We start from the raw sequence: 57,671 nt of genomic DNA, 5'->3' as shown, positions 1-57,671 counted from the left end.
GCCGACATCCTTGAACGCCGCGCTCGGCCCATGGAACAACTCGAGCACGGAGGCGTCGTTGCGATACGCCAGTGGCCTTAGCGGCACATCGAAATGGAACGCTTCGCGACAAATCGCCGGAAGCTCGTGTGCCAATGACGAGCTGCGGAAGAACGGCGCCAGCAGGGTGGCTGCGGTATCGGCCAGCGTGCCTCCGCAGTCGAAATCGACGACGTCCAGCGGCGGCAGCGCCTCGGGCACGTAAAGTCCGCCGTCGGGCGCCAGGCCGGCTGCGATCACTTCCTCGATGCGCGCGGCATGTTGCGCGCCGCGTGTGCTCCGGTAATGCAACGGCTCGCTCATGCCGCGTCTTCCTCGTCGACCAGCGCCGCCGCCGGTCCATTGATGGGTGACACCAGCGCGTCGCTGGCCAGGCCTTCTTCGGCGAACGCTGCCGACATGGCCGCTGCCGCCCGTTCGGCATCCTCGCGCCGCTCGTACCAGCCGAATACGCTGGGACCGGCGCCGGAAATACTTGCGCCGAGCGCGTGATGATCCAGGGCAGCCTGTTTCACGCGCGCGAATCCTGGGACCAGCGGCGCGCGTCTTGGTTCCACCAGCACGTCCTTCAGACCTTCGCGCACCAGCTCCGCGTCGCTGCGATGAAGGCCGGTGAGCACCAGCGCGAGATTGGCGTGTTGCGCCACCACGTCATGCAACGAAAAACCACCGGCAAGCACCTCGCGCGCCTTGCGCGTTTCCAGCACGGTATGCGGATGCACCAGCGCGCAATGCCATTGCTCCGGCACCGGCAGGCGCAGCAGGCGATCGCGTGTAGCCAGCACCAGGCCGCCGAGCAGCATCGGTCCCAGATTGTCGCCGTGGCGACTGCCACTGGCCACGGCCTCGCCGTCGAGGGCGAAGCCGTAGAGCGCTTCGCGCGGCAGTGGACGTTCGAGCAACGCGTTGGCCGCCACCAGCGCCGCCACGCACGAGGCCGCCGAGCCGCCCATGCCCGAACCCAACGCGATGCCCTTGTGCAGCACCACTTCGAAGCCATGGCGCAAACCCAGCGCGCGGCGCAGCGACAACAGCGCCGCACCCGCGGTATTGCCGCTCGCTTCCAGCGGCAGATCGGTCACACGCCCATGGATGGCAGCGATGCGTACGGTGGGTTCGTCGATGCGGCGTACCACGGCACGATCGCCGGCACCGGCCACGCAGTGACCGAGGATGTCGAAGCCGACCGCGACGTTGCCGACGCTGGCGTAGGCCATGGCTTGGGCGCTCAACGCGCGCTGGGGAGTGGGCATGGAATCGATCAATTGCGCATTCATCACCGCACCTCCAGCGCTTCGGCAATGCGCAGGAGATCGGCGAAAACGCCCGCCGCCGTCACTTCCGGCCCGGCGCCGGGACCCTGCACCAGCATCGGGTTGTCGCGATAACGGTGCGTGGTGAACTGTACGACGTTGTCGGTGAGACGCGTATGGGCAAACGGATGCGATGCCGGTAGTTGCGCCAGCCGCACGCTGGCATGGCCCTTGGCATCGAGGCTGGCGACATGGCGCAGCACGCAGCCTTGCGCTTGTGCATCGGCGAGGTGGCGCGCCATCGGTGCGTCGAGCAGTTGAAGCTGCTTCATCGCCTGATCGGCAGGCAGCCTGGCCAGTTCGTCCGGCACCAGGCTTTGCACGTCCACGTCGTCGAGCGATAGCGACCAGCCTGCTTCACGGGCAAGGATCACCAGCTTGCGCGCCACGTCGAGGCCGGAAAGATCGTCGCGCGGATCGGGTTCGGTGTAGCCCAGGGCATGGGCTTCGTGCACCCACTCGGAGAACGGGCGACTGCCATCGTGGCGATTGCACAGCCAGGCCAGCGTGCCGGAGAACATCCCTTCCACCGCCAGCAAGGCATCGCCGGTATCGAGCAGGTCGCGCAGCGTCTGCACTACCGGCAGGCCGGCGCACACCGTGGCTTCATAGCGAAAGCGCGCGCCGCTGCCGCAGGCGGCGTGGATGGCCTGCAGGCGCGGCAGCGGGCCGCTGCTGGCGAGCTTGTTCGGCGTCACCACATGCATGCCGGCGGCGAGCCACTCGGGATAGCGCGAGGCCACGGCCTCGCTGGCGCTGCAGTCGATCACCAGCGCGTGACGACCGTCATCGCCACGCAGGTGCGCGGCGAACTCGTCCAGATTGCTCGGTCGCCAGGTCTGCGCGCTGTCGTGGCGGCCGTTGAGCTCGGGATCGTCGGCATCGAGCCACATGCGGCGGCTGGCGGCCACGGCGCACAGGCGCAGCTCCAGTCCTGACCGCGCAAGCCGCGGCTGGGCGGTTCGCAGCTGGTCCAGCAAGGCGCTACCGACGCGGCCGGGACCGACCAGGCCCACGGCGAGGACGCGCTGGCGCGCGGTGGTCGTCGGCAGCGCCATGGCATGTGGCGGTAACGACGGTTGTTCGAGCGAGGGTGATGCGACAGCGTTCACGATGGCCTCTCCATGTGGATGGCCCGTGCTCGCGGAGGAGAGTCGGAGTGTGCGCCGGCCCGCCTCATCGAGGGCGGGGCCGTTTGCGTCAGAAACTTATTCGCGCACGCAGCTCCACCCCGACCTGGTGGTAATAGTGGTCGTGGTGGTGGTCGTGGTGGCGAGGGTCATGGCGCCGGCGGACAGCGACGCGTACCCGCGGGGCGGGTGCTGGAACATGCGTGCTGGCGCAATAAGCGGCGACATGGCTTGAACATAGGCCCGATGCTGCAGTGCAGTCAACAGGTTCGTTTGAAACTTTCTACGGCTAGAAGTTGTAGGAGTCCACCCTGTGGGCGACCGGGTCGCCGCTTCGTCAGGCTGTCGCGCACAGGGTGCGCTCCCACAGGAAGGCTCAGTCTCTATGGCCCCAGCGCCAGCCCGGCGGCTCGCCCTTGAGCCAGCAGACCAGCACCAGGATGACGGTGAGCGCGCCTGCATAAAGAAGGAAGCCGCCCTGGTGATGCTGCGGCAACAGCCAGCGCACGCCCACGGCGAGCAGCGCGGCATAGGCGACGAGAACCAGCAGCCCCTGCCAGGTGCTGGGGAAACCCCAGCCCCAACCGTACCGTTTGGCGGGGAACCAGTAAGTCTTGTCGCCTTGCATGGCTTTGCCTCCGGGCAGGCCGTGGTGAACGCGCGGCGCAGTCTACGCCGCCGCGCGTTCGTCGCCAGTGCCTGATTCAGTGCGACAGATCGATGGCATAGACCGCCGTGCCGTCACCGTTGTCCTTCAGCTGGCGAATGTTCTTCAGGCCCGCCTCGCGCGCCACGTCCTGCTTGTTCGAGGCAGCCTTGAACACCACGTCGCCGCGCGTCTTCACCGGCACGAAATGCCAGGAGGCGGCGGGCAGGTCCCTGGCGGTCAGGGTCTTCTTCTGCTGCAGCCACTTGGCCAGGATTTCGCGGGCGCCGTCCGGAGCGGCCAGCACGATGTTGTTGCCGTCCAGGCCGGGGAAGTTGCCGCCGCCGCTGGCGCGGTAGTTGTTGGTGGCCACCACGAACGGCTGCTCCGGCGTCACCGGCTTGCCCTTGTAGCTGAGCTTGACGATGCGCTCGCCGGCCGGCTTGGTCACGTCGATCTGGTAGCTCAGGTCGCCCTGGATCTGGTCGAAGTTGTAGCCGGGCAGGCGGTCGCTGATCAGTTGCTGCTCGCCGTCCATGCCCGGGTCGATGCGGTTGAAGCGCTCGGCGGCCTTTTCCAGCCACGCCTTGAGGCCGGCGCCGTCCACTTTCACCGCCGAGAGCGTGTTGGGATAGAAGTACAAATCGGCCGCGCTGCGCAGCGTCAGCGGACCCACCGCGATATCGGTGTAGTCATCCGGACCGCCAAAGCCGGTGCGGAAGGCGGCAGCGGCCGAGAGCACCGGCAGCTTGGCCAGTTCCGGATGCGACTTGGGCAGCTCGCTTTGTACGTAGTCGCGCATCGCCGCATTGATCGGCGCCAGCGCGGTCATGTTGCCCTCGTCGGCGAAATAGCTGCTCAGATGCACACGCGTTTCGCCGATTGGCGTGTTGACGTACTGCACGGCCGCTTCGTGCGCCTGCTTGACCAGCGGCGCGATGGCCGGGTCGGCCGGCACGCAGTCGTTCTTCCTGGCGCAGATCGGGCGCACTTCGCTGTGCGTCTGGTTGTCGTCGATCACCCAGCGGCCGTCCTTGCGCTGCAGGGCCAGGTCGATCACGCCCAGGTCCTTGCCGAAGAAGCCGCCCATCACCGCCGGCTTGCCACGCACGAAGCCGCGCTCGGCGTCCACGTCCTTCATGCCCTTGTAGTGCGGGCCGGGGAACTCGGTGTGCGAATGACCGAGCAGCAGCACGTCGATGCCCGGGACGCCGGCCAGGTGCCAGCCGCCGTTCTCCATGTCGGGCGTATAGGGCGCGGTATTGAGGCCGCCGTGCAGCACGGCGACCACGATGTCCGGATGCTGCGCTTCCAGTTCCGGCAGATATTTCTGCGCCGCTTCGACCACGCCGGTGACGGTCACCTTGCCGGCCAGGTTCTGCTTGTCCCATTCCAGGATCGGCGGCGGCGTGAAGCCGATGATGCCGACTTTCAGCGGCACCTTGTGCGTGCTGCCGTCCGGGCCGGTGACGGTGATGTCCTTCTGCACCACCGTCCACGGCTTGAAGATCGGCGCGCCGTCGCGGGCGCTGTACACATTGGACAGCACCAGCGGGAAGTGCGGGCCGGCGCAGCGGTCGGCATGGCCGCCTTCCACGTTCATCGGGGTGCCGGTGACCTGGGAGAGGAAGCCCAGGCCGTAGTTGAATTCGTGGTTGCCGGCGGTGCCGCCGTCGTAGCCCATCGCGTCCATGGCGCGGTAGATGCTCAATTCCTCGCCGCAGCCCACCGGCTTCACCAGCGACTGGTAGTCGGCCAGCACGCTGCCCTGGATGGTGTCGCCGCTGTCGAACAGGAAGCTGTTCGGGTACTGGGCGCGGGCCCGGCGGATCAAGGTGGCTACCCGCTCGTAACCCACCGTGTCGTCTTCGCGCTGCTTGTAATAGTCGTAGCTGAGCACGTTGGAGTGGACGTCGGTGGTTTCCAGGATCGCCACCTGGGCGCGGCTGCCGTCGGGCAGGGCGGCGGCATGGCTGTTCGTCTGGCTGGCGGTCTGGCCGGCGCAGCCCGCCAAAACGGCAGCGGCGAGGGCGGCGAGGGGAAGAAGGCGGTGGGTCATCGGCCTGTCCATGGGGCGGCAAAAGGGGCAAGTCGGCAAACCTAGCAGATCGGCATGGCGGCTTGCCGGCGCAACGGCTGCTGAACCGCATAAGGGCGCCGTTTGGCCGTTGCCGGCCATTGTGCATGTGACAGTTGCAAGTCCGTAGAATTGCGCTCGAATGACACCGGGCCAAACAGGGGGCCTTTTCCACCATGCCGCAACCACTCACACGCTTTCTGCGAAGAACCGGACCTTGGCTGGTCGCGGCGGCCTTTTTCGTGTTTTGCATCAGCATGACCGCGCTGCGCGAGCCGGCGCTGCTGCAGCAGGCATTCGTGATCGCGCTGATGGTGTGCGCGTTCGGCGTGCTGCTGTCGGCCTTCGCGCGTCCGGCCACGGCGCTGGTGGTGAGCGGCGGCTTGTTCCTCGGGCTGAACTTCCTCTCGGTGATGAAGCTGCGCTATCTCGATTCGCCGCTGATGCCGGCGGACTTCGTCTACTACGCGCGCAGCAGCCTGCTCGAAACGCTGGGCCACTATCCGCACCTGTGGATGCTCTCGGTGGTGGTGGGTGTGGTGGCGCCGCTGGTGCTGTGGGCGGTGTGGCATTTCGACCGCCGCCTGCTGGCGCATCTCAGCCGCGGCCGTGCGTGGACCGTGCGCCTGAGCGGCATGGCGGTGTGGGCGTTCGCGTTCTGGGTGTGCCTGCTGCCGAACGGCCCGTTCGCCGAAGTGCATGCGAAGAACGTGTGGGAGAAACTCTCCGACGACGCGCAGATCACCAACTTCTTCGTCAACTTCAGCGATTCGGACGTCCGCATGCCGGACATGGGCGACGAAGCCCAGGCCGAGCAGGAGTGGGGTGCCACCGCATCCGGCGAGCCCGCGGCGATGCCGCGTTCGCCTGAGTCGTATCCGGACATCGTGCAGGTGCTGGAAGAAAGCACCTTCGATCCGTCCAACTTCACCAAGTGCAACATCCCCGAATGCCGCGTGTCGATGTTCAAGACGGATGTGCGCACGCGCTCGACCGGTCCCATGCGCGTGCACACCTTCGGCGGCGGCACCTGGGTGAGCGAGTTCGCCACGCTCACCGGCATGCCGCAGGACATCTTCGGCCCGGGCGGCATGTACGCACCCTACGTGCTGGCACCGCACGTGCAGGACAGCCTGCCGCGCCAGCTGCAGCGGCTGGGCTATCTCACCGTCGCGATCTACCCGACCAACGGCGCCTTCCTCAACGGCCGCAACGCGTACCGCGCCTACGGTTTCGACCAGTTCTACGACGCCACGCAGCTGGGCCTGGAAGAGTGGGAAGAGACCGACCAGCAGATGTTCGACGCCGCCAAGCGCGTCTACGACAAGGTGAAGAAGCCGGGCCAGCCGGTGTTCGTGATGATCCTGACGCTGGCGCAGCACGGCCCGCACGATACCGATCCGTTGTCGTCGCTGCCGGCGCCGTTCAACAAGGGTGTGCTCAAGGGCCTGCCGACGGCCGAATCGCTCAACTTCAACACGTACCTGTCGAACCTGCACAACTCCGATGTGGCGATGCGCAGCCTGGAACACGATTTCCTCGATCGCGCGCAACCCACGGTGCTGGTGCACTTCGGCGATCACCAGCCATCCTTCAGCGGATTGATCCGCTCGATGCCGCGCACCTGGCCGGATGAGCTGTCCTCGGTCAAGGACTATCTCACCTACTACATGATCAAGAGCAACTTCCAGGGCGCGCCGTTGCCGCGCTACCCGATGCTCGACATCGCGCTGCTGCCGAGCATGGTGTTGCAGGCGGCCGACCTGCCGACGGATCCGTATTTCTCGGCAGCCATTTCGCTGCGCACGCGTTGCAACGGTCTCTACACCGATTGCACGCAGCCGGGCCTGGTGAAGTCGTATCACGCGTGGATCTTCAACCGCCTGCACGTGTACGAGTAAGCGCCGGTATTCCAACTTTGGGAGCGCACCCTGTGCGCGACGCCTGACGGAGCGATAGCTCGATGCTGCGGCGGTCGCTCACAGGGTGGGTTCCTGCATGAGGGCTTTCGAACTTATGCGCGACAGCGGTGGTGGCAAATTACCGCTCCGTCAGGCGTCGCGCACAGGGTGTGCTCCCACAAAGGGAAGTGATGGGGGCGGTGTCAGACGGTGTAATGGATGCCTGAAATCCAGGTTTCCGTCACCGAGAGTTTGTCATCGAGCACCGCGAAGTCCGCATGCTGGCCCGCCACCAGGCGACCATGCGTGCGCTCGAGCCCCAGCCACGCGGCCGGATACGCACTCGCCATGCGTGAGGCCTCGGCCAGCGGCAGGCCGACCATGTTCACCAGGTTGCGCACGCCGGTCGCCATGTCCAGCGCGGAGCCGGCGAGCACGCCGTCGTCGCTCTGGCAGATGCCGTCGCGGGCAATGATGGTCTGGCCGTTGAGCACATATTCCGGACTGTCCGCGCCCACCGGCGGCATCGCGTCGGTGACCAGCACGCTCTTGCCCTTGGCTTTGGCGGCAATGGCCACGCGCAGCGCGACCGGATGCACGTGATGGCCATCCACGATCAAGCCGCACCAGCTGTGCGGATCGTCCAGCGCCGCGCCGACCACGCCGGGCTCGCGGCTGCCGAGCGGCGTCATCGCGTTGTAGAGATGGGTGAAGCCGGTGACGCCCGCGTCGAGCGCGGCACGCGTGGTGTCGTAGGTTGCCGCGGTATGGCCGGCGACCACGATCACGCCTGCTTCGCTGAGCTGGCGGATGGTATCGAGCGGCACTTCTTCCACGGCGAGCGTGAGCATCACCACGCCACGGCGATCGCGCGTGATCGCGGCGATGTCGTCGGCATCCGGCAGGCGGAACAGCTTGGCGTCGTGGATGCCCTTGCGCGCGGTGGCCAGGAACGGGCCTTCCAGGTGGATGCCGAGCACGCCCGGCACGCCTTGCTCGATGGCGGCATCGACCGCATCGAGCGCCTTGCGCATCACTTCGGCGGTATCCGTGATCAGCGTCGGCAGGAAGCCGGTGGTGCCGTACTTGCGATGCGCGGCGCCGATGGCGGCGAGTGCCTCCACCGTGGGCTCGGCATTGAACAGCACGCCGCCGCCGCCGTTGACCTGCACGTCGATGAAGCCAGGCAACAGCAGCTGACCCTTGAGATCGTGCTTGGTTGCGCCGCTGACGCGTGCATCGTCCGCGCGGGTGATCGCCTCGATGCGCTCGCCGCGCACCAGCACCGCCAAGCCTTCCTGCGGGCCGTGGTCGGCGAGTACGCGACCGTTGATGAGTGCGGTGAGTGGCGTGCCCATTACATCGTCTCCGTGACCTTGCGCAGATGCGGCGGTACGTCAGGATCGAAACCGCGTGCCAGCGACAGTGCGCTGGCGGCGCGATAGAAACTCTGCACGGCGAGCAGCGGCGTCACGATGGGCGCGATGTTGTCCGGCAGCGGCAGCTTGTCGGGATCGTGGTTGCCCGGCGCGGCGATGAAGACGCGGGCGCCGCGCGAGCGGAACTCGTTGGCTACCGCGATGGTGTTGTCCTGCGTGCCATCGCCCTGTGCGAAGAACAGCACCGGGAAGCCTTCGCCCACGATGGCCATCGGGCCGTGCTTCACTTCGGCGGCACTGAAAGCCTCGGCATGCAAGCCGCAGGTTTCCTTGAGCTTGAGCGCTGCTTCCAGCGCCGCGCCGAAACCGAAGCCACGACCGACCACGAACAGGCTGCTCGCGTTGGTGAGGCCCTTCACCATCGGACTCCAGTCGCAGTCCCAGCCACGACGCAGATCATCCGGCAGGCGATTGACCACTTCGTGCAGCGTCGCGTCGTTGCTCCAATGCGCGGTGAGCTGCAGCACGGCGGCCAGCGTGGCGAGGTAGCTCTTGGTGGCGGCCACGCTCAGCTCCGGGCCCGCACGCAGCGGCACGAAAGTGTCGGCCATCTGCGCCAGCGGGGAATCTTCCACGTTGACCAAGGCGACGACGTGGGCGCCGGCATCTTTCGCGGCCTGCGCGCTGCGCAGCAGGTCGGGGCTCTTGCCTGACTGCGAGATGGCGACGAACAAGGCGCCATCCATATGCAGGTCGGCATCGTAGATGGACGAGATGGACGGCGAGGCCGATGCGGTGATCAAACCCAGGCGGGTTTCGAACACATACTTGGCATAGGCGGCGGCGTGATCGGAGCTGCCGCGCGCGCAGGTGACGATGAAGCGGGGCGGCTTGGCCCGCAGCTGCTCGCCGAGCGTCTTCAGGATCGGCGCGTTCTCGCGCAGTTGACGCTCGACCACGGCGGCCGCCTCGTGGGCCTCGCGGTACATCAAAGTGGAGCTGGCTTCTTTCATCGTCCTATCTCGGTGACATGCACGAGGCGCATGCCGCGAGGCCAAGGTGCGCTAGCGCGACCTCAACCCTTGCGGGGCGCCGGGGTTTGCGGTGGCGCGGTGGAACCGCGCACGACCAGTTCGGGTACAAAACATTCGCTGTGCGGCAGCTCGACCGCCGCGCCAGCCTTGCGCTGCAATTCGGCCATCAGCTGCAGCGCCGCATGGCGGCCGATATCGCTGGTGGACTGCCGCGCGGTGGTGAGCGCAGGCCATGCCTGCTTGGAGAACGGGCTGTCCTCGAAGCCGGCGATGGACAGCCCCCACGGCACATCCACGTTGCTCGAACGTGCCGCCGCGAGCACGCCGGCCGCGATTTCGTCGTTGCTGCCGAAGATCGCGGTCGGTGGATCCTTCAGCGCCAGCAGCTTGCGGGCACCACGGAAACCGTCGTCGAACGCATAACGGCCGGGCAGCACCAGCTTCTTGTCGAGCGGCAGGCCGTAGTCGCGCAATGCGTCGGCATAGCCCTGGTAACGCTCCGGGCTGGACCGGTGATGCGGTTCGCCCCACAGGAAGCCGATGCGCTTGTGACCCATCTGGATCAGGTGTTCGGTGATCGCGTAAGCGGCGCTACGGTCGTCGATGTAGACGCACGGTGCGCCGTCATGAGGATCGTCGCGCGAGGAAATGATGCGCACGAAGCTGATGTCGTTGGCGATCAGCGTATTGACCAGCTCGGCCTGCTCGGACATCGGCGGCGCCAGCACCAGGCCGGCCAGGCGATTGCGTTCCACCAGCGCGCACAACTCCGCCGCCAGATCGGGCGAGGTCGAATCGCACGGATGGATCAGCAGGCCGAAGCCACGCTCGCGACAGGCCGACAACACGCCGTCCTGCATGCTGATCACGTAGTGCGCGTTCGGGTTGTCGTAGACCAGCCCGATCGCGTAGGCATGCGTGCTGCGCAGGCCGCGCGCGGAAGGATTGGGCTGATAGCCCAGGGCCTCGATTGCGCGCTCGACCTTTTCGCGCGTATCGGCGCGAACCGATGCCTCGTGATTGATCACGCGCGAGACGGTCTTGAGCGAAACGCCGGAACGCTTGGCGACGTCCTTGATGGTGGGGTTGCGCAACACAAGAAACTCCGGCTATCGGTAAGTAGCGGCATCGTAGCCCAGCGGGGCCTTGCCCGGCGGCGCGGAAGGCGCCGGCCGAGGCTTCAGCGCGCGTGCTGGCCGACGCGATGCCCCCTCACGCCGTAGTAGAGGATGTACAGGTAGCAGGGCACCATCAGGACCATGAATACCAGCTGGAAGTTGAAGTACTGCTTCAGGTGCACGAACAGCTGCGGCACCAGCGCGCCGCCGGCGATCGCCATGATCAGCAGCGCCGAGCCGCGTTCGGTAAGGCGGCCCAGGCCGTGGATGGCCAGCGGGAAGATCGCCGGCCACATCATGGCGTTGGCGAAACCCAGGGCGGCGACGAAACCCACCGAGGTATGGCCGGTGGTGATGTACGCGCCCAGCGTGAACAGCACGCCGAGCACCGCCGATACCGCCAGGTAGCTTTGCTGCGAGATGAAGCGGGGAATCAGCACCAGGCCCGCGAGGTAACCGCCGAGCATGGCGATCAGCGTGTACGAGGTGAAGTGCTTGGTCTCGTCCAGCGGCAGGCCGAAACCCTGGCCGTAGGTACCGATGGCGTCGCCCGCCATCACTTCCACGCCCACGTAGAGGAACAGGCACAGCACGCCCAGCCACAAGTGCGGGAAGCTGAAGATGCCGCCCTTGGCATGGCCGATATCCGCTTCGGCGTTTGCACCCGAGGGTTTGATCTCCGGCAGCGGCGAGCGCACCACCCAGATCGCCAGCACCACCAGCAGGCCGGCCATGATCATGTACGGCATGTGGATCTTGGCGGCGAATGCGTTGAGCAGCGCCTCCCTTGCCTCGGGCGAGGCGGCGTCCTTGACCTGCTGGTCGAAGGTGTCGATACCCGACAAGACCAGCGCGCCGAACACGAACGGCGCCAGCGCACCGGCCACCTTGTTGCAGATGCCCATGAAGGCGATGCGCTGCGCGGCGCTGTCGATCGGGCCGAGAATGCTGATGTACGGATTGGAAGCGGTCTGCAGCAGCGCGAGGCCCGCGCCGATCACGAACAGGCCGGCCAGCGCCGGATAGAAGATGCGCATGCTGACGAACTGGCCGAACAGCACCGCGCCAATCGCCATCACGAACAACCCCAGGCCCATGCCCTTCTTCATGCCGGTGCGGCGAAGCACGCTCGACGCAGGAATGGCCAGGAAGAAGTACGAAAAATAGAACACCAGCGGTACGAAGAAAGCGGACACGTCATCGACGTTGAAGGCGAGCTTCACGAAGGTGATCAGCGGACCGTTGAGCCAGGTCACGAAGCCGAAAATGAAGAACAACACGCCGATGATCAGCATCGGCACCACGCTGGATGAGCGTGGCTCGCCAGCGGCAAGCGTAGTGGCAGACATGGATGGACTTACTCCCCGCGGATGGCCGCTGAACGATGGACCAGCACAGGTCCGATTCCCCCTCAAAGCCCCTCCCTCGCTGTGAAACAGAGGGAGAGATGAGCGTTTATCGACGCTATGCGTAACGTTGTCAAATTCTGACACGAGTGAGCCATCCAAAGGTGCACAAGGCGAGGATCGCAAGGATCGCGTTCGGGCACCCTCGTGCTGCGTCGCAATAGGGGTGATATGGCCCCGAGGCAGCGCCTCACGTTAGTTAAAAAATGCTTTATTTACATGGTGTTGCACCGCATCATGATCTTGCGTTGAGGGCGTCATTTGCTGCGATTGCTGGCCTGCGCCAAACCCTTGTTTCGCATGAAAAAACGGTCTGTTGACAACGTTGTCATGCGAGTCAAGACTCGGGTCAAAATCGGGTCGCAGGCAGGGCAATGCGACACAGGAATGACGAGGGGATGACGGTGGCGCAAAGCAGTAACCACAGTCTGGAGGCGCGTCGGCTGCCGCTCCCGTCGGGGGCGTTTCTCGCCGCCGACGTCGGAGGAACGCACGCTCGCATCGGGCTGGTCAGCCGCGATCCGGACGGCACGCGTCCGGTGACGGTGCTGCAGTACCACCGCTATGCGTGTGCGGACTGGCCGAGCCTCACTGCCGTGCTGCAGGACTTCGTGGGCCAGCTCGATCACTCGGTGCATGTGAGCCGTTGCGCGGTCGCCAGTGCCGGCTATGTGCTGGGCGACGCCATCGTCAACGACAACTTGCCCTGGCCGGTCTCCATCCGCGATATCCGCGACAGCCTGGGCATCGAACAGCTCGCGGTCGTCAACGATTTCGAAGCGGTGGCCTATGCCACCCAGTTCCTCAGCCAGGCCGACACTACCGCGGTGATCGAAAGCGAGGCACCGCCCGCCGACGGTCCGGTGCTGGTGATGGGTCCGGGCACTGGCCTGGGTTCGGCGGTGCTGTTGCCGGGCAAGCCGCACGCCACCGTGCTGGCCACCGAAGCGGGCCAGATCGCGCTGGCGCCGGGCAACGAACGCGAGATCGAGATTCTTCGCACGCTGTCGCGCGATCGCGCCTATGTGTCGTTCGAACACGCGCTGTCGGGTCCCGGCTTGCTCAACCTCTATCGCGCGCTGTGCACGCTGCGCGGCCAGGCCCCGGTGCTCACGCTGCCGAGCCAGGTGACGCAGTCGGCGCTGGAGCGCAGCGACGAAGCGGCCGTGGAAGCCCTGGATGTGTTCTGCGGTTTGCTCGGCAGCTTCGTGGGCGACCTGTGTCTGCTGTACGGCGCGCGCGGCGGGGTGTTCCTGGCCGGCGGGATTCTTCCGCAGATCCGCGAAGCGTTGCTTGCCAGCAGTTTCCGCCAGCGCTTTTTCAACAAAGGCGTGATGCGCGCCTTCCTGCAACAGGTTCCCGTACGACTGATGGAGCACGGCCAGCACGGTGTGATCGGTGCCGCCGGGCTGTTTCTGGATTTGCAAGACGGCTCAAGCGCCTTCGCGGGCTCTCGCGCCGGGGAGAGCGCAGTAACCAGGTAGGACCCATCAACTAACCGGGCGCAAGCCCATCGCCACGCCGCAGCCGGACGTCCCACAGCGCCCGCTGCAGAAACGCCTTCGAGGGGAGGATCTCATGTCACACCGCAAGACTCTGCTAGCAGCCAGCATCATCGCCGGCCTGTGTTTGGTTGGCTCCATCCACGCGCAGGACGCGACCAAGACCAGCGGCCCGGCCGCCCAGTCGTCGTCGTCCGACCAGGCCACCGCTGACCAGGCCAAGGCCAAGCAGCTGGAAACCGTCACCGTTACAGGTATCCGCGCGAGCCTGCAGGCGTCGATGGACACCAAGCGCAATGCCGACGCCATCGTCGATGCGATCACCGCCGAAGACATCGGCAAGTTCCCCGCCAGCAACGTGGCCGAAGCCCTGGCCCAGGTTCCGGGCGTCACGCTCGATCGCCAGTTCGGCGCGACCCAGCGCGTCAGCATCAACGGCATGGATCCCAGCCTCAACCTCACGCTGCTCGATGGTCACCCGGTGGCGCAGGCGGTATGGCTGTACGATGACGCGCCGAACCGCGGCTTCAACTTCTCGCTGCTCGCGCCGGAAGTGATCGGCAACCTCGAGATCTACAAGAGCCCGGAAGCCCGCCTGGCGGAAGGCGCGCTTGGCGGCACCATCATCATGCACACGATCAAGCCGCTGGACGTGCCGTCCAATACGCTGACCGGTTCGTTCGGCGTGAACTACAACGACATGGTCGAGAGCAGCCGTCCGTCGGGCTCGGTGTTCTACAGCTGGCATAACGACGCCAAGACCTTCGGCGTCGACGTATCGGCCCAACACTACGAGCAGTTCCAGAACCGCGAAGGCATGGAAGTGTTCGGCTATTCCACGGTGTCCTCGTTGGCTACCGGCAACGCGGCGCTGCAGAACGAGATTGCCGCCGGCAAGATCAAGGGCTCGGACCTGGTGCCGCAGGAAGTCAACGCGGCCAACTTCGAGCAGACCGAGAAGCGCGACAGCGTCACCAGCAACATCCAGTGGAAGCCGACCGAAAACCTGGGCTTCAACCTGGGCCTGATGTACGCGCGCGACAACCTCAGCAACGTCAACCAGTCGATGTATCCGTGGGCGGCCAATTCGCCGGCCGGCATCACCTCGCTGACCGAAGGCCCCAACGGCATCATCACCGGCGGCACCCAGGCCGGTACGCCGTGTGTCAACGACCTCGCCTGCGCCAGCACCGCGCACACCTATACCGACAACAACGCACGCAAGTCGGTCATCACCACCAAGGGTGTGGACCTGTCGGGCGAGTACAAGGGTGACGGCTGGCGCCTGAGCGGCCAGGCCGGCGTGAGCGTCTCGCGCAACCCGATGGAACAGGCGGTGAAGGAAATCTTCTACGGCGGCGGCTACAGCTGGTCGCTGAACAAGGGCGCGCAGTTCGACGATCCCTCCACCGCCAACGATCCCAACTACTGGGCCGACAACGGCTGGGCAGGCAACCTGGGCAAGGAGCTCTACAAGGCTAAGGACACTTACGGTCAGCTCGATTTCACCAAGGACTTCGACGGTTTCCTCAACTCCATCAGTGTCGGCGCGCGTTACGCCTCGCACTGGGAAAGCCAGACCCTCAACGTGTTCACCGGCGCGCAGACGCTCACGCTCAGCCAGATCGGCTTCGGCGGCCTGACCGACCTGTCCGGTTCCAAGGATCTTGGCCTGAGCCAGAGCATGGTCCAGCACGTGCAGACCGCTGGCGCGCAGGCCATCTTCGATGCCATCCAGAACAGCCCGGGCTTCGGCACGGTGCAGGATCCCAACTCGTACTGGGACAACACCTTCGCCATCCAGCAGCAGAACACGGCGGGTTACCTGCAGGCCAACTTCGGCAACGACAACCTGCATGGCAACATCGGCGCGCGCTTCGTGCACACCCAGAACACCAGCAGCGGTTGGGTGATCCCTGCACCGTGCGCCACGGCGGACGTCTGGGGCTGCGACTTCCCGAGCGGCTTCGGTTACATCACGCAGAAGAGCACGCATAACGACTGGCTGCCGTCGTTCAACATCGCCTACAACGTCACGCCGGACATCATCCTGCGCGGCGCGGGCTCGGAGACCATCGCGTACGCGCCGTACAACCAGATGGCGCCGTATTTCGCCGCCAACGACACGGTGCTGACGGCCTCGGCCGGCAACCCGAACGTCAACCCGTACCGCGCCGTCAACTGGGACGGTTCGGCCGAGTGGTACTTCAACCCGCAGTCGATGGTGGCTGTGTCGTTCTTCTACAAGAACGTGCTCAACTACATCGTCAACAAGGCCACCTTCCAGGAACGCGTCAATGGTTCGTGGACGCTGCCGGGCTTCGCCGATGGCCTGACCGGCCAGTCGCTGGTCGCTTCGGGCCAGTGCACCACGGCAGGCATCTGCAACTACAGCGTCTCCGCGCCGGAAGATGGCGGCCGCGCCACCGTCAAGGGCGGCACCATCAGCTACCAGCAGGCGTATGGCTACGGCTTCGGTCTGCGTGCCAACTACACGTACTCGGACGCCAACACCAAGAGCGGCGGTGCCCTCCCGTACAACTCCAAGAACTCGTACACGGTGGCCCCGTACTACGAAGAAGGCCCGTACAGCGCCAGCCTGGCCTACAGCTACCGTTCCAGCTACCTCGCCGGTGGTTACGTGGCCGGTGCCGCGCCGACCTATATCGACGGCTTCAAGGAACTGGACGCGACGCTGGGTTACCAGATCAACCAGAACTTCTCGGTCACCCTCAACATGCTCAATCTGCTGAACTCCAAGTACTACGCGTACCTGGGCAGCAAGACGCAGCTGGCGAACGAGTACGTGACCGGTCGCCAGTACATGCTCAAGGCCAACTTCAAGTTCTGATCCTGATTAAAAGCAACTCCCCGCTAAGGGCCTGGCGTCTTGCCAGGCCCTCTTTTTATGCGCGGATTCGTCATTCCGGCGCAGGCCGGAATCCAGTAGCGGTCCGTTCCGGTTATCGCGCTGGCAGTGAGGTCTTCGTCTTTTGTGTCGCGAAAATCGCGATGCACCGCTACTGGATTCCGGCCTGCGCCGGAATGACGGGCGGGCGGCGTTGCCCTGGTGCGTTGTGCTTAGTCGAGCGTACCGGCGCCGAAGCGCTCGTCGGTGTGCTGCGTGGCAGCCACGCGCAGTGCGATGGACAGCGCGCGAACCACATCGTGTTGGCTCATGCTCGGCGCATTCGGAAAACGAGCGGCCTGCGAAGGCAGGTAAGGGATATGGATGAAGCCCGCCCGCAGGTGATGGTGTTGCGCGGCCAGATGCAGCATCAGGTAGGCCACGTGGTTGCATACGAACGTGCCCGCGGTGTTCGACACTTCGGCCGGCAGGCCTTCGGCGAGCAAGGCCTTCAGCATCGACTTGATCGGCAGCGTGCTGAAGTAAGCGGCAGGGCCGTCGGCGACGATGGCTGCGTCGATGGGCTGTGCGCCCGCGTTGTCCGCAATGCGCGCGTCCTGCACATTGATCGCCACGCGTTCCAGCGAGACGCGACTGCGTCCACCGGCCTGGCCCACGCCAAGCAGGATGGCTGGCTCGACCTCATCCACGGCCAGCGCCAGCTCGCGTTGCGAGTCGGCGAAGATGGTCGGCAGCAGGCGTGTTACCACGCGATGACCGCCGATGTGCTTGCCGTCGAGTTCGCGCACCGCCTCCCACGAGGGGTTGATGTCCTCGTTGCCGAAGGGAGTGAAGCCGGTCAGGAGGATGCGCGGTTGGGAAGTCATGGTTGCAATGCTCGGGTCGTGCGGCGCGGTCAGCGGAACACCAGCGCCCACATGATCAGGAAGGTGGCGACGAAGATGCCGGCGGCGCTCCATGCCTGCGCGCGGATCACGCCGTAAGGGTTGCGCAGTTCCAGCAAGGCGGCCGGCACCAGGTTGTAGTCGGCGGCCATCGGCGTGAGCAGCGTGCCGCAATAGCCACACAGCATGCCCATGGAACCCAGGATGGCCGGGCTCGCACCGTAGCGATGCACCAGCAGCGGCAGGCCGATGCCGGCCATCATCACCGGGAACGCGGCAAACGCATTGCCCATGATCACGGTGAACAACACCATGCCCAGCGCGAACACCAGCAGGCAGAGGAAGGCATTGCCTTCCGGCAGGATCATCTGTGCCAATGCCGAAATGGCGGCGCCGACGCCGCTCTGCGTGAACACTTCGCCCAGCGCGGCCAGCAGCAGCGGCAACAGCGCCGCCCAGCCGATGGCATCGAGCAGGCGGCGACCTTCCGACAGGCCTTGATGAAGCGGCGCCTGCGCCACGCGCGCAGCGGCAAATACTGCAATGACGCAGGCGAGTGCGAGTCCGGTCAAGGTCATCTGCGGCTTGGCGAACAGCGCGTGGCCGCCGATCGAGAGATGTTCTCCCACCAAGGCGACCAGCAAGGTCACCAGCGGAATCAGCAAGGCCGGCACGAACAGCTTGTGGCCAAGGCGGATAGCCGAGGCAAGCCGCGCGGAAGCGCTCGCGGTTTCCGGATGCGCCTGGCGTCGCAGGCGGGGCGCAAGCAGTGCCAGTGCAATGACCATGCAGCCGGCGATCTGCGACGGCAGCGCGTTGCCGGCCTTCTGCTGCGCCAACACGGCGTCGCCGCCGACGAAGAGCAGGCCGAGCAGGGCCCAGAATGTCGCGCGCGCCAGCTGGCGGTCGCGCGCATTGCGCCATGCGGTGTAGAACAGGAAGGCGGCAATCAGCCAGTACGCATATTCGATACGCAGCATGCTCAGGCTTCCTGCTCGCGACGGCTGGCTTGCGCGCGTCGTTGCAGGCGGCGCTGGAACAGCCACACGCGCACCGACTGGATCACAAAGGCGACGATGGCGGTGGGCAGTGCCCACAGGGCAATCGACAACGGCGAGAGGTCGATGCCGTGCTGCGCATAGAAGCCCTGGATCAACAGCACCGCTCCCAGCGCGATGAACACGTCCTCGCCGAAGAAGCGGCCGATGTTGTCGGTGGCGGCAGCGACGGCGCGCACTTCGTCGCGCTCGGCGTCGTTCAAACCCGGATGGATCTTCTCGGCAGCCGCTTCGCTCATCGGCGCGAGCAAGGGACGCACGGTCTGCGCGGCGCCGGCCACGCCGGTGAGACCGAACATGGCGAGCACTTCGCGCACCAGCAGATAACCGATCAGCAGCCGCGCCAGCGTCATGCCGCGCAATCGCGCCATCCATTGCTGCGCATGCTCGCGCAAGCCGGCGTGTTCGAGCAGCCCGATGGCGGGCAGGGTGAGCACGAACAGCATCAGCATGCGCGAGGACACGAAGCTCTTGCCCAGCAGCGCGAGCAGCTCGGGTGGATGCAGGCCGGCCAGCAAGCCGCTGACCAGCGCCGCACAAACCACCACGGGAACCGCATTGAAGCGCAGTGCAAAGCCGATGACGATGACCGCGACGCCGAGCAGCGGCCAGTAATTCATGCGCGCGCCTCCGTGGCGTGCGGGGCGGCGATGGCGATGCCGGCGGCCTCCAGCGCTGCGCGCAGCTGGCGGGCGAAGGCGACGGCGTGCTCGCCGTCGCCGTGCACGCACAAGGTGTCGGCCTGCAGCACGACGATACTGCCGTCGACCGCGCGAACCTGGCCTTCGCGGGCCATCGCCATGGCCTGCGCGATCGCCTCGTCGCTTTCCTGGATCACCGCATCGGGCTCGCGTCGGGGCTGCAGCGAGCCGTCGGATCGGTAGCGGCGATCCGCAAAGGCTTCGGCAGCGACCGGAATGCCGGCGGCGATGCCGGCATCGATCAGCGCTGAGTTGGCCAATCCGAACAAGCGCAACGACGGATCGAAATCGCGCACGGCACGGGCAATCGCCGCGGCCAGTTTCGCGTCGCGTGCCGCCATGTTGTACAGCGCGCCGTGCGGCTTCACGTGGCACAGGCGCGTGCCCGCCGCCTGCGCGAAGGCCTGCAGCGCGCCGATCTGATAAAGCGTCATGGCGTAGGCTTCGTTCGGCGTCACCACCATCTCGCGTCGACCGAAGCCTTGCAGGTCGGGCAGCGAGACATGCGCACCGATCGCCACGTCATGCTGCACGGCCAGCGCCACGGTGCCGCGCATGATGTCCGGATCGCCGCCGTGGAAACCGCAGGCGATATTGGCGGAGCTGACGATGGCCAGCAGCGCGGCGTCGTCGCCCATGCGCCACGCGCCATAGGATTCGCCCAGGTCGCTGTTGATGTCGATGGTCTTGGCGGTGGCACTCTTCATGCGGATTCCAGACGTTGTTCGATGCGTTGTAGCAGGCGTCGCAGCGCGGCCTCCCGTTCGCCGAGGCGTTGCAAGGCCTCGTCCAGGGTGGTCTCGCGGAAGGATACGGTATCGCCCGGCCGCCGCTGCGCGAGACGCGGCAGATCCACCGCGGCGAGTTGGCCGATGCGCGGATAGCCGCCGGTCACCGGCGCTTCGGCCAGCAACAGGATGGGCTGGCCGGAGGGTGGCAGTTGCAGGGTGCCGGGCAAGGTCGCTTCGGAGATCAATTCCAGCGACTGGCGCAGCTGCAGCGGGGCGCCATCCAGACGGCAGCCGGTGCGGTTGCTGTCCTTGCTGAGCATGAAGCGCTGTGAGAACAGCGCGCGTTGCGAGGCCTCGTCCAGCGCATCCGCATGATGGCCGCGCAGCAGCGCGAGCGGTGCGCGCTCATAGTCGAGCCACGGTTGCGGATCGAGTCCCCAGCGCAGCGCTTGCATGCCCTGCGTGGACTGGAACCAGGGGGCGGCAGCGTGTTCGCCGATGGCGAGCATGTCGCCGGCCTGCACGGCCTTGCCTTGCAGCGGGCCCACGCCCGCATGCAGGTCGGTGCTGCGGCTACCCAGCACCGGCGTGCAGTCGAAACCGCCGCGCACGGCCAGATAGCTGCGGCAACCATGACGCATGCCGCCCAGGCGAAGCACGCTGCCGGCAGGAAGGAAACAGGAGGTCCACGCGGGCAGCGCCTGGCCCTCCACGCGACCTTCGATAAGCCCGCCGGTCAACGCCACCACGGCGTCCTGCTGAAAGCGCAGGGTGGGTCCGGCCAGCGTGATCTCCAGCACCGCTTCGTCGCCCGCGTTGCCGACCAGGGCATTGGCCAGCTGCATGGAGGGTTCGTCCACCGCGCCGGCGCGGCCCAACCCGAGTTGGGCATAACCGCGACGCCCCGCATCCTGCAGGCTGGTGAGCAATCCGGGCTTGATGACCTCGATGCTCACAGTCCTGCACTCGCGGCAAGCCGTTCGTACTCGCGTTCGTCGATGGCGCGGAAGCGCACGTGGTCGCCCGGCTGGAGCAGGGAAGGCGAGGCGGCGGCGAGATCGAACAGGCACACCGGCGTGCGGCCAATCAGATGCCAGCCGCCGGGCAGCGCCTGCGGGTAGATGCCCGTCTGCTGCCCGCCGATGGCAACGCTGCCGGCGGGCACGCGGATGCGCGGATGGCTTCGGCGCGGCACGGCGAGCGCGTGGTCTAGGCCCAGCAGATAGGGGAATCCCGGCGCAAAACCCAGCATGGCGACGCGATAGAGCGCCGCTACATGGCGCCTGACCACCTCGTCTGCCGACATGCCCGCATGCGCCGCGACTTCGTGCAGATCCGCGCCCGCATCGCCGCCATAGCAGACGGGGATGCTCACTTCGCGCGGCGTCTTCCCGGTCAATGAGCCCGCATCCCACGCCGCAGCGATCGCTGCGCGCAGGCGCTCGGCGCTGAAGCGGCCATCGTCGCCCAGCCATTGCGCCACATCGAAACGCAGCAACAGGCTGGCATAGGCCGGCACGCATTCCACGCCGCCAAGATTCGCCTGCAATCGCGCGGCGGCGGCGTGCACGCGGTCGTTCACGGCGGCGTCGATCCTGTCGCCAAAGCGCAACAGCCACGCGTCCTCGGCCAGTGCTTCGATCGGTAGGTCGGCCAGTGCAAAGGTCACGCGCACGGCTTCCCGAACTCGCTGGAGGGCATCGACAGACGTGCGTTTCGTGGGCGGGGATGAGTCACCCGCGAAGTGTTGCAGAACAGACCGGGTTTGCCGACTTGCACCGCGACAGTTTCGGAGCGGCGTTGAATCGGCGGCGACGATCGCAAGGCCGCACTGAAAATCACCGTGCTATCGCACGCCTTTGCGATGCGCGTGGCGCAGCTTCATGTGCCGGACGAGTGCCGGTTCCGGGAACTTGCGTCGTGCGCTCCTGCGATCCGCCTGCTTCGCAACGTTGTCAAATGGATGCGGTTTCAACTGCCGCGACAACCAAAACGAGGCCGGGAATCCCCCCATTTTGAGTCGGAAATGGCCCGTCTGAGTCAGGCTTCACGGGGGCCGTCATGGCGCAATGCGAGAAACCTTTCCAATCGCTAAAAAATACCGATAAACCATTGATCAATATGTACTTGTACGGGTGTATTGGAGGGGTCTGGCGGGACCGGTTCAGGGTGGATGTTGCCCTGCCGCATAGGTCTCTCCGCGAACTTCGCGGCGGATTGTTGACAACGTTGTCAACCATTACCCAGACTCCGGTCAAAGAGGGTCGGTTCACAAGAACGTGACATCAGGATGACGAGGGAATCGCAAGTGATCGAAGGGATCACCCACAGCGCACGTGAGTTCTTGGCGCAAGAAGCCATGTTTCTCGCTGCCGATGTCGGAGGAACGCACGCTCGCATCGGGCTGGTCAGCCGCGATCCGGACGGCACGCGTCCGGTGACGGTGCTGCAGTACCACCGCTATGCGTGTGCGGACTGGCCGAGCCTCACTGCCGTGCTGCAGGACTTCGTGGGCCAACTCGATCACAGCGTGCACGTCAATCGCTGCGCGGTCGCCAGTGCCGGCTATGTGCTGGGCGACGCCATCGTCAACGACAACCTGCCCTGGCCGGTCTCCATCCGCGATATCCGCGACAGCCTGGGCATCGAGCAACTCGCGGTCGTCAACGATTTCGAAGCGGTGGCCTATGCCACCCAGTTCCTCAGCCAGGCCGACACCACCGCGGTGATCGAAAGCGAGGCACCGCCCGCCGACGGTCCGGTGCTGGTGATGGGTCCGGGCACCGGCCTGGGTTCGGCGGTGCTGTTGCCGGGCAAGCCGCACGCCACCGTGCTGGCCACCGAAGCGGGCCAGATCGCGCTGGCGCCGGGCAACGAACGCGAGATCGAGATTCTTCGCACGCTGTCGCGCGATCGCGCCTATGTGTCGTTCGAACACGCGCTGTCGGGTCCCGGCTTGCTCAACCTCTATCGCGCGCTGTGCACGCTGCGCGGCCAGGCACCGGTGCTCACGTTGCCGAGTCAGGTGACGCAGTCGGCGCTGGAGCGCAGCGACGAGGCGGCCGTGGAAGCCCTGGATGTGTTCTGCGGTTTGCTCGGCAGCTTCGTGGGCGACCTGTGCCTGCTGTACGGCGCGCGCGGCGGGGTGTTCCTGGCCGGGGGGATTCTTCCGCAGATCCGCGAAGTGTTGCTTGCCAGCAGTTTCCGCCAGCGCTTTTTCAACAAGGGCGTGATGCGCGCCTTCCTGCAACAGGTTCCCGTACGACTGATGGAGCACGGCCAGCACGGTGTGATCGGTGCGGCCGGCTTGTACCTGGACGGACGCACGTAAAGACCGCGGGAAAACCGAAACACCGACTTAGCACCACACCGTTGCACTGAACCGGGCACACGCCCAGACAGCCACGCCGCAGCCGGACGACCCACAACATCCGCTGCAGAAAACGCCTTCGAGGGGAGGACACCATGTCACACCGCAAGACTCTGCTATCCGCCAGCATCATCGCCGGACTCTGTCTGTCCGGTTCGCTCTATGCCGCCGACAACACGCCTGCGCCGCAGTCCGGCCCGGCCGCGTCGGGCCAGGACACTGCAGCCCAGACCGCCGCCGACAGGGCCAAGGCCAAAGAGCTTGGCACGGTCACCGTGGTCGGTATCCGCGATTCGGAAGCCGAATCGCTGAACCTGAAGAAGGCTGCCGACTCGCATATCGAAGTGATCACCGCCGAAGACATCGGCAAGCTGCCGGCCAAGAACGTGGCCGACACGCTGCAGCGCCTGCCCGGCATCAACATCAGCTCGTCCAGCGCCAGCGAAGGCGGCTTCGACGAAAACGATCGCGTGAGCCTGCGTGGCACCAACCCGAGCATGACGCAGACGCTCGTCAACGGTCACACCGTGGGCACCGGCGACTGGTTCGTGCTGAGCCAGGTGCAGACCGTCGGCCGTAGCGTGAGCTACAGCCTGCTGCCATCGGAAATCGTCAGCGAAGTGGTCGTGCACAAGACCTCCGAAGCCAAGCTGCAGGAAGGCGGCAGCGCCGGCACCGTCGACATCACCACGCGCAAGCCGCTGGAGTTCGCCAAGCCGTTCACCGCGCAGGCCTCGGTCGGTGGCGTGTACTCCGATCTGCCGAGCAACACGAAGCCGCAGTTCAACGGCTTGGTGAACTGGAAGAACAACGACAATAGCTTCGGTGTGATGGTGCAGGGCTTCTATGAAAAGCGCAGCCTGCAGCGCGACGGCCAGGAAATCGTGGGTGGCTACAACCAGCTCACCAATCAGGGCCCCACGCCGAATCAGATCGCCATCGACCATCCCGATCTGAACGGCGTGTACTACCCGAACCTGATCGGCCAAACGCTGTTCACGCAGACGCGCACCCGCAAGGGCGGCACCGTCGACATCGAGTGGAAGCCGCTCGACAACCTGACGTTGAACCTCAACAGCTTCTACTCGAAGCTGGAAGCGGACAACTTCAACCGCAACTACATGCTGTGGACCAGTCAGTTCGTCGGGCGCGGCTTGGGTTTGCAGCCGGGCTATCAGGTCAAGGGCAACGTGCTGACTAATGCGACGTTTGCGCCGCCGCCCGCAGGCACCACAGATACGCCTTATGGTGTGTATGACCAGATCTCACGTCCGGGCGCTTCTTCGTCTTCCGCGTTCACCACGCTCGATGCCGAATGGCGCGCCACCGACCACCTGACCTTCACCGGTCAGGTCGGCACCACTGAAGGCAAGGGCAACAGCGACGAGCAGAACGTCAGCGAACTGGGCTTTGCCAACAATGCCGGTGCCAGCTGGAACATGCGCGGCACCGGCAAGCCAACCAACTGGTCGGTGGGCGGCGACAACACCACGCCGTCGGGCATCATGCCGTCCTTTGGCTGGATCTTCGGCGACCAGGACATCCACGTTAAGGACAAGGAAAACTTCTTCCAGGCCGACGGCGAATATGCGTTCGACAGCTCGCCGATCTCGCTGAGCACGCTCGACTTCGGTATTCGCTATTCCGACCACACGCGTGAGAACAAGACCGACATCGGTCAGGGCCCCACCGGCGACTGGCAGAATCCGGCCAACTATCCGACCAGTTGGAAGAACTATCCGGGCAGCTTCAACAGCGATCTAGGCGTGAACGGCCCTGGTCCGGCCTGGTACTACAGCCCGGGTGATCTTGCCGCGTTCAATGCGCAGTATACCAACCGCGATCCGGTGACCCGTTTCAACTGGCAGAACATCTACAAGGTCAACGAGAAGGACACGGCGGCCTACCTGCAGGCGAACTTCTCCGGCGAACGCTGGAGTGCGAATGCCGGCTTCCGTTACGTCTATACCAAGGAAGACATCAACTACAACTCGAGCGCGGTGTCCAACTACACCGTGGCCGGTCCGATCACCGGTTCCGCGTTCGGCGACTACTACGCCAACACCTACAAGCACAGCTACGACAAGCTGCTGCCGAGCTTCAACTTCAAGTTCAACCTGACCGACGACCTGCTGGCACGCTTCGCCGCCTCGCAGACCATGACCCGTCCGGACTACTCGGCGCTGGCCGGTTCGTACTCGCTGGATGACCTCACGCACACCGGCACCGGTGGCAATCCGCAGCTGAAGCCGCTCATCTCGACCAACTTCGACGCAGCGCTGGAGTGGTATTTCGCCCCGCGCGGCCTGGTCTCGGCCGGCGTGTACGACATGCAGCTGAGCGATTACATCAACTTCGGTAACCAGAACATCCAGTTCAAGGACCAGCAGGCCAGCACGAACCAAGGCCGTGATGTGTTCGCGACGTACCAGGTCAGCGTGCCGACCAACGTCGACGGTCACGTGAAGGGCGTGGAGTTGAACTACATCCAGCCGATCGGCGACTACTTCGGCGTGCAGACCAACTACACCTACGCCAGCGGTTCGGCGGAAGACGGCAAGCCGTTGCAGGGTACCTCGAAGAACACGTTCAACGTCTCCGGTTACTTCGAGAACCAGATGTTCAACGCCCGCATCAGCTACACCTACCGCTCGTCGTTCTATGCCGGCGTGAGCCGTACCGACACGTTCTACCAGGATGGCATCGGCAACCTGGCGGCCTCGTTCGGTTACAACATCAACTCGTGGATGTCGCTCACCCTGGACGCCATGAACCTCAACAACCCGAAGCTGAAGTACTACACGGTCAAGCCGGAAATCGGCAAGCAGCCTTACGCGTTCTACGTGAACGGACGCCAGTACTACGTGAACCTTCGCTTCAAGATCTAACTTAAGGCTTCCTCCCCGCCAACGGGCCCGGCACACTTGCCGGGCCCGATTTTTCTTCGGGGTCTCGAACGTCGTTCCAAGAACCTGCGGGAGCCGATGGCATGAAGCAATGTCTTGCGATGATCGTCGCGGTGCTGGTTGCGCCCGGTGCGCTGGCGTCGGGAGGGAAGGTGCTGGTGGACCAGGTCGGTTACGACACCGACGCAGTCAAGCAGGCCATCGTGATGGATGTCGTGAGCGCATCGCCGCCGTCGTTTCGGCTGGTGAATGCCGATACCGGCAACGTGGTGTTCGAGGGCACGCTTTCCGCCTCGGCGGGTATTGCGCGGTGGAACGGCAGTTACGCATTGGCCGACTTCAGCAGCGTGCGTACGCCCGGCCGCTACTACGTGGACGTAACGCAGACCAGCCAGGATAAGACGCAACCTTGTGGGAGCGCACTGGTGCGCGACAGCAACGCCGCGTCGCCTTCGCCACGTGGGAATGTCGCGCACCAGTGCGCTCCCACAAAAGATCTGCGTTCATCCGTGTTCGACATCCAGGACAACGTGCTCGAGCGAAACACGCTCTCCAACGTCGTCTACTACTTCAAGGGCCAACGGGCCAGCGGCTTGCTGGACAAGGCCGATACCCATCTTGCGCATCCCGACGGCACGCCGGGCACGCTCGATATCCACGGTGGCTGGTACGACGCCACGGGCGACTACGGCATCCACCTGTCGCACCAGAATCCGACCAGCTACTTCAACACCCAGCAGTTGCCGCTCGCCGCCTGGAGCCTGTTGCGCACCTGGCAACAGCTGGAAGCGCGCAACGACAAGAATTTTCGCGAGTACGACCGTCGCCTGCTCGACGAAGGTTTGTTCGGCGCCGATTTCCTGGTGCGCGACAAGCGCCCGGACGGCTCGTTCTATCAATCCATCGATGCGCCCGGTGCCGGCAAGCTGCCGCAGGACCGGCGCATCGGCGATCCGAACTGGCGCACGCAGATCAAGCTGAAGCCGGGCGATCACACCGAACACGTCGACCAGCCGGCACACGGCCCGCATGCCTACGAGGCGAGCTTCCGCGCCGGTGGCGGCATGGCCATCGCCGCGCTCGCGCTCGCCGCGCGCACGGGCGTGGACGGCGATTTCACCGCCAAGGATTATCTCAAGGCCGCCGAGGATGCCTACCGCTTCCTCGATGCTCACAACCGCGAGCTGACCAACGACGGCAAGGACAACATCACCGACGACTATTGCGCCCTGCTCGCCGCGGTGGAGCTGTACCGCACCACCCATGACGAGGCGTGGCGCAAGGCCGCGGACGCACGGGCGGATCGCTTGCTCGCGCGTCTGATCACGCATGACGGCCACCGCGACTACTGGCGCGCGGACGATGGCACGCGTCCGTTCTTCCATCCCTCGGACGCCGGCCTGCCGGTCGTCGCGTTGGTGGAGTACGCCGGTATCGCCGATGCGAAGCGCCAGGCAAAGGTGCGCGAGGTGGTGAAGCGCTCTCTCGAAGCCGAGCTGGCCGTCACCGGCGAGGTCAGCAATCCGTTCGGCTATGCGCGACAACTCGTGCGTGGTGGCGATGGTCGCGTGCGTACCGCATTCTTCTTCCCGCACGACACCGAAGCGGCGCCGTGGTGGCAGGGCGAGAATGCACGCATCGCCTCACTGGCCGCAGCAGCACGCATGGCCGCGCCACTTTACACCGGCGCCGGCGCCCAGGCTTTCCGAACGAAATTGCAGGCCTATGCATGGAACCAGCTGCACTGGATCCTCGGCCGCAATCCGTACGACAGCAGCATGCTGATGGGCAGCGGCCACAACAACGCGCCGTACATGTTCTTCGACTCGTACGCCTACACCAATGCGCCGGGCGCGATCATCAACGGCATCACTTCGGGCCTGACCGACGACGAGGGCATCGCCTTCGATCTCGGTTACGCTCAGACCGGCAAGGATGAAGACTGGCGCTGGACCGAACAGTGGATACCGCACGATGCGTGGTATCTGTTCGCCATCAGCCTTCCCCATGATTGACGTCGCATGATGAGACGAATGATGAAGAAAACTTCTTGTGTGTTGGCCATAGCCCTGTGTGGGCTCACCGCCTTTGCCCACGGCGCCACGCCCGTGAACCTGATCCCGATGCCGGCGCAATTGAGCGTCAATGGCCAAGGGTTCACGGTCACGGCGCAGACGCCCATCGTGGTCGACAGCGGCGACGCGGATGCTCGCCGCACGGCCGAGTACCTCGCCTCGCTCACGGCGCATACCCGCCACTTGCAGCTCGCCGTGAAAACGGGTGTGCCCGACGACGGCGCCATCGTGCTGAAGCGCGATCCGCAGGCGCCCGTCGCCAACGCGGAAGGCTATGCGCTGGACGTGACGCCGCAGGGTATCCGCATCACCGCGCGCGACGAAGCCGGTCTGTTCTACGGCGCCGTCACCGCATGGCAGCTGCTCACCCCATCGCAAGGAAGCGGCGATGTGCGCGTGGAGCCGGTGCATATCCGCGACGAACCGCGCTTTGCCTGGCGCGGCATGATGCTGGACTCCGCGCGTCATTTCTGGACGCCGGTCGAAGTGCGCAGCGTCATCGACCAGATGGCGCAGCACAAACTCAACACGCTGCATTGGCATCTCACGGACGACCAGGGCTGGCGCATCGAGATCAAGCGCTATCCCGAACTCACCCGCATCGGTGCCTGGCGTACGCCGCCCACGGTCGGCAAGCAACCGCAGCCGGCGCGCTACGGCGGCTTCTATACGCAGGACGACATCAAGGCCATCGTGGCCTATGCCGCCGAACGTCATATCACGGTGGTACCGGAGATCGACATGCCTGGCCATGCGCAGGCAGCGGTGGCCTCGTATCCGGAACTGGGCGTCACCGGCACGCGACCGCCGGTGTCGGTGGACTGGGGCGTGAATCCCTACCTCTACAACGTCGACGATCACACCTTGCAGTTCCTGCAGAACGTGCTCGACGAAGTGATGGCGTTGTTCCCGTCCACCTATATCCATGTGGGCGGCGATGAAGCGGTGAAAGACCAGTGGAAGGCTTCCGCCGCTGTGCAGGCGCGCATGAAGGCGCTCGGCATCAAGAGCGAAGATGCGATGCAGAGCTGGTTCATCGATCAGATGGGGACGTACCTCGCTGCCCACGATCGCCGCCTGATCGGCTGGGATGAAATCCTCGAAGGCGGCGTGCCCGCGAGCGCCACGGTGATGTCGTGGCGTGGCACGCAGGGTGCCATCGATGCGGCGAAGCTGGGTCACGACGTGGTACTGTCGCCGGCGCCGCAGCTGTATCTCGACCAGATGCAGAGCGATCTCCCGGACGAGACCACCGGCCGCCTGCCGTCGATGTCGCTGCAGAGCTATTACGACTTCGAGGCGGTACCGAAGGCGCTGAGCGCGGCACAGGCGAAACACGTGCTCGGCATGCAGGCCAACCTGTGGACCGAGCATATGCCGACCATGCGGCATGTTCAGCACAACGTGTTCCCGCGCATAGCGGCGTTGTCCGAAGCGGCCTGGACGCCGACGAAGGAACACGACTGGCGCGGCTTCCTCGACCGCATGCCGTCCCAGTTGGCGCGCTATCGCGTGCAGGACATCGCATACGCCGACAGTGCGTTCGCTGCGTCCATCGACACGGACCGCAATGTCGCCATCAGCAGCGGGCAGGCCAACGTGAAGTTGTCGAACCAGGCCAAAGTCGGCAGCCTGCACTACACCACCGACGGCCGCGAACCGGATGCGTCTTCGCCGCTGTACGTGCGTCCCTTCACGGTGAAGCTGCCCACCACGATCAAGGCCGTGGCGCTGGCCGCCGATGGCACGCCGCTGGCTGAGGCACGCACGCGCGTGCTCGATCTTCCGTCGCTGCGCACGCGCAGCACCGGCGAGCTGGAGAATTGTCCGGGCAGCGACTTCCGCCTGCGCGTGCAGCCCACGCCCGATGCCACCAGCATGGCGCCCACGTATCTGATCAATGTGTTCGACAACTGCCGCCTGTATCGCGCGGCCAAGCTGGACGGCATCGCCGCCATTCGGGTGGAGACCGCCAGCTTGCCGCGCAACTACGCGCTGGCGCATGAGGCCAAGCTGGTGAAGGCGTACCCGTCGGCCACGCCGCAGGGAGAACTGGTGGTGCGCATGGACAGCTGCAAGGGCAAACAACTTGCCTCGCTGCCGTTGCCTACCGATCAGCCGGCGACGTTCACCCTCAAGGGCGACCTGGCCAAACAGGCGGGCACGCATGACCTGTGTCTGGTGTTCACCTCGCCGATCACCGGACCCATCTACGGCGTAGGCGCGGTGACGCTGGTGCCGGCCGACAAACCGGCACCATGAGTACCGCGCTTCGTCGCCTGGCTTCGGTCGATGCGTTGCGCGGGTGCACCGTCGCCCTGATGTTGCTGGTCAACGATCCGGGCGACTGGGATCACGTGTACTGGCCGCTGGAGCACGCCCAGTGGCACGGTTGCACGCCGACCGACCTGGTGTTCCCGTTCTTCCTGTTCGTGGTGGGCGTGTCCATTGCGCTCGCCGTCGGTCCACGGGTGGAGCAGGGCGGCGACAAGGGGCTGCTGATGCGCGCGGCGTTGATGCGCGGCCTGCGTATCCTGCTGCTGGGCGTTGCGATCAATCTGCTGGCGTGGTGGATCATGCCGCAGGCGCATCTGCGTTTCCCTGGTGTGTTGCAGCGCATCGGCGTGTGTTTCGCGGGAGCGGCGGCGTTCGCGATCTACACCAGGCCGCGTCTGCAATGGATCACCATCGCCGTGCTGCTGTTGGGGTATTGGGTGTTGCTGTTGGCGGGAGGTTCGCTGGAACCCTTCGTCAATATCGTCAGTCGCACTGACTTCGCCGTCTTCGGTCGTACCGTCTACCAGATCGATCCGGTGAGCGGTCTCGGTCATGATCCGGAAGGGCTGCTCGGATGTCTGCCCTCGCTCGCCACCAGCCTGCTCGGCGTGCGTGCCGGCCAGTGGTTGCGCGAGAAGAACATCAAGGCGCTGGCGCTGTCCGGCATCGCGTGGTTGCTGCTGGGCTTCGCCTGGTCGCTGGTATTCCCGTTCAACAAGAATCTCTGGAGCTCGTCGTTCGTGCTGTGGACGGCCGGTTGGGCGACGCTTGCGCTGCTGCTGTTCCACGTGCTGATCGACCAGCGCGGTTGGCCGGCCATCGGGCGACGCTTTGGCGTGAATGCTGTGGCGGCCTATGCGGGTTCCGAGCTGATGCAGATCCTGCTGCTGGGTCTGGGCATCCTCGAGCCGTTTTACCAGTACACCTTCGGTCGCTGGATCACGCCGGTTGCCGGCCCGTACGTGGCCTCGGTCGCGTTTGCCGTTGCGTTCGTGGCGTTCTGGTGGGTGATCGTCTACGCCATGGATCGAAAGAAGATCTACCTCAAGCTTTGAACTGGCGGGCGCGTGCCGACGTTTTCTTTTTTGTGGGAGCGCGCTTGCGCGCGACAGCAACGTCCGGTGCGCCGCTCCGTCAGGTTGTCGCGCACAAGTGCGCTCCCACAGTTAGCAGCAGCGGATCAAGTACCCAAAAAACGAAGACGCCCTCTGTGGGAGCGCACCCTGTGCGCGACAGGCGCCTCGCCGTCCTCGCTCCGTCAGGTTGTCGCGCACAGGGTGCGCTCCCACACCAGATAGCCGGCTGCTCTAGGGCATCTCAGTGCGGTGAACCCGAGCCAGAGCGCTCGCCGTCCTCAGCCTGATCGGCAGGCATCGCCACGCGCACGCGATTGCCGCCATCTTGCTTGACCTGGTACATCGCCGCGTCGGCCGCACGGGTGAGGTCGCGCGACGAGTGCCCATGCAGCGGATAGGTCGCTACGCCCACGCTGGTCGATGCGTGCAATGTGCGGTCGGCCAGCTCGAATGGCCGGTTGATCGCGGCCCGCAGTTTTTCCGCCACCTGGACGCTGTCGGCCACCGATTGCAGCCGGCACAGCAGCACCACGAATTCGTCGCCACCCATGCGGCCCACCACATCGCCTTCGCGCAGGTGGCCACGGATGCGCTGCGCCACTTCGCACAACAGCAGGTCGCCGGTGTGGTGACCGTAGCGGTCGTTCACCTGCTTGAACTTGTCCAGGTCGATATAAAGCAACGCGAGATTGCCGCCGAAGCGCGACACGTTCTCCAGCGCTGCCTCGAATTGCTGGTGGAACAGGTCGCGGTTGGCCAGATCGGTGAGCGGATCGTGGCGCGCAATATGGTGAAGCCGGGCTTCCGCCTGCTTGCGCTCGATGGCGGCGGCCACCTGGGTGGACACGAACTGCAGCAGTTCCTTATCGCTCTCGGTGTAGCGCGTGGCATCGTCGTAACTCTGCACCACCAGTGCACCAACCGTGCAGCCCTGCGAGCACAACGGTACGCCCAGCCAGTGCAGCGCATCACTGCCGATCACGGGCAGCGATGGATCGGACGGCGCGCCCGGTGTAACCAGCAAGGCCTGCCCGCTGCGGATGAGCTGTGCGGTCAGCGAGCCGGCATCGAGGCTCTGCGTGGGCGGCGCGCTGTCGCGTTCGTCGACGAAGTAGGGAAAGCTCAACTCGCCGTGCAACGGGTTGTATAGCGCCACGAAGAAATTGTTCGCCGGCAGCAGCGTACCCACGATGCGATGGATTTCTCCATACAGCGCCGGCAGGTTGTCTGCCATGTGCGCCGCTTCGGAAATGGCGTGCAGCGCCGCGGTCATCGATTCGGCGCGTTTGAGCGCGGTGATGTCGCGCGCCACCGCAATGCGCACCTGGTCGGCCTCGGACCAGCGCGCCGACCACATGATGTGCACCACCGAGCCGTCCTTGCGGATGTAGCGGTTCTGGAAGTGCGACTGCGGCTGGCCCTCCATGATCGCCGCCGCCACCGCCATGGTGGTTTCGCGGTCGTCCGGATGCACCAGTTCGATCATCCGCCGGCCCAGCACTTCCTCCGGCGTGTAGCCGAAGATGCGCTCGTACGAGGCGCTGACGAAAACATAGCGCCCCTCCGTGTCCACGACACAGATGGCGTCCCACATCAGATCCATGATCTTGTTGAGCAGGGCGGTTTCCATGGGCGTCTGGACGGCTACGGCTGGCTCGATGCTGACGGTATCCCCCAGTGAGGCAAGATGCATGCCGAGATGGCTTGCGCGTCTGGCCTGGAAACGAAGATCAGTCGTCGAACAGTGCCCGCGCAGCATTCCACATGGTGCGGGTGAGCGGCCGGTTCTCGTGCGGCGTCTGCAGGACCACCAGGGTGGTGGTGCTGATGCTGGGATGGATCTTCAGCAGGCGGTCCAGCACGGTTTCCAGATGCTGGATGGACATCGCCACCACCCGCAGCAGGGCCGAGTCCTCGCCGGCCAGGCGACGGCAATCGAGCACTTCCGGGATGTCCGCCACCAGCACGCCCACGCGGGCGCAGATGCCGCCATCGCAGCGCAGGCGGATCATCGCGTCGATCTCGTAACCGAGCTTGCGCGGGTTCACCACGGCCCGGTAACCGGAGATCACGCCGGCTTCCTCCAGCCGCTTCACCCGCTCGGCCACGGCCGGTGCGGACAGTTTCACCTTGCGTCCCAGCTCGGCGTAACCCAGGCGGGCATCGTGCTGGAGGGCCTCCAGCAGCAGCCAATCCGTAGCGTCCCAAATCGGTTTCGATTCAAAGGTGAGTGCGTTCATGGACATTTCGATCGTTGGCGAAACATCTGCATCCTACGCTGATTCATCATTCAAGCGAAACGCGCCGGATCTTACGATGCGCAACATTCCCCACCGGAAAACCGTTCCCATGCCTACCCCGGATCGCCTCGACGGGCGCGCGCTCGCTTTCATCGGTATTGCCCTGCTCACCTGGTCGTCGGCCTATGCGGCGATCGCCTATGCGCTGGCATCGTTCACCCCCGGCGAAGTGGCGCTGGCGCGCCTGGCCATCGGCTCGCTGTGTTTCGCTCTTCTGTTGCTGGTGAAGAAGGTGCCGCTGCCGGCGCGCCGCGACTGGCCACAACTGACGCTGCTCGGCGTGATCGGCCTCACCGTGTACCACTTGTGCCTCAACACGGCCGAAACCCGCGTGGCCAGCGGCACCGCGGCGATCCTGATCTCACTGGTACCCGCGACGACGGCCGCCCTGTCGGCCATCTGGCTGCGTGAGCGGTTGTCGCCGCGCACGCTGACCGGTCTGGCCATCGCGCTGGTCGGCGTGGTGCTGGTGGTGCTCACCAGCGGCAAGGATGTGAAGATCGAACCGATGGCTGCGCTGGTGTTGGTGAGCGTGGTGGCCTGCTCGATCTTCTTCGTGTTCCAGAAGCCGTTGTTCACCCGCAACAGCATGCTGGGCGTCACCGGTTTCACCTTCTTTGCCGGCACGTTGGCCGCCCTGCCGTTTGGCCTGCATCTGCCGCAGGCGCTGATGCACGCGCAGGCGTCGCACATCGGCGCGCTGCTGTGGCTGGGCATCGCTCCCACCTTCGTCGGCTACATCGCATGGAACGCCGCGTTGCAGCGCGCCCCAGCCTCGCAGGTGAGCAGCTTCATCTATTTCTCGCCGCCCATCGCCGTGTTGATCGGCTGGGTCTGGCTGGGCGAACGGCCGACGCTGCTTACCCTGGTGGGTGGCGTGATCACCGTCGGTGGCGTGGTGCTTGCCAATGCACGTCGCCGCGCCGCGTCGCCTGCGCCGGTCGTCGGCTCGCCAGCCAAGCAGCACTGAGCCCATGATGCCGATCCGTCTGGTCGACGTTGCCGCACAGTTGCCGGAAGCGTGGTCGTCGAGCGTGCTGGCCCGGTTCGGCGATGCACGCCTGAAGCTGCTGCGCATGGACGATGCGGCTTACCCGGAAGAAGTCCACGAGTACGACGAAGCCCTGCTCGTGCTCGATGGCGTGATGCTGCTTGGCATTCGCGGCCAGGTGCTGCCTGTGCAGGCGGGCGAGTTGTACGTGGTTCCGGCAGGGCTGCCGCACAGCGTGGAGGGCGGCAGTCGCGGTACGCTGTTGATCATCGACACCTGATCGCCACAGCGGAGCGGCCGTGACCACGCTTTACATCGCCAACAAGCATTACTCGTCGTGGTCGTTGCGTCCCTGGGTCCTGATGACCCAGCTGGGCATCCCGTTCGATGAACAGCTTCACGTGTTCGGCGAGGGCTCCAACTGGGATGCCTTTCGCCTGTTCTCGCCGAACGGGCGCGTGCCGTGCCTGCATGACGGCGACAGCGTCGTGTGGGATTCGCTGGCGATCATGGAGTATCTCGCCGAACGCCACGCCGGCGTCTGGCCATCCGAATCCGCTGCGCGCACCTGGGCACGTTGCGCGTCGGCCGAAATGCATGCGGGTTTCGCCACGCTGCGCAACGTGTGCGGCATGAGCTGCGGTGTGCGCGTGCGCTTGCATGAGTTCAACCCGGCGCTGAAGGCGGATGTCGCCCGCATCAATGAACTGTGGAACGAAGGCCTGTCGCGCTTTGGCGGTCCGTTCCTCGCGGGCGATGCGTTCACGGCCGTCGACGCGTTCTTTGCGCCAGTGGTGTTCCGCGTCCAGACCTATGACCTTCCCCTGCAAGGTGCGGCAACAGCGTATGTGCAACGCATGCTGGAGCTGCCGGCGATGCGCCAATGGTATGTCGATGCGCTGGCCGAGCCCTGGCGCGACCGCGCGCATGAGGCGGAAGTGCAGCAGTACGGTGAAGTGGTCGAAGACCTTCGCGTCGCCTGATCAGGCGATGTCGGCAACGGCAGGCGCCCGTCGGCGCGCCTGCCATCGTCCCAGTGCCACCAGCAGCAGAGCGACCACGATGAAGGCCGCCAGTACGCCGATCGCATCGAGCAGCACCTGCAGGTAACCCAGCGCGCGCACGTCGAGAAACGGATAGGGATACCAGCCGTTCGCCGCGCCACGCAGCAGCACATAGAGGAAATAGCCCGCCGGGTAGCTCTGCCACACGAGCGCCTGCGACCAGCGTAGCGCGCCCTTGGGCACGGCCAGCCACCAGTACACGAGGTAGAGCAGCGGCATCGCGTCGTGCACGATCACGTCGGCCACCAGCAACCAGCCGGACGGACTCCACAACTGGCGCAGCATCACGTTGTAGATCGCGCTGACGATCACGATGCTCATCGCCGCCGCCGTCTGCACGCTGGGCCGGGTGAGGAATATTCCGAGCGGGCCGCGCGAACCCGTTGCCGCCGCGCTGAGTACGCCGACCACCAGCAGGTTGCTGAGGATGGTGTAGAAGCCGAGGAACAGCCACACGCCCGCCAGCACGGTGCCGCCGTTCGCTTCCGTCATCCGGATCGAAAACCACAGCTGCAGTGCCAGCCCGAACCCGCCGAGCAGGGCGGCGAACAGGGCGAGTGGGCGATAGGGTTGCGTCATGGTGTGGTCGTGCGGCTAGAGTGCTGCGCGCGAGCACGCTGTGGCAGCCGTCCATGCAGGCATGGCGGCTGCGGCAGACATCAGAACTTGTAGCCGCGATGGATGGCGACGATGCCGTTGCTTAGGTTGCGCACATCGACGCGGCCGAAGCCGGCGCGTTCCATCATGCCCTTCAGCGTCTGCTGATCGGGATGCTTGCGGATCGACTCGGCAAGATATTGGTAGCTGTCGGCATCGCCCGCGAACAGCTGGCCGAGCTTGGGCAGCACCTTGAAGGAATGGAAGTCGTAGAGCTTGCTGAAGAGTTCGCTTTGCACGCGCGAGAATTCCAGCACCAGCGTGCGGCCACCCGGCTTGAGCACGCGGCAGATGTCGGCCAGCGCCTTGTCCTTGTCGGTGACGTTGCGCAGGCCGAAGGCCATGGTCACGGCGTCGAAGCTGTTGTCCGGGAACGGCAGGCACTCGGCGTTGAGCTGGGTCCAGCGCAGGCCCGAAACGAGGCCGCGATCGGTCATGCGGTCGCGACCCACGCCGAGCATGGCGGCATTGATGTCGCCCACGATGATCTCGCCTTCGGCGCCCACCACCGGCTTGAGCAGCGCGGCAATATCGCCGGTACCGCCCGCCAGATCGAGCACGCGATCGCCGCGGCGTACGCCGCTGACGGCGACGAAATGGCGCTTCCACAGGCGATGGATGCCGAACGACATCAGGTCGTTCATCAGGTCGTAGCTGCTCGCGACCGAAGTAAACACCTGGCCGACGAGTTTTTGCTTGTCGGCGACAGGGACGTCGCGGAAACCGAAATGGGTGGTCTTGGGCTGCTGGTCGTTCATGGGGTAATGGTAGCGGATTGAGGGCGTGGCTTCGTTGTATGCGACGCGGCGCTTTTCCCCCTTTCCCCTGCGGGGAGAGGGCTGGGGTGAGGGGCGGGTGCTCGCGGGAACGTTCCCTAGCTCGTCATCCCGGCGCACGCCGGAGGCGCTTTTAAACAGCCGAATGGCTGGTCATCCAGTGACTTTGCGCTGGGTTGTCGCGATACGGCGACCTGGCTCGCCTGCCGCGGGCTTCCGTCCTCCTGCCGGCGACGCAAAGCTAGTCCCCTTTTCGGGAAGGCCGGGTCACTTTTCTTTGCTTGCCCAAAGAAAAGTAACCACAAGAAAAGGCCCCCCGGATGACGCGCCTTCCGGGCCTGCGGCCCTCCAGGTGCGCGAGTGGGTTGCAGGGTTTTTCGACAGGGCATCCTGCCCTGGCGAAAAACTGGCCCGCATCCCTGCGGGCCACCCTTCGGGCTTTCCTCCACCCACCCGCCGCGTCATACGGGGACCCCAAGGGCCAAGAGCCGGAGCTAAGAGCCGGAGCCGGAGCCGGGAACTGCAGGGCTACTGTGGGAGCGCACTTGTGCGCGACAAACCTACGGAGCGATACACCCAAGCGTGGCAGTCGCGCACAAGTGCGCTCCCACAGAAAGCGCGCCCGTTCCCGCGAGCACGGCCCCTCACCTCAGCCCTCTCCCAAGAAGGGAGAGGGCGCCAGAGGCAGGCTTAGTTCGCCAATTCCTTGACTTCCGACTTGTAGATCACGCCGCCCTTCATCACGAAGTTCACCTTCTGCATCACCGTGATGTCCTCGATCGGGTTGCCGGGCACGGCGATGATGTCCGCCATGCGGCCCACGGCGATCTGGCCCAGTTCGTTCTGCTTGTGCAACAGTTCGGCGGCGTGGGTGGTGGCCGCCTGCAGCACGAACATCGGGGGCATGCCGGCCTGCACCATGTATTCGAATTCCCTGGCGTTCTGGCCGTGTGGGTAGACCGACGCATCGGTGCCGAAGGCGATCTTCACGCCGGCCTTGTACGCCTTGCCGGCAGTGGCCTGGATCACAGGGCCGACCTTCAGTGCCTTGGCGGCGACCTGCGGCGGGTAATAGCCCGGTTTGGCGGCCATTTCCTGCACGTACTTGCCGGCGATGATGGTCGGCACGTACCAGGTGCCGTGTTCCTTCATCAGCTTCATGTCCTCGTCGTTCATGAAGGTGCCGTGCTCGATGGAGTCCACGCCGGCGAGCACCGCGCGGCGAATGGCTTCGGCACCGTGCGCGTGCGCAGCCACGGTGAAGCCGTAGTCGTGCGCCGCGGTGACCACGGCCTTGATCTCCTCGATGGTCATCTGCGCGTTGTCAGCGCTGCTGCTTTCGTCGAGCACGCCACCGGAGGGCATGATCTTGATCACGTCGACGCCATCCTTGTAGTGCTGGCGCACCGTCTTGTAGGCATCGTCGACGCTGTTGAGGATGCCGTCCTTCGGGCCCGGATCGCCTTGCAGATCCATGCGGTAGCCGTCGGTGGGATCGGCATGGCCGCCGGTGGTGCCGATCGCCTTGCCGGCGGTGAAGATGCGCGGTCCCGGCACGATGCCGGCGTTGATGGCGTTGCGCAGCGCGATCGATTCGTTGGCGGCGTCGCCCAGATTGCGTACGGCCGTAAAGCCGGCCATCAGCGTGCGGCGTGCGTAGACGGTGGAACGCACCGCGTAATCGGCGACGTTCCAGCGGAACTGGTCGGTATAACCGGTCGGGCTGGTCTCGCCGGTCAGGTGCGTGTGCGCGTCGATCAGGCCTGGCAGGCAGGTGCCGTCGATGAACTTCTGATACAGGAAGCTCGCGCCGGAGGCCTTGGCGGCGTTGGCGTAGGAGCTGTAATCCACATAGCCGGCCTTGATCTCCTTGACCTGCTTGCCTTCAATCACCAACGTGGTCTCGCCCAACAGCTTGCCGGCGGCGGTGTCGACCATGTGCGCACACTGCAGCACGGTGACATCGGGCGGTGTCTGGGCGGGTTCGGCCGCCATGGCGGTGGGCAGCGCAAGGGCTGCGGCGATGGCGAAGGCAACGCGTGTGGTCATGATGAGCTCCCCGGATGAAGCGCCCATCTTAGGCCAGCCCCGCATGGCATGAGGGGTGACTTTCGCCACCCCTCGGAGATCAGCTCTTGGAAGCCGTGTCGCTGCCGTCTTCTTCCACCGCGATCGCTTCCGCCGGTGCGTGCTCGTGATGCTCGGCCGCCACGTGGCGCTCGTGCAATGCCTCGCTGGTGGCATCCGCAGGCAGCGGCTTCTCGGCCGACGCTTCCTTCTCGCCATCGCCGCCCGGGGTGATCTTGAGAATGGAATGGCGCACTTCGCGGGAAAGGATCACGCGGGCGTCGCGCACCATGCCTTCAAGCGCGGTGTCGTAGTCGAGCTTGCCGGCGTCGTCGGTCCACACGATGCGGTTCTCGCGCAGCTTCTGGATGAAACCGCGGAACAGCGCCTTGTCGAAGAACTCCGGCGCCGACAATTCGTTGAGCATGCTCAGGCGCTGCGCGGTGAGCGTGCAGGCGTTCTCAAGCTCCGCCGAAGAAAGCGTATGCGGTCCGTTCTTCACCAGCGCGGCGATGGTGATGTAGTAGCGCTCGAACGCCTGGATCAGGCTGCGCGCAATGATCTTGAGCTGGAAGGCCGCATCGTCCTGGCCCGGGCCGCGTTCGAGCACGCGGCCATCGCCGGTCGCTTCGAGCAGCCCGCGGCGCACGAAGAAATCGATGGTGGCCTGCAGCTGCGCGCAGAAACCGTCGGCATCCCACGGCAGGAACAGCTCGCCCTGGATGAACGGATAAATGATGCGGCCCAGGCGCAGCACCGAGGCGCGCGACATGCGGCGATTGTTGAGGAAGCACGAGGCCACCCACGCCGCCGTGGCGGTGAGGTGAAGCACGTTGTTGCGGAAATAGCTCAGCAACACCGCCTGCTCGTCTTCGGTGACCAGCACGTCGCCCAGCGGATGGCGCACGCGACGGATCCAGCCCATCTGCTCGCCATAGGCGATGATGCCGGCCGGGTCCATCGCGGTGAGCGTCATGCGATCCGAATAGGGCAGCTCTTCCAGCAGTCCCTTCATCAGTTCGAGTTGCGCGAGCAGGTCGTTTTCCGCCATCGCGTGCTTGGGCGTGGCGAGCAGCGCCAGCGCCAGCAGGTTGATGGGGTTCATGTCCGCGGCGCGGTTGATGTTGATCTGGATCTTGTCGGCCAGATCGTCCACCACGCGGCCCAGCCATTCGGGCTTGGCGTCGGGATCGTCGGTGCGCCAGTCGGGGCTGGCGGCGTCGAGCATGGGATTGAGTTCGATCGGCTCGCCGAAATTCAGCGCGACGTGGCCATAGCGCTGGCGCAACACCTTGAGGCCGCGCACCAGGCCGATCAGCGATTCCTTCTCCTTGGGCTTGCCGGAGAGTTCGCCGATATAGCTCTTGCCCTCCATCAGTTTCTCGTAGCCGATGTACACGGGCTGGAACAGCACCGGTCGGCGCGGCGCGCGCAGGAATGCGCGTACCGTCATCGCCAGCATACCGGCGCGCGGCGCGAGCAGGCGGCCCGTGCGTGAGCGGCCGCCTTCGATGAAGTATTCCATCGGCACGCCGCGATCGATCAGCTGCGCCACGTATTCGTTGAACACCACCGAGTACAGCGCATTGCCCTTGAAGCTGCGGCGCAGGAAGAACGCGCCGCCACGCCGCAGGATCGGGCCGATCACCGGCAGATTGAGGTTCACGCCCGCCGCGATATGCGGCACCACCACGCCGGACATGTGCAGCTGGTAGGACATCAGCAGGTAGTCGGCATGGCTGCGATGGCAGGGCACGTAGACCACTTCATGGCCGGGTGCGGCAGCGCGGGCCTTGTCGAAGTGGTGCATATGGATGCCGTCGTACAGCTTGTTCCAGAAGTTGGACAGCAGGAACGACGCCGAACGCACCACCGGATGCGAATAGTCGGCGGCGATTTCCATCACCAGGTCGTGCGCGCGACGCCACGCCTTGGCCTGGCTGATGTTTTCCTTCGCCGCCGTGGCCGCGATGGCGGTGCGCACCGGTTCGGCGTTCAACACCGAATCGACCACGGTGCGGCGATGCGACAGGTCGGGGCCGATCACCGCCGCGCGGATGCGGCGGAAGTGCGTGCGCAGCACGCGGGCGATCTTGCGGGTGAGGCGTTCGGGGCGGATGTCGCCCGCTTCGTTCACCACCGTGCGCAACGACACCGGGGTGGAGAAGTGCACCACCGTGTCGCGGCCATTGAGCAGCAGCGCCAGCATGCGGCGGAAGCGGCCCACCATCACCCAGTTTTCCGAGAACAGCACACTGAACCAGCCCGACTCGCGGGTGGGAGCGCGGCCGACATAGATCGACACGGGGACGATCTGCACGTCGCGTTCCGGCTGGCCTTCGAGCGAGCGCACCAGCTGGCCGAGCGGCTCGTTGGGCGAGCGCTTGCGGTTGCGGCCGAACAGCCAGCCGTCGCGGCGGGCCAGCGCGAACACCGAGCGCCGGCGGCGCGTGCCCGACAGCGGCTGCATGGGCGAAGGCAGGCCGGCCTCGCGGCAGGCGCGCTCGAGGATCAGGGCATCGGACAGCCCGTCGCGCTCGATCACATAGCAAACCGGCACGCCCGCCTGCAGCAGGGCAGCGGGTTCGGCGGGATCGCGGCGGATGCGCATCCAGGGTTCAAGCAACTGCCCGGCCAGGTTGAACCACCAGGGCGCGCGGCTACGGGCGGGAGAGTCCGTGGTCGACATATTCTGCATTCCCCAATTGTAACTGGTGGGCCCCGACCGATCCGGGGTTTTCGGGCTGGGCGGAGCAGATCGCGAACCGCACCCATGACATCGCCCCGGCCTTTTACCGGAGCAGAAGTAAACAAGGTGTTCTGGTTCGGGCTTAGTGCTTGGCGGGTGGCGTCGGTGCCTGCGCCTGGATCGGTGCACCGACGCTGGCGGCCGTGGCCGGCGCGCCGGCACTGCCCGCCGGTGCCGGCGGAGCGAGCAGCCGCTGATGCGCTTCGCGCACGTTCTGCAGCACGTCTTCGCTGTACCAGCGGCCGTCCTGCTGGATCAGGTCCGACTCGGTGGAAAGCGGCTTGCCGAGCAGGGTGTAGTCGATCTTCACATGCGCGTGGCCGTTGCGGCTTTCCACCGTGCTGACCTTCACCGAATCGAAGGTGTCGTCCAGCGACAGGCCATAGACGGTCAAGGCCTGCTTGATGCCGAGGAAACCGACGCTGTACTTCTGCATGGCCGTATCGAAGTCCATCGCCTTCAGTTGCTCGGGCGTCTTCAGATCGAGCCTGCGGGCGGTATCCACGGCGATGCTGACGACGCGCTTGGCGCGGGCCTGGTCGAACCACGGCACCGTCTGCGCCCACGGCGCCAGCACGTTGATGACCTCGGTGGCCTGTTGCTTCTGCAGGTTGGTGAGGTCCTTGCTCTGCGATACGCCGGTGGCCGCAATGGCCTGGAAGATGCCGATCATCACCGGCACCTGGTCCTGGTATTGCGCCTGCAGCTGGGTCAGCTTGGGCTTGGCCACCGCGTACAGCTTGGTTTCCGCATCCGGTGCGGTGAGCTGCTGCATGGTCTTGACGAAATCGGCCCGGTCTTCCGGCGTCAGTGGGTGCTCGTCGGGGCGCGGGCGGGTCCAGTCCGCGCGCAGCGTGTCGTAATCGGCGGGCGGCAGGGCGTGCTTCCAGAAGCCGGCGAAGTCGCCGACCTTGATCAGGGCAACCGATTGCTGCACCGATTCCTCGGGCGTGTCGCCACCGGCGACCACCGGCATGGGCCCCAGATGCTTGTGGTGCGAGGTCATGAACAACGCGGCCGCCGTGGCCAGCACCAGCAGGGCAATGAACGCGGCAACGGCGTAATAGACGGATGAGCGACGCATGGGACCAGGCTCTTGGGGTGGCGCCCCGGCGATCAGCGCTTGGGCGGTCGGCGGAGCGTAAGGGGGTCGGCTCCGCGCGAACAAGAGGCGGGACACCAAGTTGAGAGTCCGTTCAAGCGCTCTTTAGAAAGCGCCAAAAAGAAAACCCCGCGGGCGCTGAGCCTCACGGGGTAATCCGGCAGAGCCGGAAGGGAAATGGCCTTGCCTGCGGAATTATCAAGGTCAGCAGGTGTTGGCGGGGAGGATGTTACTTCCCCGTCAAAGTTAAAGCAATACTTTATATTATGCTACATAAGTATTTGTTTTTACTTGTTTGATCTTAGTCGAAACGCAGCGATTGAATCTTCTGGCGGCGGCGTTCGTCGCGCGGCGCCGTGTAGTCATTATTAAACAATGCGGGCTCCCAAGCGCCATAGGTCGGGTTGGGCAACACGAACCAGCGCGTGCCGATCCAGTCCAGGTAGGGCTGCATGGCCTTCTGGCGGCCGGCGGCGTTATTGGCCAGAACGGTCACAAAATCGCCGATCTGGTCGCCAAACTGCATCAACACGCGATATTTGTGGCTGATCAGCTGGCGGCGGCAACCCTTTTCGGTGCCGATCTGCTCGCAGTCTTCCACGAAGGTACCCAGACCCAGGAAAGCCTCCGGACCCGACACCGGCAGCCCGGCCTTGCGCAGGTTGGCCAGGGTGGCCTGGTCCAGGTCCTTGGCGCGGTTGGAAATGTAGATCACCGCAATGCCGTGCTTGGCCGCGAACTGGGTGAACTCCACCACGCCGGGCAGGGCGCGGGCGCGCTGTTCGTTGCACCAGGCGGCCCAGTCGGCCTCGTTGTACTCGCCGCCGTTCTTGATCAGGCGCGCCTGATAGGGCGAGTTGTCGAGCACGGTTTCGTCGATGTCGAGCACCACGGCCGGCTTCAGCTCCTTGGCCGGGGCGGCGCGGTCATCCTTGGGCAGCGCGTCCCATTGCTTGTCGGCCAGGGCCGCCAGCAGGCGCGACTGCGCATCGCGATAGGTCTGCAGATAGATCAGGTCATGCTCGATCGCCGTCTGGCTCCAGGCAACCGCATTGAGGTTGTCATCGGCGGGCGCGGCGGGTGCCGGAGCGGCGGCGACGGGCGCGGCCGGAACAGCAGGCACGGGCGCCTTGGTCGGGGTGGCAGTGGAACAACCGGCAAGCAGGACCAGCGCGGCAAGCGCTGCCGACAAACGAACGGACATAACGGATTCCCTAGTAAACAGAGCGCGCAGAATCGGGCAAGTTTACGACAGAGGCATGTCGACACCCGGCAGCACGGCCATCGGCGTACGCGAAAGACAGGGCTGGCGGCCCTCAACGGCTACTGACAGACTGGCCGCATCCCCCTTGCCCGCATGAAGTTGCATGGACCCTGCCGCGAACATCCGCCCGTCCTCGCCCGCCATCCGCATCACAAGCTATGTGCTGGCCGGCATCGCGCTGGTGCTGGTGTTGGGCCTGCGTTTGCTGCCGGCGCTGTTTGCCGGCCTGCTGGTCTACGAGCTGGTGCAGTCCACCGCACCGCTGCTGGGCCAGCGCGTACCGAGCGATCGGGCGCGTGTGCTGGTGGTGGCCTTGCTCGGCACCATCGTGGTCGGGCTGCTGGTATTGCTGATCCTCGGCGCGGTGAGCTTCCTGCGCACGGAGATCGGCAATCCGGAGCAGATGTGGCAGGAGCAACTGATGCCGCTGGTGGAGAAGGCGCGCGAACAGTTGCCGACCTCCATCGTCGGCTGGTTGCCCGACAGCGTGGACGATCTGCGCGTGATGGCGCTGGAACTCACCCGCAAGCATTCGGTGAGCCTGCAGACCATCGGCAAGGAAGCAGCACGTGTGTTCGTGCACATCCTGATCGGCATGGTGCTCGGTGCGATCGTGGCGCTGAGTCGCACGCGGCCGGCACATCAGGTCGGTCCGCTCGCCTCGGCGCTTGGCCTGCGCGCGCAGCGTCTTGCCGAAGCGTTCCACAACATCGTGTTCGCGCAGATCAAGATCTCCCTGCTCAATACCGCGTTCACCGCGATCTTCCTGCTCGGCGTGCTGCCGCTGATGGACATCCACGTGCCGCTCGCCAAGACGCTGGTGGTGGTGACCTTCATCGTTGGCTTGTTGCCGGTGATCGGCAATCTGATTTCCAACACGGCGATCACCATTGCCGGCCTGTCGATCTCGCTCGGCGTCGGCGTGGCGGCGCTGGGTTTCCTGATCCTCATCCACAAGCTCGAGTATTTCCTCAACGCGCGAATCGTCGGCAGCCAGATCCGCGCACGGGCCTGGGAGCTGCTGGTGGCCATGTTGTTGATGGAGGCCGCGTTCGGTCTCGCCGGGCTGATCGCTGCGCCGATCTACTACGCCTATCTCAAGAGCGAGTTGGAAGCGGAGCGGCTGATCTAGCGCGCATACGCGGGCTCCGCGATCCACCGGAGCCGCCCTTTTCGGGTGCACGAACAAGCATTTCGTAAGTTGTACGTAAGTTTTCTTGCGAACACCATCACTAATCAAGCACATAAGTGCACTTTTAGTGATCGCAATATATTGCGTTTCGACGCGGCCGAAGCCGGCCATTAGCATCGCGGACCGACCTAATCGACCCCTGCGAAACAGATAACGTCGAATTTTTGGCTGTCGTCTTTCATTTACGTGACAAGCAGTGAGTACGCGCTCACTGCACGAACTTGCGGTTCACAAACCCTTCATTTGTAAAAGAAAAGTTTCGTGATAAGAACCCTACGACAGGGAATAGCGGTAGACGACAACGTCCTAAGGGGAAAGAGGACTTGTCGGGTTTCCTGTACAGCCCGCGCCGGGGGACGGCGTGATGTCTGACTTTCAAGTGTAGGGGAGACAAAAGATGTTGAAGTCCAAGCTGACGGCTGCCGTCCTGGCAGCCCTGGCGCTCGGCTATGCGTCCGCGACCCTCGCGGCCACCGACGCCTCCACACCCGCACCATCGTCGCCGCAGGACACATCCAACTCGTCGCAAAGCGGCGCGCAGGACGAAGACGCGACCAAGAAAGCCAAGAAGCTCGAAGCCGTTACGGTGACCGGTTCGCTGATTCCTCAATCGCAGGTGGAAACAGCCCAGCCGGTGATCAGCATCACCGCGGAAGACATGAAGGCCCGTGGCTTCACTACCGTGGCCGAGGCGTTGCAGCAGGCCTCGTTTGCCACCGGTAGCGTGCAGGGACCGCAGGACAACAACTCGTTCACCACCGGTGCGCAGACGCTGAGCATGTTCGGTCTGCCGGTGGGCTTCACCAAGTATCTGATCGATGGCCGGCCAATGGGCAACTTCCCCGGCCTGTACAACGGCAGCGATGTGTTCAACAACATCAGCAATATTCCGATGGAGATGGTCGACCACATCGACGTCCTGCCGGGTGGACAGTCGTCGCTGTACGGTTCGGATGCCATTGCTGGCGTCGTCAACATCGTGCTGAAGAAGCACGTCGACGCCCCGACCATCGATGTGCGCGCCGGTGCCTTCTCCGAGGGCGGCGGTGCAAACCAACGCATCAGCTTTGCCGACAGCTTCAACTTCGGCAAATTCAACACGATGATCGGCGTGCAGTACGAGCAGCAGCGTCCGATCTGGGGTTATGACCGCGATCTGACCAAGACCTACAACCAGAATGGTACGACCCCCGCCGTGGCTTCGCGCGACTATCTGGTGCTGGACGCCATCGCCGGTAAGTACCTCATGCTCGATCCCAGCAATTGCGCCGGCGTGTCGAGCGGTTACAACGGTCAGGAAGGTCTGCAGAATCGTCCCGGCCGCGGCCAGTTCTGCGGTTCGTTCCCGAGTGCGGGCTACTCGACGATCGACAACCAGACCAAGTCGGCGAACCTCTACTCGCACTCGACGTTCGACGTGAACGATAACCTGCAGTTGTACGGCGACCTGCTCTACAACTACCAGGAACAGAAGTTCACCTCGGGTACCAACACCACGTTCTGGAGCACCCAGGTCGACACCGCGGCCTCAGGCGGCGGCTACTACTGGGATCCGAACCTGGGCACCCTGGCGCTGGTGCAGCGCATCTTCACGCCGGAAGAAGTGGGCGGCTACTCAAACATCATGAACAAGCAGTACGAGAACTCGTACATGCTGACTTTGGGCGGCAAGGGCACCATCGGACAATCGAACTGGGATTACGACCTGGGCTTCACCCATTCCGATGACCACCTGGTCAACCGCGACTTCCAGCGTTTCGCGGGCCCGATCGAGCAGTACTTCTCCGATCATGTGCTGGGCCGCCAGCAGGGCACCTATTCCGGCTACCCGATTTTCACGCCCGACTACGGCAAGCTGTATAGCCCGGTCTCCACGTCGGACTTCCGTTCCTTCACGGGCTACACCACGTCCGAGTCGAAGACCTGGGACAACATGATCCGCGGTCAGCTGACCAATCAGTCGCTGTTCCGCATGGCCGGTGGCGATGCCGGTCTTGCCGTGGTGCTGGAAGGCGGCAACCAGGGTTGGGATTCGACGCCCGATCCGCGTCTGCTGCAAACCATCACCGACGTGAACGGCAATGTGGATCCCTACGTGTGGGGTACCAGTTCGACGCCGGGTTCGGGTCACCGTTCCCGTTATGCGGGTACGGCCGAGCTGCGCATGCCGTTGCTTGAGCAACTCGTGATGGATACCTCGCTGCGCTACGACAGCTACAACGTCGACGGTCACACGGTGAGCCACCCGACCTACAACGTCGGCCTGGAATACCGTCCGCTCGATACCTTCCTGCTGCGCGGCCGCTACGGCTCCGCTTTCAAGGTGCCGACGCTGGCCGATGAGTTCCAGGGCCCCAGCAACTACTACAACACCGTCACCGACTACCTGAACTGCAATCGCATGGGCGTGCCGCCGGAGGTGGCTTCCGTCGCATGTAAGAACCCATACGACAACACGCAGTACAAGGGCCTGACCTACGGCAATCCGGACCTGCAGCCGATCACCGCGAAGGTGTGGAGTTACGGCTTCGTGTGGGCTCCGGTCGAGCGCATGTCGCTGGGCATCGACTACCTGCACTGGAACATCAACAACGAAGTCGCGCAGATCAATGCGGATCAGTTGTCCCGCACGCAGTACCTCTGCGACGTCGGCACGTACAGCATGTCCTCGCAGCTGTGTACCCAGGCGTTCAACCTGATCACCCGCGGCCCGGGCAACAACGGCCTGCTCGGCCAGATCACGAACATCACCACGCCCAAGTTGAATATCGCCAGCGAGGAACTCAACGCGATCACGGCGAACTTCAGTTACGTGCAACCGGTGGGAGCCTTCGGCCAGCTGGCGCTTGCGTTGTCCTATTCGGACGTGCTCAAGCACACCACGCAGGACTACGCGACGGATCCGAAGATCGACGTACTGCGTCACCCGGCGGCGTATCCGAACGGTACGGACTTCAAGAGCAAGGCCAATGGCTCGCTGACCTGGAGCAAGGACGAGTGGTCGGCAACGGTGTACTTCAACCGCTACGGCAGCTCGCCCAACTACGAAGCCACGCTGGTGGACAACTACACCGCGCCGGGCACCGGCAAGCTGGCGCCGTGGATCCTGTACAACGCGAGCGTCACCTACAATCCGCTCAAGAACCTCGGCCTCTCGTTGCTGGTGAACAACGTGTTCAACAAGATGCCGCCGAAGGATGACAGCTACGACGGTCTGACCAACTCGCCGTACAACACGGACAACTACAACGTGTTCGGCCGTGCGATCTACCTCGAAGCGAACTACAAGTTCGGCAGCAACCACTAAGCCGCCGGACATCGATGTGTCGAGGAACGGCCCCGCGTGTCGGGGCCGTTTTTTTGTTTCAGGCCGGCTGCTAGCGCTCGATCGTCACGCCCGCCTGGGTCAGCAGGTCGAGCAGGGGGCCAAGCTGCGCTTCGTATCGCTTCCAGCGCTTCATCGACGTGCGGTAGATCGAGCTTCGTACCTGCACGGCGCTGGCGGTGTTGACGGGTGCCTCGTTCGCTTCGAAGCGAAGGCATCGCTCATCCCACGGCAGGCCGCAGAATGCCAGCAGCTCGCGCGAGCGTTCCTCCTGGTGGTCGACCAGCGCCTCATAGGAAACCTCCAGCACGCGTCCCGGCATCACTCGCTTCCAGTGAGCCATGATGCGTTCGAACTGGAGGTAATGAAAGCCGGTATCCAACAGATCGAACGAGTAGCCGTAGTACGACGACAGGGCAGCGAACAGTTGCCGGAAATTGCTCAGGCAGGTGTCCACCGGATCGCGTCGCAGGCAGATGATCTTCGCGTGGGGCAGCGCGTGCGCGATATGTCCCGCGTAGAGGAAGTTGTGCGGCAGCTTGTCGATGAAGCGCGGACGATGACCGGTCGCCGGCCGCGTGCTGGCGAGGTATTCGGAACCAAGCGTGGCCCAGTCGAGCTGCTGCGCACGGCGAACTGTATCGAGGTCGAACAATTCCGGCGTCGCGCTGCCGCTCAGTCGTTTGACCAGCACGCCGAAGTTCTGCAGCTCGCCGGCCGAATAGACGTCCGGATGGCTGGAGATGATCCGCTCGACCAGCGTGGTGCCGGAACGCGGCATGCCGATCACGAAGATGGGCTCGTGGGTCGGATCGCCGTTGGTGTGGGTCATCGGAGAGGGAAACGATTCGATCAGGGCATCGAAGATCGCCTTGTCCGCCGCGCGCGTGTAGCGCTCCATCGCCTTGCCTGGCGCCTTGCCTCGCGTCAGGCTGTCGAACGCGCGGGCATAGTCGCCGAGATCTTCGTATTCCTTGGCGAGTGCCATGTGTAGGTAGGTCTGCGCGTCTCCGTCACGAGGATGGCTTGCGGCGAGCAGCTCAAGTCGGGCCGTGTGGTTGCTGGCCGGCGCCTGCTTGCGCAGTTGCGCCAGCGTCAGATGCGCTTTCCAGAACGTGGGGTCGAGTGCGATGCAGGTTTCCAGCGCGCGCTCCGCGGCATCCATGTCGCCGTTCGCTACCAGCGACGTCGCCAGATTGAAGCGGTAAGCGGCCTGCCTGGGCTCCAGTTCGGAGGCAGCGCCAAACGCCTCTGCCGCGCGCTCATGGGCATGGCTTTGCGTGTAGACGGTGCCCAGCGTGTCGAAGCTAAACGGATCGCCGGGCTTCAAGGCCATGGCCCTGTCGGCGACAGCCAGCGCTTCTTTCGAGCGGCGCACCATCGCCAGGGCCTTGGCGAACTGCGCGGCGAAATCGGCACGGCCCGGCTCGAGATCGGTCGCCTTATGCAGCAGGCCAAGGGCATACGGCATGAATCCGAGTTCGAGCGACGCGATGCCGGCGATGTAGTAGACGCCCCCGTGATCGGGCGCCAAGGGAAGCAACCGGGCGGCAAGTTCGCGTGCGCGTTGCCACTGTCGCTGGTTGAAAGCCTGGACGAGCTGGGCGTAGAGGTCAGCCGGGTCGGTCATGGTATTCCGAGTCAGGATGCACGCGACCGATTCTACGGGACGGCGGTGGCGGAGATACCGTCCCTGGCGGGAAAGGATCAGCCGCCCGCCAGCATCGCCGCAATCTTCGCCATATGCGACTGGGCCGTCTCGCGCACCACTTCCTTGTCCGCCTCCGGATCCTTGCCTTGCCAGTGCAGGTCGTCCTGCGGCAGCTCGTGCAGGAAGCGGCTGGGCTGGTTGCTGTGCACTTCGCCGTAGCGCTTGGTCTTGGCCGACCAGGACAGCGTGAGCATCTCCTTCGCGCGGGTGATGCCCACGTACATCAGGCGCCGCTCCTCGTCGATACGCCCCTCGTCGATGGCGCCGTCGTGCGGCAGCGTGCCTTCCTCGCAGCCGACGATGAAGACGAAGCGGAACTCCAGTCCTTTGGCGGCGTGCAGCGTCATCATGCGCACGGCATTGCCCGGTTCGTCGCGGTCGGCATGGGTGAGCAGGGCGAGCTGGGCGGCCAGGTCGCCGGTGGTGTTGTCGTTGCGCTGCATGGCGCGGAACCAGTCGGCCAATTCGCGCAGGTTGCCCAGGCGGCGCTCGCGCAGCGTGGCGTCGGTGGTGCTGGCCGCCACGTGGGCCGCGTAGCCCGTGCGTTGCAGCACGGTTTCCACCAGGTCGGCCGCGCTCTGGTGCAGCGAGGCGCTGCGCAGTTCGTCCATCAGCTGGGTGAACGAGGCGAGTGCGGAGGCTGGGCGCGGGGAAAGCTGGCGCAGCACGGCATCGCTGCGTGCGGCATCCAGCAAGGGTGCGTGACGTGTCTGGGCGATCTCGCCGAGTTTCTCCAGCGTGGTGGAACCGATCTCGCGCTTGGGTACGTTCACCACGCGCAGAAAGGCCGCGTCATCGCTGGGATTGGTGAGCAGGCGGAAGTAGCAGAGCAGGTCCTTCACTTCCGCGCGATCGAGAAAGCTCAGCGCACCGGACAGGTGATAGGGCACGCGCGCCAGGCGCAGCGCTTTTTCCAGCGGACGCGCCTGGAAATTGCCCCGGTAGAGGATGGCGATGTCGTGCCAGCGCGCCTTGTGCTTTTCCGCCAGCGAGGCGGCAATGGCGGCCACGCGCTCGGCTTCGTGTTCGTTTTCCTTGCACTCCAGCACGCGGATCTGCGCGCCTTCCGGGTGCTCGCTCCACAGCTTCTTTTCGTGCAGATGCGGGTTGTGGGCGATCAGCTTGTTGGCCGCGCGAAGGATGCGCTTGCCGCAACGGTAGTTCTGTTCCAGCTTGATCACGCGCAGGCTGGGCCAGTCCTTGCCGAGCTGGTCGATGTTCTCCGGATTCGCGCCGCGCCATGCATAGATCGACTGGTCGTCGTCGCCCACGCAGGTGAAGCTGCCGCGCTCGCCGGCCAGCGCCTTCAGCAGCCGATACTGCGCGTCGTTGGTGTCCTGGTATTCGTCCACCAGCAGATAGCGCAGGCGTTCGCGCCACACGGTGCGGCATTCCTCGTCGCTTTCGAGGATACGCAGCGGCAGGCGGATCAGGTCGTCGAAATCCACCGCGTTGAACGCGTTGAGACGCGCCTGGTACAGCTCGTAGATGGTGGCGGCGTCCAGCTCGCGCGGGCTGCGCGCGGCGGCCAGCGCCTCTTCCGGCGACAAGCCCGCGTTCTTGGCGCGACTGACCAGGTTGCGGATGCCGAACAACACATCGGGCTTGATGCCCTTGGGCGCCAGTTCCTTGATGATGCCTTCGCTGTCGTCCGCATCGAGCACCGAAAAGCCCTTGCGCAGGCCGGCGCGCACATGCTCCATCTGCAGGAATTTCAGCCCCAGCGCGTGGAAGGTGCACACGGTGAGCGCCGCGGCGTCCTCGCTGCTGATCAGCTTGGCCACGCGCTCGCGCATTTCCTTCGCGGCCTTGTTGGTGAAGGTGATGGCGGCAATGCGCGCGGGTGCCAGCTTCTTGCGGGCGATCAGATACGCGATCTTCTGCGTGATCACCGAGGTCTTGCCCGAGCCCGCGCCAGCCAACACCAGCAGTGGCCCGTCACAGTGCTCTACGGCGGCCAATTGTTGGGGATTGAGCATGGTTGGCGCGATCGCTGGACGGCGCCCGATGGTAACAGAGCGCCCTCGCCCAAAGCAGGCTATGCTGCCTCCAGCCACGGGTCGCGCAGTGCCGCCACCCGCGCATCACGGGAGCGTGAGATGGGCAGACTGGCGGTCATGGGCATGGTGATCCTGGTGCTCGCGTGGGCGGGGCATGCATCGGCGCAGCAGGCCGACGACGCCACCGACATCAAACGCAGCACCGAGCTGCTCGGCGGCATGGAATCGCCCCTGTTTGTCGACGCCCACAGCGACCTGCGTTATCGCAACAAGGGCATGGAATCCTATCGCGAGGGTCGCCGTCGCGATGCCTTCCACTACTTCCGTCTGGCATCCCGCTATGCCGACAAGACCTCGCAGGCCCTGGTGGGCATCATGTACTGGACGGGCGATGGCGTGGCCAAGGACCGTGCGCTCGGCTACGCGTGGATGGACCTTGCCGCCAGTCGCGGCTATCCCGAGCTGCAGCGCCAGCGACAGCTCTACATGGATCAATTGAGCGATGCCGAACGCGCGAAGGCGGCGCAGCTGCGCCCGACACTCGATGCCGACTACGGCGATGTCGCCGGCGCCAAACGCCTCACCCTGGAGATCGGTTCCAGCCGCGCGCAGGTCACCGGCAGTCACGTCGGCTGGGTAGGCACCGTCACCGCTTCGTACGGGGACAACACAGTGCAAGACTTCAGCAAGTACGACAAGGCGCTGCACATGAACACCGCCGAGTACCTGCAGGTCAAGGACGTGCAGTGGGGGCTGCAGATGAACAGCCGTGTCAACGTGGGCGATCCCGAGCCCGTTGAACCGCCTAGGGCCAACTCGACGCGGCCGGCCGCGTGACCCGGCACACCGCGGCGGCGGATCGATCGCCAGCAGGCTGGTGTTGTGGCTTGATCGAGCGTGTATGTCCCCGGCGTGTCTGGCTTTGGCCGCCCGGCAGCGTCGGATCACCAAGGAGAGCGTGATATGACCAAGGCAGTCCTGTGCAGTCTTTGTATCGCCATGCTGGCGGCCGCGCCGGGATGGAGCATGGCGCAGACATCGGATCCGGCCGCACATCCGGAGGACCTCAGGCAGCTCGGTGTGCTGGAGCAGGCGCTGGCCGAGCCCGGCGTGATCGAGCACCACTCGGATCTCTATTTCCGAACCCTTGGCGCAGACGCCTACAAGGCGGGCGACAAGAAGCGGGCGCTCGAGATGTTTACCTCGGCGGCGCGGTATGGCGACAAGCCTTCCGAGGCCATGGTGGCCACGATGTACTGGAACGGCGAGGGCACCTCGGTCGATCGTCCGCGGGCCTACGCATGGATGGATCTTGCCGCCGATCGCGGTTACCACGACCTGCTGATCCAGCGCGAGCTCTACTGGAACCGCCTGAGTCCGTCCGAGCGCGACGAAGCCATCGCGGTGGGTAAGCAGATCTACGACGAATACTCGGACGAGCGGGGCCAGCAACATCTGGCGGCCGAATTGTCCCGCGTCGCCCTGCAAGCCACCGGCAGCCACACGGGCTACGTGGGCAATGGCGTCGTTGCCCGCTCGCTGGGTGGGGTGGGCACGGCCTTTGGAGGCAGCGTCAGAGGCTACCTCAACGACAACAACATCGCGCAGCTGAGCCAGTACTACAGCAGCGCGGCGTGGTCGGCGGACGACTACCTCCACCTGAAGGACCTGCAGTGGCGCTTCAAGGGCCCGTTGCAGGGGAATGTCGAAGTGGGCGCACCGTTGCAGTTCTCGCCCACGCCCGATTCGCAGCCGCGGGGCTGAACAATCCACCGCGCGATGTCCCATGGCCGGCGCCGCGCGGCCATAATGCGGATGGGACATGGCGTGGGGATGGGATGTGATAGAGGCGACTTCGGAAGTCCACGATCAGTGTGACGTGGTGGTGATTGGCGGCGGCCCTGCGGGTAGCACGGCCGCCACCTTGCTGGTGCGGCGCGGTTATCGCGTCATTGCCTTGGAAAAAGATCGTCATCCGCGCTTTCACATCGGCGAATCGCTGCTGCCGATGAACCTGCCGATCTTCGAGCGGCTGGGTGTGATGGACAAGGTTCGCGCGCTGGGCGTGTTCAAGCCGGGCGCCGATTTCGAAGCCGATAACGAGGAGGGCTACATCACCTTCGAATTCGCGCGTGCGCTGGGTCGCAGCCCGCCGCATGCGTACCAGGTGAGGCGGCAGGATTTCGATGAAATGCTGTTCCGCCATGCCGCGCAGAACGGCGCCGATGCGCGCGAAGGTCACGAAGTACGCAGCGTGGAAGAGCTTGGCACGCGCGACTGGCGCGTGCAGGTGAGCCGCGACCAGGGCGAGCCGTACAGCATTCGCGCGCGCTATGTGGTGGATGCCTCGGGCCGCGATGCCTTCCTCTCCAGCAAGAAGAAGCTCAAGCGCAAGAATGCCGAACATCAGAGCGCGGCGATCTTCGGCCATTTCCGCGGCGCGGAAGCGCGGCCCGGCGAGCACGCCGGCAACATCAGCATCTACCGCTTCGATTACGGCTGGATGTGGATGATTCCGCTGCCCGATGGCGTGATGAGCGTGGGCGCGGTGTGCTGGCCCGGTTACCTCAAGCAGCGCCGCGGCCGCACCACGGATTTCCTGCTGGAAACGTTGCGCCAGAATCCCGCCCTGTGGAAGCGCATCGAACGCGCCGAGTTGATCGACAACGAAGTGCGCGTGACCGGCAACTACTCGTACGACTCCACACGCATGGCGGGTCCGGGCTGGGTGCTGATCGGCGATGCGTTCGCCTTCCTCGATCCGGTGTTTTCCTCCGGGGTGTACCTGGCCATGAGCGGGGCGGAGCAGGCGGTCGAGGTGGTGGATGCCGCGTTGCGCGATCCTTCGCGCGAGGTCGCTCTGCAGCGTCGCCTGGAACGTCGGCAGCGCCGCGGCATGAAGCGGTTTGCGTTCTTCATCTACCGCTTCAACGGGCCGATCATGCGCCAGGCCTTCAGTTCACCGCGCAATACGTTCCAGATCGAGCAGGGCGTCATCTCGATGCTGGCGGGCGACGTGTTCGATTCGTTCAAGGTCTGGAGCCGCATCCTGGCATTCAAGGGCGTCTACCGGATCCTCTCCCTGCGCAACTGGAGTCGCTGGCGCGCCGACCGGCACGAGCGCCTGGCGCAGGCCCGCTCGCAATTCACCGGCGGCACCACGCCGCTGGACAGCGAATAGGCGCTGAAGGCGATAGGGCAACCGGGTAACATCAGCGCCCCGCCACAGGAACCGTCATGGCCAAGCTCTATTTCTATTATTCGGCGATGAATGCCGGCAAGACCACGACCTTGCTGCAGAGCGCCTACAACTACCACGAGCGCGGCATGCGCACGCTCATCCTCACGCCGGCGCTGGACAGTCGCTACGGCGAAGGCGTGGTGGCCTCGCGCATCGGCCTGAAGGCGAATGCGGTGCGCTTTAGCGGCGAGGAGGACCTGCTTGCGCTGGTGCAGGGAGATATCGCGGCCCGCGGCCCGCTGCATTGCGTGTTCGTCGACGAGGCGCAGTTTCTCAGCAAGGCGCAGGTGTGGCAGCTGAGCGACGTGGTGGACAAGCTCAATATCCCGGTGCTCGCCTATGGCTTGCGCACCGATTTCCGCGGCGAGCTGTTCGAGGGCAGCCGTTACCTGCTTGCCTGGGCGGACAACCTGGACGAGATCAAGACCATCTGCCACACCGGCCGCAAGGCCACCATGGTGGTGCGCGTGGATGAACAGGGCCGTGCGGTGACCGAAGGCCCGCAGGTTGAGATCGGCGGCAACGACCGCTATGTCTCGGTGAGCCGCGCCGAGTTCAAGAACATTACGGAAGGGCACGGCAGGATCGAACTGCAGCAGCCGGTGCTGCCGCTGGGCGAGGGACATTGAGTCCTTCGCATCCCTCTAAGGAATGGTAACGGTATGAGCAAAATCCCTTTCCCCGCCTGGCAGCGCCCGCATTGGCAGTCCAGCAACGAACACATCCTGTTGCAGTTCTTCGTGTTCGGAAAATTCCAGTCGGGCCGGGCCCCGTCGCTGGACTACGGCAGCGAAGGCCTGCCCGACGGCGTGGAGATGACCAGCCACAACCACGCGCAGTTGCGCCAATGGGATGGCTATCCGTTGCGTGGCAGTGTCGGGCGCATGTTCAAGGACGGCGCCCCCGAAGCCTACCGGCAGGCGATCGATGCACCGGAAGTATTGGTGATCCGCGGGCAGCTGCCCGACAGCACCGACACCGGTTATCTGCGCGATACGCTGGGCGTACTCGCCGCGCTGCTCGACATGGGTGGCGTCGCCATCCTCGATCCGCAAACGCTTAACCTCTATGACGCCGATACCTGGCGCCGTCACTTCGTGGTGCGCGATGGTGCGCCGATCCGCAATCACCTGTTGATCCTGCGCGATACGGAGAAGAACGGGAATTACTGGGTGCACACGCGCGGCATGCGCAAGTTTGGCCGTCCGGATATCAGCATTCGCAACATTCCCGAAGCCGATAGCGATCGCGCGGGTTTGTTGTGTGAGCGCCTGGTGGAACTGGAGGCGCTGGGGGCGCGGTTCGCCGAAGGCCAGGAGTTGGAGGCTGACGGGATGACGTTGGTAGCCACTCTGGGTGGCGGCCTGGAAGATGCGGATTTCAACAATACGTTTGTGGAGTTTCGCTGGCCGGAGTGACGCCTTGCTTTGCTCCCTCTTCCCTCCGGGGAGAGGGTTGGGGTGAGGGGCGGGTGCTCGCGGGAACGCTCCCTAGCTCGTCATCCCGGCGTACGCCGGATCCAGAGCCTCGGTGTTTGGTTGTCGCGTTATCGCGATCTGGCTCGCCTGCCGCGGGCTTCCGTGCCGCTGCCGCGGGCCGAGTCACTTTTCTTTGCTTGCCCAAAGAAAAGTAAGGCAGTCTCTAATATCAAGTGCAACGCCCTTTGGGAGGTGATGCATGGGTCGGCACTACAACCATCTAAGCGCCGAAGAGCGAGGTGCGATCATGGTGGGCAAGGCA

Annotated in this window: 43 protein-coding genes (1 of these 43 running past the window's edge); 18 read left to right on the top strand and 25 right to left on the bottom strand. The window is 64.9% G+C overall.

Features of this window, described 5'->3' with window-relative positions:
* From thrC to ISP20_RS20070, 5 genes are all read right to left on the bottom strand, one after another.
* On the bottom strand, positions 1 to 342 hold the start of the coding sequence (thrC, locus tag ISP20_RS20090; RefSeq protein WP_204637927.1) for a threonine synthase. 990 nt of this gene lie to the left of the window's left edge; the window shows 342 of its 1,332 coding nt (coding positions 1–342); the start codon lies at positions 340 to 342; the stop codon falls past the left edge of the window.
* A complete protein-coding gene (locus tag ISP20_RS20085; protein WP_204637926.1) occupies positions 339 to 1,316 on the bottom strand; it encodes a homoserine kinase in 978 nt (325 codons plus the stop codon). Before ISP20_RS20085 ends, thrC begins: the two co-directional genes overlap by 4 nt.
* A complete protein-coding gene (locus ISP20_RS20080; protein WP_204638017.1) occupies positions 1,316 to 2,410 on the bottom strand; it encodes a homoserine dehydrogenase family protein in 1,095 nt (364 codons plus the stop codon). Before ISP20_RS20080 ends, ISP20_RS20085 begins: the two co-directional genes overlap by 1 nt.
* A gap of 448 nt (positions 2,411 to 2,858) precedes the next feature.
* On the bottom strand, positions 2,859 to 3,110 hold the full coding sequence (locus ISP20_RS20075) for a hypothetical protein (protein WP_204637925.1): 252 nt from the start codon (positions 3,108 to 3,110) through the stop codon (positions 2,859 to 2,861).
* A 76-nt stretch (positions 3,111 to 3,186) separates the two neighbouring features.
* Positions 3,187 to 5,187, bottom strand: coding sequence for a bifunctional 2',3'-cyclic-nucleotide 2'-phosphodiesterase/3'-nucleotidase (locus tag ISP20_RS20070; protein WP_204637924.1), 2,001 nt, complete (start codon positions 5,185 to 5,187; stop codon positions 3,187 to 3,189).
* A 275-nt stretch (positions 5,188 to 5,462) separates the two neighbouring features.
* Here ISP20_RS20070 and ISP20_RS20065 point away from each other — a divergent pair, with 275 nt between their 5' ends.
* Positions 5,463 to 7,106: an LTA synthase family protein gene (locus tag ISP20_RS20065; RefSeq protein WP_338031039.1), complete on the top strand. Its 1,644-nt coding sequence runs from the start codon at positions 5,463 to 5,465 to the stop codon at positions 7,104 to 7,106.
* 203 nt (positions 7,107 to 7,309) lie between these two features.
* Here ISP20_RS20065 and nagA read toward each other — a convergent pair whose 3' ends face one another.
* The 4 genes from nagA to ISP20_RS20045 form a co-directional block, all read right to left on the bottom strand.
* On the bottom strand, positions 7,310 to 8,464 hold the full coding sequence (gene nagA / locus ISP20_RS20060; RefSeq protein ID WP_204637922.1) for an N-acetylglucosamine-6-phosphate deacetylase: 1,155 nt from the start codon (positions 8,462 to 8,464) through the stop codon (positions 7,310 to 7,312).
* Positions 8,464 to 9,498 (bottom strand): SIS domain-containing protein, encoded by a 1,035-nt coding sequence (locus ISP20_RS20055; protein WP_204637921.1) that lies wholly within the window; start codon positions 9,496 to 9,498, stop codon positions 8,464 to 8,466. Before ISP20_RS20055 ends, nagA begins: the two co-directional genes overlap by 1 nt.
* A 62-nt stretch (positions 9,499 to 9,560) precedes the next feature.
* On the bottom strand, positions 9,561 to 10,613 hold the full coding sequence (locus tag ISP20_RS20050) for a LacI family DNA-binding transcriptional regulator (protein ID WP_204638016.1): 1,053 nt from the start codon (positions 10,611 to 10,613) through the stop codon (positions 9,561 to 9,563).
* Between the two features lie 86 nt (positions 10,614 to 10,699).
* Positions 10,700 to 11,986 (bottom strand): sugar MFS transporter, encoded by a 1,287-nt coding sequence (locus ISP20_RS20045; protein ID WP_204637920.1) that lies wholly within the window; start codon positions 11,984 to 11,986, stop codon positions 10,700 to 10,702.
* 431 nt (positions 11,987 to 12,417) lie between these two features.
* On the opposite strand from ISP20_RS20045, the gene glk (ISP20_RS20040) reads away from it, so the two are divergent.
* Both glk (ISP20_RS20040) and ISP20_RS20035 read left to right on the top strand, forming a co-directional pair.
* Positions 12,418 to 13,527 carry a glucokinase gene (gene glk / locus ISP20_RS20040; RefSeq protein WP_425490876.1) on the top strand — a complete coding sequence of 370 codons (1,110 nt, stop codon included), beginning with the start codon at positions 12,418 to 12,420 and terminating at the stop codon, positions 13,525 to 13,527.
* A gap of 94 nt (positions 13,528 to 13,621) precedes the next feature.
* Positions 13,622 to 16,396 (top strand): TonB-dependent receptor, encoded by a 2,775-nt coding sequence (locus tag ISP20_RS20035; RefSeq protein ID WP_204637919.1) that lies wholly within the window; start codon positions 13,622 to 13,624, stop codon positions 16,394 to 16,396.
* Between the two features lie 230 nt (positions 16,397 to 16,626).
* Here the strand turns inward: ISP20_RS20035 and pcp are convergent, their stop codons facing one another.
* From pcp to pxpB, 6 genes are read right to left on the bottom strand one after another with little or no spacing between them, the layout of a single operon-like run.
* Positions 16,627 to 17,280 carry a pyroglutamyl-peptidase I gene (pcp, locus tag ISP20_RS20030; RefSeq protein ID WP_204637918.1) on the bottom strand — a complete coding sequence of 218 codons (654 nt, stop codon included), beginning with the start codon at positions 17,278 to 17,280 and terminating at the stop codon, positions 16,627 to 16,629.
* Positions 17,281 to 17,309: 29 nt separating this feature from the next.
* Positions 17,310 to 18,278, bottom strand: a complete 969-nt coding sequence (locus ISP20_RS20025) for a 5-oxoproline transporter, DUF979 family subunit (protein ID WP_204637917.1) — start codon at positions 18,276 to 18,278, stop codon at positions 17,310 to 17,312.
* 2 nt (positions 18,279 to 18,280) lie between these two features.
* Complete coding sequence (locus ISP20_RS20020) at positions 18,281 to 18,976, bottom strand: DUF969 domain-containing protein (protein ID WP_204637916.1); 696 nt, start codon at positions 18,974 to 18,976, stop codon at positions 18,281 to 18,283.
* Positions 18,973 to 19,764 (bottom strand): LamB/YcsF family protein, encoded by a 792-nt coding sequence (locus tag ISP20_RS20015; RefSeq protein WP_204637915.1) that lies wholly within the window; start codon positions 19,762 to 19,764, stop codon positions 18,973 to 18,975. The genes ISP20_RS20020 and ISP20_RS20015 overlap by 4 nt, the downstream gene beginning before the upstream one ends.
* A complete protein-coding gene (locus ISP20_RS20010) occupies positions 19,761 to 20,744 on the bottom strand; it encodes a 5-oxoprolinase/urea amidolyase family protein (protein ID WP_204637914.1) in 984 nt (327 codons plus the stop codon). Before ISP20_RS20010 ends, ISP20_RS20015 begins: the two co-directional genes overlap by 4 nt.
* Positions 20,741 to 21,457, bottom strand: coding sequence for a 5-oxoprolinase subunit PxpB (gene pxpB / locus ISP20_RS20005; protein WP_204637913.1), 717 nt, complete (start codon positions 21,455 to 21,457; stop codon positions 20,741 to 20,743). The genes ISP20_RS20010 and pxpB overlap by 4 nt, the downstream gene beginning before the upstream one ends.
* Positions 21,458 to 22,078: 621 nt before the next feature.
* On the opposite strand from pxpB, the gene glk (ISP20_RS20000) reads away from it, so the two are divergent.
* The 5 genes from glk (ISP20_RS20000) (at position 22,079) to ISP20_RS19980 (ending at position 31,471) form a co-directional block, all read left to right on the top strand.
* Complete coding sequence (gene glk, locus ISP20_RS20000) at positions 22,079 to 23,119, top strand: glucokinase (protein ID WP_204637912.1); 1,041 nt, start codon at positions 22,079 to 22,081, stop codon at positions 23,117 to 23,119.
* A 134-nt stretch (positions 23,120 to 23,253) separates the two neighbouring features.
* Positions 23,254 to 26,046 (top strand): TonB-dependent receptor, encoded by a 2,793-nt coding sequence (locus tag ISP20_RS19995; RefSeq protein ID WP_204637911.1) that lies wholly within the window; start codon positions 23,254 to 23,256, stop codon positions 26,044 to 26,046.
* 101 nt (positions 26,047 to 26,147) lie between these two features.
* The gene (locus tag ISP20_RS19990) at positions 26,148 to 28,079 is read left to right on the top strand and encodes a glycoside hydrolase family 9 protein (RefSeq protein WP_204637910.1); all 1,932 of its coding nucleotides are present in this window, start codon (positions 26,148 to 26,150) and stop codon (positions 28,077 to 28,079) included.
* A gap of 21 nt (positions 28,080 to 28,100) precedes the next feature.
* Complete coding sequence (locus tag ISP20_RS19985) at positions 28,101 to 30,401, top strand: family 20 glycosylhydrolase (protein ID WP_204638007.1); 2,301 nt, start codon at positions 28,101 to 28,103, stop codon at positions 30,399 to 30,401.
* Positions 30,398 to 31,471: an acyltransferase family protein gene (locus tag ISP20_RS19980; RefSeq protein ID WP_204637909.1), complete on the top strand. Its 1,074-nt coding sequence runs from the start codon at positions 30,398 to 30,400 to the stop codon at positions 31,469 to 31,471. Before ISP20_RS19985 ends, ISP20_RS19980 begins: the two co-directional genes overlap by 4 nt.
* A gap of 262 nt (positions 31,472 to 31,733) precedes the next feature.
* Here the strand turns inward: ISP20_RS19980 and ISP20_RS19975 are convergent, their stop codons facing one another.
* Positions 31,734 to 33,185, bottom strand: a complete 1,452-nt coding sequence (locus tag ISP20_RS19975; RefSeq protein WP_239536213.1) for a sensor domain-containing protein — start codon at positions 33,183 to 33,185, stop codon at positions 31,734 to 31,736.
* Between the two features lie 37 nt (positions 33,186 to 33,222).
* Positions 33,223 to 33,732, bottom strand: a complete 510-nt coding sequence (locus ISP20_RS19970; RefSeq protein WP_204637908.1) for an Lrp/AsnC family transcriptional regulator — start codon at positions 33,730 to 33,732, stop codon at positions 33,223 to 33,225.
* Between the two features lie 109 nt (positions 33,733 to 33,841).
* Here ISP20_RS19970 and ISP20_RS19965 point away from each other — a divergent pair, with 109 nt between their 5' ends.
* The 3 genes from ISP20_RS19965 to ISP20_RS21805 are packed head-to-tail and all read left to right on the top strand — an operon-like array spanning position 33,842 to position 35,766.
* Complete coding sequence (locus ISP20_RS19965) at positions 33,842 to 34,762, top strand: DMT family transporter (protein ID WP_204637906.1); 921 nt, start codon at positions 33,842 to 33,844, stop codon at positions 34,760 to 34,762.
* Positions 34,763 to 34,766: 4 nt separating this feature from the next.
* Positions 34,767 to 35,063, top strand: coding sequence for a cupin domain-containing protein (locus ISP20_RS19960; protein WP_204637904.1), 297 nt, complete (start codon positions 34,767 to 34,769; stop codon positions 35,061 to 35,063).
* A 19-nt stretch (positions 35,064 to 35,082) separates the two neighbouring features.
* On the top strand, positions 35,083 to 35,766 hold the full coding sequence (locus tag ISP20_RS21805; RefSeq protein ID WP_204637902.1) for a glutathione S-transferase N-terminal domain-containing protein: 684 nt from the start codon (positions 35,083 to 35,085) through the stop codon (positions 35,764 to 35,766).
* Here the strand turns inward: ISP20_RS21805 and ISP20_RS19950 are convergent, their stop codons facing one another.
* The 6 genes from ISP20_RS19950 to ISP20_RS19925 form a co-directional block, all read right to left on the bottom strand.
* Entirely contained in the window at positions 35,767 to 36,426 is a 660-nt protein-coding gene (locus tag ISP20_RS19950) for a Pr6Pr family membrane protein (protein WP_204637900.1), read from the bottom strand.
* An 80-nt stretch (positions 36,427 to 36,506) separates the two neighbouring features.
* Positions 36,507 to 37,262, bottom strand: coding sequence for a bifunctional demethylmenaquinone methyltransferase/2-methoxy-6-polyprenyl-1,4-benzoquinol methylase UbiE (gene ubiE, locus ISP20_RS19945; RefSeq protein WP_204637899.1), 756 nt, complete (start codon positions 37,260 to 37,262; stop codon positions 36,507 to 36,509).
* A 708-nt stretch (positions 37,263 to 37,970) separates the two neighbouring features.
* Positions 37,971 to 39,329: a metal-dependent hydrolase family protein gene (locus ISP20_RS19940; RefSeq protein ID WP_204637898.1), complete on the bottom strand. Its 1,359-nt coding sequence runs from the start codon at positions 39,327 to 39,329 to the stop codon at positions 37,971 to 37,973.
* 79 nt (positions 39,330 to 39,408) lie between these two features.
* Positions 39,409 to 42,045: a glycerol-3-phosphate 1-O-acyltransferase PlsB gene (gene plsB / locus ISP20_RS19935; protein ID WP_425490875.1), complete on the bottom strand. Its 2,637-nt coding sequence runs from the start codon at positions 42,043 to 42,045 to the stop codon at positions 39,409 to 39,411.
* A gap of 133 nt (positions 42,046 to 42,178) precedes the next feature.
* Positions 42,179 to 43,180, bottom strand: coding sequence for a hypothetical protein (locus ISP20_RS19930; RefSeq protein ID WP_204637896.1), 1,002 nt, complete (start codon positions 43,178 to 43,180; stop codon positions 42,179 to 42,181).
* A 319-nt stretch (positions 43,181 to 43,499) separates the two neighbouring features.
* Positions 43,500 to 44,402 (bottom strand): 5'-nucleotidase, lipoprotein e(P4) family, encoded by a 903-nt coding sequence (locus ISP20_RS19925; protein WP_204637895.1) that lies wholly within the window; start codon positions 44,400 to 44,402, stop codon positions 43,500 to 43,502.
* Positions 44,403 to 44,565: 163 nt separating this feature from the next.
* Here ISP20_RS19925 and ISP20_RS19920 point away from each other — a divergent pair, with 163 nt between their 5' ends.
* Together ISP20_RS19920 and ISP20_RS19915 are read left to right on the top strand one after the other, a co-directional pair.
* Positions 44,566 to 45,594 (top strand): AI-2E family transporter, encoded by a 1,029-nt coding sequence (locus ISP20_RS19920; RefSeq protein ID WP_204637894.1) that lies wholly within the window; start codon positions 44,566 to 44,568, stop codon positions 45,592 to 45,594.
* A 457-nt stretch (positions 45,595 to 46,051) separates the two neighbouring features.
* The gene (locus ISP20_RS19915) at positions 46,052 to 48,961 is read left to right on the top strand and encodes a TonB-dependent receptor domain-containing protein (RefSeq protein WP_204637893.1); all 2,910 of its coding nucleotides are present in this window, start codon (positions 46,052 to 46,054) and stop codon (positions 48,959 to 48,961) included.
* Positions 48,962 to 49,031: 70 nt separating this feature from the next.
* Here ISP20_RS19915 and ISP20_RS19910 read toward each other — a convergent pair whose 3' ends face one another.
* Together ISP20_RS19910 and ISP20_RS19905 are read right to left on the bottom strand one after the other, a co-directional pair.
* Positions 49,032 to 50,609, bottom strand: a complete 1,578-nt coding sequence (locus ISP20_RS19910; RefSeq protein ID WP_204637892.1) for a tetratricopeptide repeat-containing sulfotransferase family protein — start codon at positions 50,607 to 50,609, stop codon at positions 49,032 to 49,034.
* Positions 50,610 to 50,686: 77 nt separating this feature from the next.
* Entirely contained in the window at positions 50,687 to 52,669 is a 1,983-nt protein-coding gene (locus ISP20_RS19905; RefSeq protein ID WP_204637891.1) for a UvrD-helicase domain-containing protein, read from the bottom strand.
* Between the two features lie 120 nt (positions 52,670 to 52,789).
* On the opposite strand from ISP20_RS19905, the gene ISP20_RS19900 reads away from it, so the two are divergent.
* From ISP20_RS19900 to ISP20_RS19880, 5 genes are all read left to right on the top strand, one after another.
* The gene (locus ISP20_RS19900) at positions 52,790 to 53,527 is read left to right on the top strand and encodes a sel1 repeat family protein (protein WP_204637890.1); all 738 of its coding nucleotides are present in this window, start codon (positions 52,790 to 52,792) and stop codon (positions 53,525 to 53,527) included.
* 126 nt (positions 53,528 to 53,653) lie between these two features.
* Positions 53,654 to 54,454, top strand: coding sequence for a sel1 repeat family protein (locus ISP20_RS19895; protein ID WP_204637889.1), 801 nt, complete (start codon positions 53,654 to 53,656; stop codon positions 54,452 to 54,454).
* Positions 54,455 to 54,512: 58 nt separating this feature from the next.
* The gene (locus ISP20_RS19890; RefSeq protein WP_204637888.1) at positions 54,513 to 55,871 is read left to right on the top strand and encodes an NAD(P)/FAD-dependent oxidoreductase; all 1,359 of its coding nucleotides are present in this window, start codon (positions 54,513 to 54,515) and stop codon (positions 55,869 to 55,871) included.
* 56 nt (positions 55,872 to 55,927) lie between these two features.
* Positions 55,928 to 56,560, top strand: coding sequence for a thymidine kinase (locus ISP20_RS19885; protein WP_204637887.1), 633 nt, complete (start codon positions 55,928 to 55,930; stop codon positions 56,558 to 56,560).
* A gap of 33 nt (positions 56,561 to 56,593) precedes the next feature.
* Positions 56,594 to 57,349, top strand: a complete 756-nt coding sequence (locus tag ISP20_RS19880) for a hypothetical protein (RefSeq protein ID WP_204637886.1) — start codon at positions 56,594 to 56,596, stop codon at positions 57,347 to 57,349.
* Positions 57,350 to 57,671: the final 322 nt, after the last annotated feature.

The sequence above is a fragment of the Dyella kyungheensis genome (genome assembly GCF_016905005.1).
GTDB lineage: Bacteria > Pseudomonadota > Gammaproteobacteria > Xanthomonadales > Rhodanobacteraceae > Dyella > Dyella kyungheensis.
The sequence above is the reverse complement of the archived record's forward strand: the minus strand, read 5'-3'. Positions and strand labels throughout refer to the sequence as shown.

Excerpts from the sequence above, each read along its gene's own strand:
- ISP20_RS19980 (WP_204637909.1), top strand. The coding sequence starts at position 30,398 with ATGAGTACCGCGCTTCGTCGCCTGGCTTCGGTCGATGCGTTGCGCGGG.
- ubiE (WP_204637899.1), bottom strand. The coding sequence starts at position 37,262 with ATGAACGACCAGCAGCCCAAGACCACCCATTTCGGTTTCCGCGACGTC.
- ISP20_RS19970 (WP_204637908.1), bottom strand. The coding sequence starts at position 33,732 with ATGAACGCACTCACCTTTGAATCGAAACCGATTTGGGACGCTACGGAT.
- ISP20_RS19960 (WP_204637904.1), top strand. The coding sequence starts at position 34,767 with ATGATGCCGATCCGTCTGGTCGACGTTGCCGCACAGTTGCCGGAAGCG.
- ISP20_RS19975 (WP_239536213.1), bottom strand. The coding sequence starts at position 33,185 with ATGCATCTTGCCTCACTGGGGGATACCGTCAGCATCGAGCCAGCCGTA.
- ISP20_RS20020 (WP_204637916.1), bottom strand. The coding sequence starts at position 18,976 with ATGAATTACTGGCCGCTGCTCGGCGTCGCGGTCATCGTCATCGGCTTT.
- ISP20_RS19990 (WP_204637910.1), top strand. The coding sequence starts at position 26,148 with ATGAAGCAATGTCTTGCGATGATCGTCGCGGTGCTGGTTGCGCCCGGT.
- ISP20_RS19920 (WP_204637894.1), top strand. The coding sequence starts at position 44,566 with ATGGACCCTGCCGCGAACATCCGCCCGTCCTCGCCCGCCATCCGCATC.
- plsB (WP_425490875.1), bottom strand. The coding sequence starts at position 42,045 with ATGCAGAATATGTCGACCACGGACTCTCCCGCCCGTAGCCGCGCGCCC.
- ISP20_RS19965 (WP_204637906.1), top strand. The coding sequence starts at position 33,842 with ATGCCTACCCCGGATCGCCTCGACGGGCGCGCGCTCGCTTTCATCGGT.
- glk (WP_425490876.1), top strand. The coding sequence starts at position 12,418 with ATGCGACACAGGAATGACGAGGGGATGACGGTGGCGCAAAGCAGTAAC.
- pcp (WP_204637918.1), bottom strand. The coding sequence starts at position 17,280 with ATGACTTCCCAACCGCGCATCCTCCTGACCGGCTTCACTCCCTTCGGC.
- ISP20_RS20025 (WP_204637917.1), bottom strand. The coding sequence starts at position 18,278 with ATGCTGCGTATCGAATATGCGTACTGGCTGATTGCCGCCTTCCTGTTC.
- ISP20_RS19925 (WP_204637895.1), bottom strand. The coding sequence starts at position 44,402 with ATGTCCGTTCGTTTGTCGGCAGCGCTTGCCGCGCTGGTCCTGCTTGCC.
- ISP20_RS19880 (WP_204637886.1), top strand. The coding sequence starts at position 56,594 with ATGAGCAAAATCCCTTTCCCCGCCTGGCAGCGCCCGCATTGGCAGTCC.
- ISP20_RS19885 (WP_204637887.1), top strand. The coding sequence starts at position 55,928 with ATGGCCAAGCTCTATTTCTATTATTCGGCGATGAATGCCGGCAAGACC.
- ISP20_RS20045 (WP_204637920.1), bottom strand. The coding sequence starts at position 11,986 with ATGTCTGCCACTACGCTTGCCGCTGGCGAGCCACGCTCATCCAGCGTG.
- ISP20_RS19910 (WP_204637892.1), bottom strand. The coding sequence starts at position 50,609 with ATGACCGACCCGGCTGACCTCTACGCCCAGCTCGTCCAGGCTTTCAAC.
- ISP20_RS19985 (WP_204638007.1), top strand. The coding sequence starts at position 28,101 with ATGAAGAAAACTTCTTGTGTGTTGGCCATAGCCCTGTGTGGGCTCACC.
- ISP20_RS19915 (WP_204637893.1), top strand. The coding sequence starts at position 46,052 with ATGTTGAAGTCCAAGCTGACGGCTGCCGTCCTGGCAGCCCTGGCGCTC.
- ISP20_RS20075 (WP_204637925.1), bottom strand. The coding sequence starts at position 3,110 with ATGCAAGGCGACAAGACTTACTGGTTCCCCGCCAAACGGTACGGTTGG.
- ISP20_RS19900 (WP_204637890.1), top strand. The coding sequence starts at position 52,790 with ATGGGCAGACTGGCGGTCATGGGCATGGTGATCCTGGTGCTCGCGTGG.
- ISP20_RS19940 (WP_204637898.1), bottom strand. The coding sequence starts at position 39,329 with ATGACCACACGCGTTGCCTTCGCCATCGCCGCAGCCCTTGCGCTGCCC.
- glk (WP_204637912.1), top strand. The coding sequence starts at position 22,079 with ATGACGAGGGAATCGCAAGTGATCGAAGGGATCACCCACAGCGCACGT.
- ISP20_RS20070 (WP_204637924.1), bottom strand. The coding sequence starts at position 5,187 with ATGACCCACCGCCTTCTTCCCCTCGCCGCCCTCGCCGCTGCCGTTTTG.
- ISP20_RS20080 (WP_204638017.1), bottom strand. The coding sequence starts at position 2,410 with ATGGCGCTGCCGACGACCACCGCGCGCCAGCGCGTCCTCGCCGTGGGC.
- ISP20_RS19895 (WP_204637889.1), top strand. The coding sequence starts at position 53,654 with ATGACCAAGGCAGTCCTGTGCAGTCTTTGTATCGCCATGCTGGCGGCC.
- nagA (WP_204637922.1), bottom strand. The coding sequence starts at position 8,464 with ATGGGCACGCCACTCACCGCACTCATCAACGGTCGCGTACTCGCCGAC.
- ISP20_RS20085 (WP_204637926.1), bottom strand. The coding sequence starts at position 1,316 with ATGAATGCGCAATTGATCGATTCCATGCCCACTCCCCAGCGCGCGTTG.
- ISP20_RS20055 (WP_204637921.1), bottom strand. The coding sequence starts at position 9,498 with ATGAAAGAAGCCAGCTCCACTTTGATGTACCGCGAGGCCCACGAGGCG.
- ISP20_RS19930 (WP_204637896.1), bottom strand. The coding sequence starts at position 43,180 with ATGCGTCGCTCATCCGTCTATTACGCCGTTGCCGCGTTCATTGCCCTG.
- ISP20_RS19890 (WP_204637888.1), top strand. The coding sequence starts at position 54,513 with ATGGCGTGGGGATGGGATGTGATAGAGGCGACTTCGGAAGTCCACGAT.
- ISP20_RS20015 (WP_204637915.1), bottom strand. The coding sequence starts at position 19,764 with ATGAAGAGTGCCACCGCCAAGACCATCGACATCAACAGCGACCTGGGC.
- ISP20_RS19950 (WP_204637900.1), bottom strand. The coding sequence starts at position 36,426 with ATGACGCAACCCTATCGCCCACTCGCCCTGTTCGCCGCCCTGCTCGGC.
- ISP20_RS20035 (WP_204637919.1), top strand. The coding sequence starts at position 13,622 with ATGTCACACCGCAAGACTCTGCTAGCAGCCAGCATCATCGCCGGCCTG.
- ISP20_RS19905 (WP_204637891.1), bottom strand. The coding sequence starts at position 52,669 with ATGCTCAATCCCCAACAATTGGCCGCCGTAGAGCACTGTGACGGGCCA.
- ISP20_RS19995 (WP_204637911.1), top strand. The coding sequence starts at position 23,254 with ATGTCACACCGCAAGACTCTGCTATCCGCCAGCATCATCGCCGGACTC.
- ISP20_RS20065 (WP_338031039.1), top strand. The coding sequence starts at position 5,463 with ATGACCGCGCTGCGCGAGCCGGCGCTGCTGCAGCAGGCATTCGTGATC.